Genomic DNA, 42,084 nt, shown 5'->3' with positions numbered 1-42,084 from the left:
ACTCGCTCCACCCCCTCGGCGAACGCGGTCCGCCGGCCCGGCGGCACGGCCGCGGGCGGCACGGGCAGGGAGCCGGGAGGCCCCGGCTGCGGGGGAACACCGACCGGCCCGGCCTGCACCGGCGCCGTGCTGCTCTGCGGCGGGTGTGTCACTCGACCTCCCCCATGGTCATCCGTTCGCCGCCAAGTATCGCCGCCGGCACCGACATCCGCACCGGCCTTCCCCCGATCTTGATCGGAACGCAGCGCGCACGGCCCTGGTGACAGCGCACGCTGCTCATGAATACGCCGCGTGCGCATGTTCGGTTCCCCCGAGCCAGGCCCACCCGGCTCGCCCAGGAGCCTGACGCGTGGCCCGGCTGTCTGCCGTGCCGGGCGCGGGGCGGCGCCGGGGGTCCGCCCCGGGTCTCGCTCGGCGACCCGTGCTCCGGCTGTCGGCCCGGCGCGCGGCGGGCACCCTCTGCCCGGGCGCCGAGGCCGCCCCGTCGCCGTCGGCCCGCGCGACGCACACCGTGCCGTGCCCGTCACCCGGCACGACCGCCGCTGGCGGGGCGGTGCTTATGGCCGGGTGGAGCCGGTCCGCGTCGACGACCGTGGTCGGTTGTGGTCGGCGTCCCGGGTGTCCGGCCCGGGGGGCATTCTCGGTCCGGGTGCCGAGGGCGAGCCGTACGTCGCCGTCGACCGGCGCGACGCACAGGTGACCGCCAGCCGGCCCGTCCGCCGCTGGCGGGGCGGTGCTCAGGTGGAACTGGTCGGCTGCGACGGCCACGGCCGGAGCCGGCCGGCGTCACGACTGATCGGCCCGGCCGGGGTGGCCGCCTGCACCCCGGCGGCGACGGTCACCCGGCGCGGCACGGCACGCTCGCCCTCGTCCGCAACGGCCCGCGCCGCACCGCACATCGCTCCGGGTGCCGGACCAGTCCGGGCTTCGACCGGCTCCCCGTGCCCTTCGGCGATCACCATGGCCGCCGACCCGCCCGGTCCGCGTGTTCAGGAGCCGCCCTCCCACCAGGCCCGAGCCCGGCGGCGTGCCGTCGCGTCGGCGTCGAGGTGGTCGAGGCCGAGCAGGGCCGCGCCCAGGACCGGGGGTGCCGTGACGATCTGGACGGCGGCTTTGGGGGCGCGGGTCGCGAGGCGGTCGCGGATGCCGTCGTCGAGGCGGGGGTGGCCGGCCGTCAGGACGCTGCCGCCGAGCAGGACCGGGGTCTCCTCGCCGAGCAGGTCCAGCCGGGTCAGGGCCACCGTCGCCAGCACGGTCACCTCCTCCGCGAGCCGGTCCACCAGCGCGCACGCCACCGGGTCGCCGTCCGCGGCCGTCGCGAAGAGGACCGGGGTCAGCTCGTGCCGGCGGCGGTGCTCGATGCGCTCCAGGTGCAGGGCCTCGATGAGGGCGTACATGGACGGCAGTCCGAAGTGCGCGGGCAGGGTGCGGGCCAGCGCCGTCGGCCCGCCCCTGCCGTCCTCCGCGCGGGCCGCGTGCCACAGCGCCTCCTCGGCCAGGCCCCAGCCCCCGCCCCAGTCGCCGGAGATCCGGCCGAGCGCCGGGAACCGGGCGGTCCGGCCGTCCGGGCGCATGCCCACGCAGTTGATCCCGGCACCGCACACCACCGCCACGCCCCTCGGCTCGGCGACCCCCGCCCGCAGGATCGCGAAGGTGTCGTTGCGCACCTGCACCGACCCGCCCCAGCCCCGTTCCCGCAGCGCGTTCGCCAACCGCTCCTCCTCCACCGGGAGATCGGCGTTGGCGAGACAGGCCGAGACATGGGAGACCGGGCCCGTGCCCGCCGCGGCGCAGGCCCGCGCGACCGGTCCGGCGAGCGCGTCCAGCGCCTGCGCCAGACCCACCGTGGGCGGCCGGAAGCCGCCGCCGCGGGCCGTGGCCAGCACCTCGCCGGCGGTGTCGAGCACGGCCACGTCCGTCTTGCTGTTGCCCGCGTCGATGGCGAGGACGGTTTCGGTCAGGCCCACGCCAGGTACTCCCGGTTGTGCGCGATCAGCCGGTCGGTGAGGGTGTCGGCGTGGTCGTACTGGCCGATCAGCGGGTGGGCGAGCAGGGCGCGGAAGACCCGGTCCCGGCCGCCGCGCAGGGCCGCCTCCAGGGCCAGCTCCTCGTAGGCCGTCACGTTGGCGATGAGGCCCGAGTAGAGCGGGTCCAGGGGCGGCACCGGGAGCGGCGCGGGGCCGGCCGGGGAGACGGCCGCCTGCACCTCGATCACCGCGTCGTCGGGGAGGAAGGGCAGCGTGCCCCGGTTGAGGGTGTTGACCACCTGGTACGGGCTGCCCGCGCCGCCCAGCAGGGCCGCCGCCAGGTCCACCGCGGCCTCCGAGTAGTAGGCGCCGCCCCGCCGGGCGAGCAGTTCCGGCTTCTCGTCCAGGGCGGGGTCGCCGTACAGGGCGAGCAACTCCCGTTCCATGGCGGCGACCTCCGCGGCCCGCGAGGGCTTGGTGCGCAGGTCCTGCACGACCTCGTCGTGGGCGTAGTAGTAGCGCAGGTAGTAGGAGGGCACGGTGCCGAGGCGGTCGAGGAGGGGGCGGGGGAGGCGGAGGTCGTCGGCGATGGTGTCGCCGTGGCCGGCGAGCAGGGCGGGCAGGAGGTTCTCGCCCTCGGGGCCGCCCAGGCGTACGGCGGTCTCCCAGGTGAGGTGGTTGAGGCCGACGTGGTCGAGGTGGACGTCCGCCGGGGCGACGCCGAGCAGGGCCGCGAACTTCCGCTGGAGGCCGATCGCCACGTTGCACAGTCCGACCGCCCGGTGCCCGGCCCGCAGCAGGGCGCGGGTGACGATGCCGACCGGGTTGGTGAAGTCGATGATCCAGGCGTCGGGGTTGGCGCGGCGGACGCGTTCGGCGATGTCGAGGACGACCGGGACCGTGCGCAGGGCCTTGGCCAGGCCGCCCGCGCCCGTCGTCTCCTGGCCGACGCAGCCGCACTCCAGCGGCCAGGTCTCGTCCCGCTCGCGGGCCGCCTGCCCGCCGACCCGCAGCTGGAGCAGGACCGCGTCGGCGCCGTCGACGGCCGCGTCCAGGTCGGCGGTGGTGACGACCCGCCCGGGGTGTCCCTGTCGGGCGAGGATGCGGCGGGCCAGGCCGCCGACCAGCTCCAGCCGGTCGGCCGCCGGGTCCACGAGGACGAGTTCCTCGACCGGCAGGGTGTCCCTGAGCCGGGCGAAGCCGTCGACGAGTTCGGGGGTGTAGGTCGAGCCGCCGCCGACCACGGTGAGTTTCATATACGCGTTAACCCTTCACTCCGGTCAGCGTGACGCCCTCCACGAACGCCTTCTGCGCGAAGAAGAACACGAGGATCACGGGCGCCATGACCAGCACGGTGGCGGCCATGGTGAGGTTCCAGTCGGTGTGGTGGGCGCCCTTGAAGGACTCCAGGCCGTAGGAGAGGGTCCAGGCGCCGGGGTTCTCGGACGCGTAGATCTGCGGGCCGAAGTAGTCGTTCCAGGCGTAGAAGAACTGGAAGAGGGCGACGGCGGAGATGCCCGGCTTCGCCATCGGCAGGACGATCCGCAGCAGGGTGCGCAGCTCGCCGCAGCCGTCGACCTTCGCCGCGTCGACGTACTCGTCCGGGATCGTCGTCAGGAACTGGCGCAGCAGGAAGACGGAGAACGCGTCACCGCACGCCATGGGGATGATCAGCGGCCACAGCGTGCCGGACAGGTCCAGCTGCTTCGCCCAGAACAGGTACATCGGGATGACCACCACCTGCGGCGGCAGCATCATCATCGAGATCACCAGCATCAGCACCGGACCGCGCCCCCGGAAGCGGAACTTCGCGAGGGCGTACGCCACGGGGACGGACGACACCACGGTCAGGGCGGTGCCGAGTCCGGCGTACAGGAGCGTGTTGCGCCACCAGGTCGCGAAGCCGGGGGTGTGCAGCACGCGCGTGTAGTTGCCCCACTCCCAGGTGTGCGGGACCAGGTCCCGGCTCAGTGCCTGGCTGTCGCTCATCAGCGAGGTGAGCAGGACGAACACGAAGGGCAGGGTGAAGAAGAGCGCGGCGGCGACACCGAGGGCGTGGACCGCGACCCATTGGAGGGCGGCCTTGCGGCGAGGTGCGGGCATACGTCAGTCACCTGCCTGGATCAGACCGCCCCGGCGCCGCATCAGCAGCGCGGTGAACGCCATGGACAGGGCGAAGAGGACCAGGGCGACGACGCAGGCGGAGCCGTAGTCGAAGCGCTGGAAGCCGAGGTTGTAGACGAGCTGGGGGAGGGTGAGCGTCGACCGGTCCGGGTAGCCGGGCTCGAACTGGGTGCCGGCGCCCTGGATCATCCCGGAGGCGACCTTCCCGGCGACCAGCGGCTGGGTGTAGTACTGCATGGTCTGGATCACCCCGGTGACGACGGCGAACAGCACGATCGGGGAGATGTTCGGCAGGGTGACGTACCGGAACCGCTGCCAGGCCGAGGCGCCGTCCAGCTGGGCGGCCTCGTACTGCTCGGCCGGCACGTCGAGCAGCGCGGCCATGAAGACGACCATCAGGTCGCCGATGCCCCACAGGGCCAGCAGGGTCAGGGCGGGCTTGGACCAGGCGGGGTCGTCGAACCAGCCCGGCGCCGGCACCCCGGCCTTTTCCAGGACGGAGTTCACCGGTCCGGTACCGGGGTTGAGCAGGAACGCGAACGCCATGGTCGCCGCGACCGGCGGGGCCAGGTACGGCAGGTAGAACAGGGTGCGGAAGACGCCTGTGCCGGTCTTGATCCGGGTGATGAGCAGACCGACGCCGAGCCCGAAGAGGACCCGGAGCGTCACCATCACCCCCACCAGCCACAGCGTGTTGCGCAGCGCGGGCCAGAAGAGCGGGTAGTGCGCGAAGACGTACGTCCAGTTCCGGGTGCCGCTCCACACCGGCGGCCGGAAGCCGTCGTAGTGCATGAAGGAGAAGTAGACGGTGGAGGCGAGCGGGTAGGCGAAGAAGACCGCGAAGCCGGTCAGCCAGGGCGACAGGAAGGCGAGGGTGCGCAACGCGGCGCGGCGGCGCTTGGCGGCGAGGGTGGCGGGGCCCATCGGCTACTTCGCCTGGGCGATGTCGGTGTCGATCTGCGCGGCCGTGGAGCGCAGACCGGCCTGGAGGTCGGTGACCTTGCCGCTTTCGTAGGCGTAGCCGAACTGCTGGATCGTCACCAGGTACTGGCCGCCGTTGACGGAGGCGGGGGTGGTGGTCGAGTCCGGGTTCGCGGCGATGTCCAGGAAGGTCCTGAAGCGGGGGTCGTACCTGAGCTTGGGGGACTTCAGCGCGGCGAGGGTGGAGGGCACGTTGTGGATGGCGTTGGCGAAGCCGACCACGGCGTCGGTGTCCGTGGTGATGTACCGGACGAACTCCCAGGCCGCGTTCTGCTTGTGGCTGGTGGCGGCGATGCCCGTGACGGTGCCGGTGAGATAGCCCTTGCCGTACCGGCTCGCCTGGCCGTCGGGCACGGGCAGCGGGGCGACGCCGATCTCGAACCGGGGCCTGGCGGCGAGGGCCATGCCGAGCCGCCACTCGCCGTCCATCTGCATGGCGACCTGGCCGGTGTGGAAGGGGTGCCGGGGGCCCCACTCGTCGCCGAGCGTGGCGCGGTACCGCTCCAGCCGGCGGAATCCGCCGAGTTCGTCCACCAGCCGCTTCTGGAGCGTGAAGCCCCGCGCGAACGCCGGGTCCCGGGCGAGGTTCGACCTGCCGTCCCGGTCGAAGTACACCGGGGAGAACTGGGCGAGGTAGTGCTCGGTGGTGGACTCCCAGCCGTGGTAGTCCGGCATGAAGCCGAGCTGCCGGTAGGAGTCCCCGTCGGGGACGGTCAGCTTCTTCGCGTCGGCCGCGAACTCCGACCAGGTCCGCGGCGGGCGGGCGATGCCGGCCTTCCGGAACGCCGTCCTGTTGTAGTACAGCCCGTACGCGTCGCCCAGCAGCGGCGCCGTGCAGCGGACGCCGTCGTACTGGGTGTACTCGTTCATCGCCTTGGGGAAGGTGGCGGCCGGATCGATGCGGGACTTGCGGAAGAAGGGATTCAGGTCGACCAGCGCGCCCGAGGAGCAGAACTTGCCGACGTTGTTGGTGGTGAAGGAGGAGATGACGTCGGGCGCCCGGTCGCCGCCGGAGCGCAGCGCCTGGTTGATCTTGTCGTCGGTCATGTCGCCGACGACGTGGACGTGGATGTTGGGGTGCGCCTTCTCGAAGCCGGCGACCAGCGAGCGGACCGCGGCGACCTCGCCGGGGGCGCTCCAGGCGTGCCAGAAGGTGATCGTGGTGTCCTTCGTGGGGTCGTCCGTGGCGCCGGAGGCGGACTGTCCCGTGCAGGCGGTGGCGGTGAGCAGCGCGGCGGCCGCGGTGAGGGCCAAAGCCGCTTTCCGGACGGATCTCGGTATGGCTGTGCGCATGACAATCTCTCCCACGGGTGGCGGGCGGGGGACGGGGCAGGGGATGCCTCAGCCGGTGCGGCGCGAGGTGTCGAAGACCTCGTCGCGGGTGGCCGCGAGCGCGGACTCCAGGGCGCCGCGCAGGACGGGGTGTTCGCGGACGTCACCGAGGACGAGCCGGGGGCGGGTCGCCGCCAGCTCCGCCAGCTCGCCCTGGACGAGACCGCGCAGCACCTCGCCGCCGGCGGTCAGGCAGGCGCCGCTGAGCACGACGAGTTCGGGGTCGAGCACGGAGACGAGCGAGGCCAGACCGGTGGCCAGCCGGGTCGCGTAGGCCTGGAGCAGCTCCCGGTGCGGGCCGTCGGCGCGGTCGGCGGCGCGGGCGAGGAGCGTGGCGGCCGCCTCGGGGTGCGGCCCCGACGGGATGTCCCCGACACCGAGTTCGCGGGCCAGTTCCGGTACCGCCTGGGAGCCGGCCAGCTCCTGGTAGCCGCCGCTGTTGGCCCGGGTCACCCGGCGGACCAGGGGGGCGCCCGGCACCGGCAGGAAGCCGACCTCGCCGGCGCCGCCGGTCCAGCCCCGGTGCAGCCGGCCGCCGAGGACCAGGGCGGCGCCGAGGCCCTCCTCGTTCCACAGCAGCACGAAGTCCGTGTGACCGCGGGCGGCGCCGAGCCGCTGTTCGGCGAGGGCGACGAGGTTGACGTCGTTCTCGTACTCCACCGGCATGGGCAGCGCGGCGGCGAGGTCGTCGAGCAGCGCGGGGGAGTGCCAGCCGGGCAGATGGGAGGCGTAACGCAGCCGGCCGGTGGTGGGGTCGAAGGCGCCGGGCGTGCCGATCACCAGCCGGTGCACATCGCCGCGCGCGAGCCCCGCCGCCTTCACCGCGCCGTCGAGGGCGTCGGTGACCTGCCGGACGACGGGGTGCGCCGGGCGCCGGCCGGGGGTGCGCAGTTCGTAGGACCCGACGGTGCGGCCGGTGATGTCGGCGACGGCGGCGCGGATGCGGTGCGGGGTGACGTCCAGCCCGGCGGCGTACGCGGCCGCCGGGTTCACCGCGTACAACTGCGCACCCGGGCCCGGCCGGCCCTCGCTGGTGCCGGTGACCCGGACCAGGCCGGCCGCCTCCAGGCGGGCCAGCAGCTGGGAGGCGGTGGGCTTGGACAGGCCGGTGAGCTTGCCGATCCGGGTGCGGGACAGCGGCCCCTGCGCCAGCAGCAGGTCCAGGGCGGCGCGGTCGTTCATGGCGCGCAGGACGCGCGGGGTGCCCGGCGTACCGGCGGTTCCTGCCATGGGATCCATCCTGCCCTTCCACTGTTAGGAAAGTTTCCTGTCCTGACGGGAGGAACGTAAGCGCAGCGGGAAAGGGGCGTCAAGGGATACGACCCGGATGCCGGTGCCTATAGTCACCGCGACGACCTACGGCGAACGGTGGACGGGTCATGGACAGGGTGCTGCTGGTCAGGCTGTGGCTGTCGGCATTCGGGAGCTTTCTGCCGCTCCTGGTGGGGCTGGTCCTGAAGGGCGCCGTGCAGGACGGGTTCGGCTGGGCGCTGGCCGAGGAGGTGACCCTGGTATCGCTCGTCTGGGCGGTGCTGGGTCTGCTGTGCGCGCTGTACGTGTGCGGCGCGCTGGCGCGCGGCGCGCGGGGCACCGGCATCCCGGTCACCGCGGCCGCGCTCGACACCGTGCAGCAGCACACCTTCCCCGCGGAGCGGGCCGAGCGGCTGCGGGCGGCGCTGGCGAAGGACGGACGGGCGGTCGAGGTGCGGGGCGCGGAGCGGGTCGAGTTCGGCTGGCGGCCGTTCCGGGGTCGCCGCTCGGTCACCGGCTCGCTGGCCTTCGACCCCGAGTCCGGAAAGGCGCTGCTGCGGGTCCGGGCGGCCGACGCGGTGATGCGGGGCCCGGGGCGGAGCCGGGCGAGCGCGTTCGTCGCGCTGTGTCAGCTGGCGCGGCTGGTCCCCGACCAGGGGGAGGAGGCACCGGCGGCGGGTTCCGCGCCGGTGCCGCTCCAGGGGTTCGCTACTTCGCCGGCGGAGCCTGCCGCTGGGTCGTGATCGGGGTCGTCGCCGCCACCTGCGGGGAGTCCGTGTTGGCGAAGACCGAGGGGGCCGCCACCGCGGCCGCCGGGTCGGGGGCGTCCACCGGGTCCTCCACCGACGTCGCGCCGCCCACGATGCGGATGTGCGCCGCGTCGAACGCCCGCTTGATCCGCCAGCGCAGCTCGCGCTCGACCGTCACCGCCTTGCCCGGCATCGTCTTGGCCGAGACCCGCACCACCATCGAGTCGATCAGCACCGAGTCCAGGCCCAGGACCTCCACCGGGCCCCACAGCAGCTCGTTCCAGGGCTCTTCCTTGCTCATCCGCTCCGCGACGTCGTCCAGCGTGGCCTTGACCCGGTCCAGGTCCTCGGACGACTTCACGGTGACGTCCACGCCCGCCGTCGCCCAGCCCTGGGAGAGGTTGCCGATCCGCTTGACCTCGCCGTTGCGGACGTACCAGATCTCGCCGTCCGAGCCGCGCAGCTTGGTCACCCGCAGCCCGACCTCGATCACCTCGCCGGTGGCCACGCCCGCGTCGATCACGTCACCGACGCCGTACTGGTCCTCCAGGATCATGAACACACCGGAGAGGAAGTCGGTGACCAGGTTCCGGGCGCCGAAACCGATCGCCACACCCGCGACACCCGCCGACGCCAGCAGCGGCGCCAGATTGATCTTGAAGGTGGACAGCACCATCAGCGCGGCCGTGCCGAGGATCAGGAAGCTCGCCACCGACCGCAGGACCGAGCCGATCGCCGCCGACCGCTGCCGGCGCCGCTCCGCGTTGACCAGCAGCCCGCCCAGCGCGGTGCCGTCCACGGCCTGCGCGGTGCGGCCCATCCGGTCTATCAGTTTGGTGATCGCCCGCCGCACCGCCGAGCGCAGCGCCACCGCGACGACCACGATCAGCAGTATCTGCAAGCCCATCGCGAGCCAGGTCGACCAGTTCTGCTCGACCCAGCTGGCCGCGTTCGTCGCGCTGTCCTGCGCGTCCCGGAACGAGGGCACGGCCGGTGCGGTCTCGGACGGAGAGGGGGTCGGCGACGCTCCGGCGGCCAGCAGGACGGCGGGCAAGGACGACACGGCAGGTACCTCCAAGGTGCTGCGCGGTCCGGCCGCTGGGGCGGTCAAGGTCACGAAAAGGTCACCGGCCGGACAGGACCACCACACTAACGGGGCATTGTGTGTGCACCGCGCGGATCCGCAAAGGGGAGGCCCAGGAGAGACGCGGCTCACCCCGGCTTGAACAGGCCATGATCCGGGGGATGAATCCCCTGTGGTCGAAAACACTCCCAGCCCGTTACCGGGACATGGTGGCGCGTTCACCAGCCATGAGGGGAGACTGACCTCAGATCGTCCCGGCGCGAGCCACGCGCCGCCGACGCCCAAGGAGGCACCCGTGCCGCATGTCCTGGTCCTCAACGCGTCGTACGAGCCACTCGGCGTCGTACCGCTCCGCCGCGCGCTCGTCCTCGTCCTGGAGAACAAGGCAGTAGCCCTCGAGGAATCCGGCGCCTATATGCACAGCGCAACCGTCACCCTCCCCGCACCCAGCGTGGTCCGGCTCAAGCGATTCGTCCGGGTTCCCTACCGGGGGCCCGTCCCGCTCACCCGCCGAGCGCTCTTCGCGCGCGACGGGGGCCGGTGCATGTACTGCGGTGGCGTCGCAACCAGCGTCGACCACGTCATCCCGCGCAGTCGCGGGGGCAAGCACGTCTGGGACAACGTGGTGGCCTCCTGCCGCCGCTGCAACCACGTCAAGGCGGACCGCCACCTCGTGGAGCTGGGCTGGCGGCTGCGCCACAAGCCCGCCCCGCCCACCGGACTGGCCTGGCGCATCATCGGCACCGGCCATAGGGACCCGCGCTGGCTGCCCTACTTGCAGCCGTACGGCGCGGACGACGCCATGGCCCGGATCGACGGCATCTCCGCCTGACGGTCCGGGCCTTCGCGCACCCCGGCCGACGGGCGGCCGGCGTCGTCGCGGTCATCGGGCGTCCAGCCCCGGGAGCCCCCCGCGCCCCCGGGGCCGGACCGTCATGCGGTGACGCGCGGTCACGTGTAGCGCAGCTCGGCCGGGTGCAGTGAGCGGCGCAGCAGCGGTAGCGCGGTGGCGGCGGCCAGCAGGCAGCCGGCGTACACCGCGACCGGTACCAGCAGTGCCGCGTACGGCACCGACAGGACGCCGTGGCCGGTGAGCACGCCGTACCAGAGGCCGACCGCCATGCCGCCCGTGCCCGCCAGGAGCACCGCGGGCGCCAGCGGCAGCGCGGTCTCCAGCAGCAGCGCCCGGCGCAGCACCGACTGCGGCACCCCGGCGGCGGTCTGCGCGGCCAGGCCCCGGCGCCGGGTGGCGACGGACTCGGCCGTGCCGACGGCGAGCCCGGACAGCACCAGCCCGAGGGCGACCAGGATCGCCGCGCCGCTCAGGTCCAGCCCCGTCGTGTAGTACGACGGGTCGGCGGCGAGACTGTCGGGCCCGGCCCGGTGCAGCGCGGCGAGCAGCGCCTGCCGTACCCCCACGAACCCGGTGCCGACGACCGTCACCAGCAGCACCGCCGCGTGGCTGCGGGCGGCCGCCCACGGGTCGTCGTGCAGCCGCTCCGCCGCGATCAGCAGCGCCGGACGCTCGGCGCGCGCGGCGCACACCCGCCCCAGCAGCCGGGAGGTGCCGCCGGTCAGCCACACCGCCCCGGCCCCCACCAGCAGCGTCAGGAAGAGCACCGTGAGCTGGGCGAGTGGGAACCCGGCCGGGCGGACGGCGAACGGCGCCGCCAGCGTGCCCGCCACCAGCAGCACGAGCAGCACGGTCGCCACCCGGAAGGCCCGCCCCGGACCCGGCGTGGACCGCACCCGCCGGACCCGTCCCAGCGGCGAGGCCACCACCCGGCGCAGCGCCAGCGCGCTCACCGCCGCACCCAGCACCGGCACGGCGACGGCCACCAGGGCAAGCCCCGCCCAGGTCACCGGCTGCGGAGCGGACCACAGGCGCAGCAGTACGACGCCCGCGGCGACCGTCGCCGGGACCGCACCCACCAGACAGGCCAGCCCCGTCTCCAGCGCCGCGATCCGCCGCACCTGCCCGGCACCGGCACCCGCGAGCCGCAGCGCGGCCAGCCGCCGGTCGCGGTGCACCGCACCGACGCGGGCGCACTGGCCGAGGAAGCCGAGCACCGGGACCAGCAGCAGAAGCAGCGCGAACACCACGCCCGCGCGGTCGCTGGACGAGTTCAGCAGACCGGCGCCGACGGGGACGGAGTAGTACCCGTCCAGCGTCGCCAGCGTGACGCTCACCAACCCGATGCCGGTGACCAGCGCTGCTCCCGCGGCGGTGAGCCCCACCCGCCACCACTCGCGCCGGTCCGACCCCCGGGTCAGCAGCCAGGCCAGCCGCAGATCGGCCCCCAGACCCCCCTGTGCGTCGCTCATGCCGCCACCCCCGCCGGCAGCACCGCGCCGTCGCTCAGCCGGACCTCGCGGTCGGCGTACGCCGCCGTCTGCGCGTCGTGGGTGATCAGCAGGACGGCCGTCCCCGCCTCGCGGGCGGTGTGCACCAGGGCCGTCATCACCTGCTCGCTCGCCAGCGAGTCCAGCGCCCCCGTCGGCTCGTCCGCGAAGACCACCCTCGGACCGGTGACCAGGGCGCGCGCCAGCGCGGCCCGCTGCGCCTGCCCGCCGCTCAGCTCGCCCGGCCGCAGCTCGCCCTGCCCGCGCAGCCCGAACCGCTCCAGCCACTCGGCGGCCCGCGCCCGGGCGTCCGCCCGCGACGCACCGGCGAGCAGCAGCGGCAGTGCCACGTTGTCCAGCGCGGTCAGCTCCGGGATCAGCTGCCCGAACTGGAACACCACCCCGAACTCGGTCCGCCGCAGCTCGGCCAGCCGCTTCTCCGGCAGCCGGTCCAGCCGCTGGCCCGCGTACGTCACCGCACCCGAGTCCGGCCGCACGATCCCGGCGAGGCAGTGCAGCAGGGTGGACTTCCCGCTGCCGCTGGCGCCGGTCACGGCGAGGATCTCGCCGGCGCCCAGCTCGACCGAGGCACCCCGCAGGGCTGCCGTCCTGCCGTGCGCCTTGGTCAGCTCGCGGGCCGCCAGAAGTGGCGCGCCGCTGTCCCCGTTGCTCATGCTGAGTCGACCTCCGCGGTCAGAGTGGTCAGCCGGGCCGCCGTGGTCGTCATCCAGCGGAGGTCGGCGTCGAGATGGGTGAGGGCGTAGTCGGCCGACAGCACGGTCGCCAGGTCGGCGCCCGGACTGGTCTTCACCGCCGTGAGCTGCCGCATCCGCTCCATGTGCGCGGCACGCTGCGCGCCGAGATAGGCGGCCGGGTCGCCGCCGGACAGGATCGCCACGACGACCTTGGCGAAGATCTCGTTCGCCACGAACGGCGCCGGCGGGGTGATCTCGGCCGCCCACCGGCCCAGTTCCCGGGACCCCGCCTCGGTCGAGCGGTACAGCGTCCGCTCCGGACCGCCGTCCGCGTCGGTGCCCGCCACCTCCGCGAGCCCGTCCCGGACCAGCCGTTGCAGGGTCGTGTAGACCTGCCCGTAGGCCAGCGGGCGCGCTTGCGGAAAGCGTTCGTCGTGGCGTCGCTTGAGGTCGTAGCCATGGCTCGGCCCCGCCGCGAGCAGCCCCAGAAGGATGTGACGGGTGCTCATGCCGATCATTATGCACTCGCTACATGTACTGAGTGAATAGTGATCAGCGTGTGGTCCGTCCGCGACCCGCCGCCCTTCCCGTTCGGGCGTCCGAGGGAGTGCCCTCGCCGACACGGGGTAGGCCTGCCGTAACCCGTTCGAAGCCGCCCCATCCCGCCGGCGATCCCGGCCCACCGACGAAGGAGACCCCGTGCCCGCATCGGCCCGACTCTCGATCCCGGCCCAGTGGAAACAGGAGCAGAAACCCGGGGGAGCGCAGACGTGCGCGTTCAGCGCGGAGCGCGCCTGCGCACAGGCCCCGCTCACCAGCGAACCGCCCCTGCCCGCCGCCGAGCCCCTGACCAGTGAGCCCCCGCTCGCCGACGCCACCCCGCTGACCAGCGAGCCCCCGCTCGTCGACACCACCCCCCTGAGCAGCGAGTCCGACGCCTTCGGCATGGGGGCGTAGATGGCCGCGGCGTCCGAGGACTTCACGGACTCCGGGGACTCCGGCGACATCGGGGACTCCGGCGGCTCCGGCGGCTTCGGGGACTTCGCGGACGGGGACCTCGCCCGGCTCGCCGAACTGCACGGGGTCGCCACCGCCTACAGCCCCGCCCCGGGCCGTACCGTCCAGGTCCCCGCCTCCGCCGTGGTCGCCGCGCTGGCCGCCCTCCGCGTCGACGCCGCCGGCCCGGACGCCGTACGCACCGCGCTCGCCGCACGGGAACACGAGCTGAGCGCACGCCTGCTGCCCCCGACCCTGGTCCGATGGGCCGGCGCCGACGAGCCCGCCGCCCTCAGCGCGCTGCCCGCCGGCACCCGGCTGACCGTCGAGACGGAGACCGGGCAGCAGCAGACCGGGACCGCGGACCTCCCGCCGGGCGTGCACCGGGTCACCGCCCACGCCCCCGACGGACGCACCGGCCAGGCGCATCTCATCGTCGCCCCGGACCGGCTGCCCGCCCCGCCCGGCCGCTCCTACGGCCTCCTCGTCCAGCTGTACTCCCTGCTGTCCCACCGCTCCTGGGGCATGGGCGACCTCGGCGACCTCGCCGAACTGGCGGGCTGGGCCGGACGCACCGCGGGCGCCGGGTTCGTCCAGGTCAACCCGCTGCACTCGGCCGTACCGGGCGCCCCCACCGACCCCTCCCCGTACCGGCCCTCCTCGCGCCGCTTCCCCGACCCCGTCCATCTGCGCGTCGAGGACATCCCCGAGTTCGCCTACGCCGAGGACCCCGAGACCCTGCGCACCCTGCTGGACCGGGCCGCCCGGCTCCGCGCCGCCGTCCTCGACAAGGGCGCCCTCATCGACCGGGACGCCGTGTGGGAACTGAAGCGGGAGGCGCTGGAGACGGTCCTGCGCGTCCCCCTGCCCCCCGGCCGCCAGGCCGCCTACGACGACTTCCGCGCCGCCCACGGCCAGGCCCTCGACGACCACGCCACCTGGTACGCCCTCGCCGAGATCCACGGCTCCGACTGGCACGCCTGGCCCGCCGCCCTGCGCGACCCCCGCTCACCGGAGACCACCCGCGCCCGCGCCGACCTCGCCGACCGGGTCGCCTTCCACAGCCGTCTCGCCTGGCTCACCGACGGCCAGCTGCGCGCCGCCCAGCGCGCCGCCCGCGAGGCCGGCATGCCCGTCGGAATCGTGCACGACCTCGCCGTCGGCGTGCACCCCGGCGGCGCCGACGCCTGGGCCCAGCAGGACGTCTTCGCCGCCGGCATGTCGATCGGCGCCCCGCCGGACGCCTTCAACGCCCGCGGCCAGGACTGGGGCCTGCCGCCCTGGCGCCCCGACCGGCTCGCCGCCACCGGCCACGCCCCCTACCGCGAGCTGCTGCGCGCCCTCTTCCGCTACGCCGGCGCGCTGCGCATCGACCACGTCATGGGCCTGTTCCGGCTGTGGTGGGTCCCCCAGGGCAGCCCGCCCACCGAGGGCACGTACGTCCGCTACGACGCCGAGGCCATGCTCGCCCTGCTCGCGCTGGAGGCCACCCGGGCCGGCGCGGTCGTCATCGGCGAGGACCTGGGCACCGTCGAGCCCGGGGTGCGCGAGACGCTCCAGCGGCGCGGGGTGCTCGGCACCTCCGTGCTGTGGTTCGAACGCGACTGGGAGGGCGACGGCCGCCCGCTGCCCCCGGACCGCTGGCGCGCCGACTGCCTCGCCACCGCCACCACCCACGACCTGCCGCCCACCGCGGCCCGGCTCACCGGCGAACACGTGGAGCTGCGCGACCGGCTCGGCCTGCTCACCCGCCCCGCGACCGAGGAGCGCACCGAGGCCGTCGCCGACACCGCCGAGTGGCTCGCCCTGCTGGGCAGCCTCGGGCTCCTCGACAGCCCGGCCGCCGGGCCGCCCGGCTCCGACGAGGAGGAGGAGATCCGCGCCCTGCACCGCTTCCTGCTGCGCACCCCGGCCCGGCTGATCGGCGTCTGGCTCCCCGATGGCGTGGGCGACCGCCGCCCGCAGAACCTGCCGGGAACCTGGGACCAGTACCCCAACTGGCGGCTCCCGATCGCCGACGGCGAGGGCCGCCCGGTGCCCCTGGAAGAGCTGGTGGCCGCACCCCGGCTGCGGGCGCTGCTGCGGGTACTCCACCGGTCCGGGCCGCCCGGCGGCGGGGGCGCGGGGGGATCTTCCTAAGGCACCCCGGACGCGCGGGCCCGAGACCGGTTCGCTAATTTGATTCCGTGGACAAGAAGAACGCCCTGCGCGCCGGCGCCCTGGCCGCCGGTACGACGCTGATGATGCTGCTCATGTCGTCCCCCGCCCTCGCGCTGACCCGCGACGACGGCGACGACCCCGGCCCGGGCCTCAGCGTCGCCCAGACGCTGGGCCTGTACGTGCTCCTGCCGATCGCGCTGTTCGCGGTCATCGCCGGCCTGGTCATGGTGCTCGACAAGTCCCGGAAGAAGAGCGACACCACGTCGTCCAACATCAACGTGAAGCCCGGCGCCGGCGCGAAGGCCTGACCGGAGCCACGGTTCTCCCGCCGGGGGCGCCCGTCCTCCCGCGGTACGCGCGTATGCCGTACCCGGGGTGAGACCGGCGCCCCCGGCGTTTTTGCTGCCCCTCCGTTTACGGGCTTTGCGAGCTTTAGGGGCTTGCGGGCTTGCGGGCTTGCGGGCTTGCGGGCTTTATGGGCTTTTACGGGCCGGGTTCAGGGGTGCGGCGCGATGAGATACCGCTGCACGGTCGGGCCCAGCCACGCCACCAGCTCCTCGCGGGACAGCGCCGTCGCCGGCGGCAGCCGCAGCACATAGCGGGTCAGCGCCACCCCGAGCACCTGCGACGCGCACAGCGCCGCCCGCGCCGGCGCCTGCTCCGGGTCGGGGCACACCTGGCGGGCCACCGGCAGCAGCTGCTCCCGGAAGATGCCCTGCATCCGCTCGGCCCCGGCCTGGTTGGTGACACCGACCCGCAGGACGGCCCGCAGCTCCTCGTTCTCCTCCCAGAGGTCCAGGAAGTGGCCGACGAGCGCCCGCCCGACCTCCTCCCGCGGCACCTGCCGCAGATCCGGCAGCCGCAGATCGAGCGCGACGGCCGCCGCGAACAGTCCCTCCTTGGTGCCGAAGTAGCGCATCACCATCGACGGGTCGATGTGCGCGTCCTTGGCGATGGCCCGGATGGTGGCCCGCTCGTAGCCGTCGGCGGCGAAGCGCTCGCGGGCGGCGGTGAGGATGGCGGCGCGGGTGGCGTCGGAGCGGCGGGCGGGGCTGGAGGGGGCGGGGCTGGAGGGGGCGGTGGTCATATCAACGAGCGTAGGCCAACTGGTGTTGGCCAACAAGTGTTGACCGCTGCCCTGCTTCCGCTCTACGGTGGCCAACAAGCGTTGACCCACAGGTGTTGACCCGCAGATGTACTCCCTCAGGAGGCTGCTCATGACCGGCACGGACGCGGAGAACGTCATCGTCGTGGGCTCCGGCCCCACCGGCCTGCTGCTCGCCGGTGACCTCGCCGCCGCCGGCATCCCCGTCACCGTCCTCGAGAGGCGCCCCCACAAGATCAGCAACCTCTCCCGCGCCTTCGTGCTGCATGCCCGTACGCTCGAGCAGCTCGACGCCCGCGGTCTCGCCGACGCGGTCGAATCGGCCGGACAGCCCCTGGACAGCCTCGGTCTGTTCGGCCGGCTCTCCATCGACCTCTCCCACCTCCCCTCCCGCTTCAACCACCTCCTCGTCCTGCCGCAGTACGAGGTCGAGAAGGTGCTGGAGCGGCGCGCGGTCGAGGCCGGCGCCGCCTTCCGGTACGAGACCGAGCTGACCGGTCTGACCCAGGACGCGGACTGCGTGACCGTCGAGGCGCGCGGCCCCGAGGGGGAGAGGCAGACCCTGCGGGCGGCGTACGTCGTCGGCACCGACGGCATGCGCAGCGCCGTACGCGAGGCCGTCGGACTGCCCTTCCCCGGTAAGTCGGTGATCCGGTCCGTCGTCCTCGCCGACGTCCGGCTCGCCGAGCCGCTGCCGACCGTGCTCACCGTCAACGCCGTGGGCGACGCCTTCGCCTTCCTCGCGCCGTTCGGCGACGGGTACCACCGGATGATCGGCTGGCACCGGGGCCGGAACGTCCCTGACACCGAGCCGCTCGACCTGGCCGAGATCAAGGAGATCACCCGGCTGGCCCTCGGCAGGGACTACGGCATGCACGACGCCCGCTGGATGTCCCGCTTCCACAGCGACGAGCGGCAGGCGCCGGCGTACCGGGTCGGCCGGGTCTTCCTCGCCGGGGACGCCGCCCATGTGCACACCCCGGCCGGCGGCCAGGGCATGAACACCGGGCTCCAGGACGCGGCCAACCTGAGCTGGAAGCTGGCCGCGGTGCTCGGCGGACACGCGGACGCGGAGCTGCTGGACAGCTACCAGGACGAGCGGCACCCGGTCGGCAGGGCGGTACTGCGCAGCAGCGGCGGGATCATCCGGCTCGCCATGGCCAAGCGCCCGTGGACCCTGGCGGCGCGCGCCGCGCTCACCACGCTCCTGGGCACGGCCGCCCCCCTGCGCCGCAAGGCCACCGGCCAGATCACCGGCATCGGCTACCGCTACCCCGCACCCCGGGGCGCCCACCGCCTCACCGGCGCCCGTATCCCGGACGTCCGCCTCGCGGGCGGCGGCCGCCTGTACGAGGCGCTGCGCGGCGGCCGGTTCGTGCTGATCGCCCCGGAGCCGTACGCGGCGGACCCCGGCTACGGGAAGCGCCTGACGGTGACCAGTTGGGCGAGCGACCGCCGTACGGCCGTACTGGTACGCCCCGACGGCTACGCGGCCTGGGCCGCCGACGCCCCCACGCCCGAGGCGCTCACGGCGGCCCTCACCCACCACCTGGGGAAGGCAACCTTTAAGCAATTCTGAAAAGAACGCTCAAAAACTTTCGATGGACCTGACGGATCCGGCGCTGGGACGGTAGAGGCACACCCCGCCACCCACCGGAAAGGACCTCAGTGGCCGCCACAGCCACCACCACTCCAGCCACTACCCCCGCCACTCTCCCCACCGTCCGCCCCCTCCTCGGCCTCGCCTGCGCCGCACTCGCCACGGTCGTCTGGTCCGGCAGCTTCGTCACCGCCCGGGGACTGCACGACAGCGTCCCACCGGTCCAGCACGCCTTCTGGCGCTGGGTGATCGCCCTGCTCGCCGTCGCCCCCTTCGGCGCCCGGCGGGCCTGGCGGCAGCGGCACCTCCTCCGGCGCCATGTCCGGTACGTCCTGCTCGCCTCCCTCCTCGGCGTGGCCGTCTACAACACCCTCGTGAACCAGGCCGGACTGACCACCCCGGCCACCACCATGGGCCTGATCATGGCGGCCTCACCGGTGCTGATGGCGGTGTTCGAGCGGCTGGGCGGGGTACGGCTCGGAGCGCGCCGGATCACCGGGCTGCTCCTCGCCTGCGCGGGCGTGGCGCTGCTGGTCGGCGGCGGGGCGCACTTCGCACCCGGGGACCTGTGGATGATCGTCGCGGCCTGCTGCTTCGCCGGGTACAGCGCGCTGCTGCGCCGCAGGCCCGCCGAACTCGACGGCACCGGCTTCCTGTTCACCACCTTCGCCGTCGGCACGGTCCTGCTGCTGCCCGCGCAGGCCGCCAGCGTCGCCGTCCAGGGCGGCTTCACCCCGACCCCGGCCACGGTCGTGCCGCTCCTCTACGTCGGTGTGGCCTCCTCGGCGGTGGCCTTCTTCGCCTGGGGCAAGGCGATCGCCCTGATCGGCGCGGTCCGCGCGGGTGTCGTCTACTACCTCCAGCCGGTGTGCGTGGCCCTGCTGTCCTGGGCGGTTCTCGGCGAGCCGACCGGGGGAGCGCAGCTGCTGTCCATGGCCCTCATCCTGGGCGGGGTCGTCCTGGGCGCCGGCGCCCGCCGCTGACCGGTAGCTTTCCCGGCATGGCCGAGTGGGACATCCGGAAACTGCACATCCTGCGCACCCTGCGTGAGCGCGGCACCGTCACCGCGACCGCGGAGGCGCTGCACATGACACCGTCCGCTGTCTCCCAGCAGCTGACCAACCTGGCCGGCCAGCTCGGCGTGACCCTGCTGGAGGCCCACGGCCGCCGGGTCCGGCTCACCGACGCGGCCCGGCTGGTGCTGCGGCACACGGAGGCGGTCTTCGAGCAACTGGAGCGCGCAGACGCGGAGTTGGCGGCGTACACCCGGGGCGAGGCGGGCGAGGTGCGGGTCGGGGCCTTCTCCACCGCCGTACCCGCCCTGGTGGTCCCGGCGGTACGGGCCCTGCGCGCGGCCCACCCCCGGGTGACCGTCCGGGTCCGCGAGGCGGAGGCCGCCGAGGCCTACGACCTGCTGGCCGCCGGCGAGGTCGACCTCGCCCTCTCCCTCGCGGCCGAAGCGCCGCCCACCGCCGACCCCCGCTTCACCCGCGTCCCGCTCCTCACCGACCCCCTGGACGTCGCCCTGCCCCCGGACCACCCCCTCGCGGACGCCACGGACCTGCGCCTGACCGACCTGGCCGGCGACCCCTGGATCTTCGGCGGCAGCGGCCCCTGGTCCGACATCACCCGCCGCGCCTGCGAGGCGGCCGGCTTCACCCCGCACCGGGCCCACTCGGCCTCCGGCTGGACGACGATCCTCGCCATGGTGGAGGCGGGCATGGGCGTGGCCCTGATCCCCCGCATGGCGGCGGTGAGCCGCGACGGCGTGCGAATGCGCGAACTCACCACGGACCGCCCGCTCCGCCACGTCCTGGCAGCCCTCCGCAAAGGCACGGAGACCACCCCCACCCTGACCCACACCCTGAACGCCCTCCGAACGGCGGCGTCGGACCGGCTCACCCGGGCGTGAACGCGTACTCCAACTCGTACAGATGACCGGCCTTGACCATGACGGTGACCTCGACCGGCCGACCACCATCGCTGCGGACCACGCGCAGCGTACGAAGCACGGGCAGATCACTCGGCCGGCGCAACGCCCGGTACTGCTCCTGCGTGGGAACCCTGGCGGACACCCGGTCCACACTCAGCCGGGGCGGGAAGCCGAGGTCGGCGAGCAGGGCCGGGGTGCCTCCCTTGATCTTCCGCTTCTCCGTGAGGGCGGTACCTCGGGCGATGTCGACGGGGTAGTACGACGCGACCAGCTCGACCGGCTCACCATCGATCGAGAGGACCTGGTGCCGTAGCAGCGCCGTGTCCCCGTCCGCGAGGCCCAAGGCCGCCGAGACGTCCGCGGGCGGCCTGACCTCACCCACGTCCAGCAGGGTGCTGTGCGCTTGAGTCCCCAGCTTGGCTGCCTCGGTCAGCCAGCGGTACTGCTCGCCGGGGCCGGCCGGGGCCATGTAGGCGGCAGGGCGCATCGTCCTTTGCCGATGCTCGCGCACGGTGACGGAGGCTCCCGCCCTGCCCACCACGAGCCGCTCGTCCTTGAGGAGCTGAAGCGCCTTCTGGATGGTGGCGTTGGAGGCGCTGAACCTCTCCTTGAGCTGAGCGGTGGAGGGCAGCGCGGCGCCCGGTGGCAGATCCCCGCTCATGATCTCGTCCCGGAGGTCGGCGGCGATCCGCTCGTGCAGGGACCGCCGGTCCTCGGCGCCGCTGTCGATGACGGCCACGGTCATCCGATCCGCATCTCGTAGCGCAGCTGCTGTCGATGGGCGGGCATGACCATCATGTCCACCTGCACAGGCCGCTCGTCGCCGTCGAACGTCACGCGCTTCAGCGCGAGAACCGGCTGGTCGGGTGCGAGCCGCAGCACATCCCGCTCCTCCGCGCCGGGCATACGAGCGGTCACGTCCTCCCGTACCCGCCTGCCCGCATGACCGAGTCCGGCGAGCAGCGTCACCGCTCCGCCGGGGATCTTCGCCTTCTCGGCGAGAGGCGTGCCGCGGGCGATGTCGGCGGGGTAATACGTGTCCGTCAACTCGCACGGTTCGTCATCGAGGTGGATGACCCGGCGGCGAACGACGACGGTCTCTCCCGCGGCCAGGCCGAATGCCTCGGCGACCTCCTCGGGAGCGGGCACCTCACCCGCCTGCACGATGCGCTGCCCGCCCTTGCCACCGCGCGCCGCGGCCTCGGCCGACCAGGCGTCGGACTGACCCTGCTGCCGTGGTCTCACATACGGCATCGAGGTACTGACCCACCCGCTGTCACCCATGGTGTCCTCCTGCTCGGTCGCCAACCTTGCTGCTCCACACGGTAGGTGACGCTGTTCAGTCACCGTTCAGAGACTACCTCTCTGCTTTTCGCGAAAGGTGCTACGGTGGGCGCCGATCGTGCAACCCGCACCAAGGTGGTGATGCACCATGCCTCTGTCACGGCAACGGCGATTCCCTCGTGCGCGCAGATCTGCGAAAGCGGCAAGAGGGTTCGCCCTCGACACACTCACCGAGTGGGGCTACCTCGACCGACAGGACGATGTCCGGCTGTGTGTCTCGGAATTAGCCACGAACGCCGTGTTGCATGGAGCGCCGGCGGGGCGTGAGTTCTGTCTGACCGTCGTCGGTGACGGCCCGCTGATCCGTATCGAAGTGCGCGACAGCGGAGACGGATGGCCGGTCGTGGGGCAGGGGCGCGCCGAGGACTGCGGGGGCAGGGGACTTCGCCTCGTGACGGCGCTCGCCGACGACTTCGGCGTCACCGGGCACATCCCCGGGAAAACCGTGTGGGCGGTTTTCAAGACCGTCCACACCGCCACAGCGGAGGCCGGCGGGGAAACGTCCTGAGCAGGTAGAAGCAGTGACCGGTCGTCCAGGGCCTGGCCGGCGGATCATGACGGGCGGGCCACCGGCGTTGAAGGAGCTGAGTGGAGCAGGGCGGGGGCGTCGATAAATTCCTCGACATCGGTCGCGGTGATCGGGGACGCTTCGCGCGATGACCAGAATCGACGACACGCCGCCCGCGTGGGACGAGCGCACCCAGCTCGCCACGTTTCTCGACTACGCACGTGACACCGCCCGCGCCAAGTGCGCCGGCGTCTCCGCGGACCACGCACGCAAGGCGCTCCTGCCGGGCTCACCGCTGATGACCCTGAGCGGACTGATCAACCACCTCCGCTGGGTCGAGTACTACTGGTTCCACGTGGTCTTCCTCGGCGAGGAGGACCGGGGTCCGTGGACCGAGGAGGACCCCGACCGCGAGATGCGTATCGCCGTCGACTTCCCGCTCCCGCAGTTGCTCGACGAATACGCCGAACAGAGCGCCCGCTACCGCGAACTGGTCGCCGGGCACGACCTGGACAAGCAGGCCCAGCGAGCCGTCCGCGACGGCCTCCACGTCGACCTGCGCTGGATCCTCCTCCACCTCATCGAGGAGACGGCCCGCCACAACGGTCACCTGGACATCCTGCGCGAGATGCTCGACGGCACGACCGGCGACTAGATACGGCAAGGGGCGCCCGGTGTCCGCACCGGGCGCCCCTCAGCGGCGTAGGAGGACTACTGCGCGTCCGCCGCCTGGGCCTTCAGGGCGCGTTCGACGCCCGAGCGGGACTCCGAGACCAGGCGGCGCAGGGCCGCGTTGGGCTCGGCCGAGGCGAGCCAGGCGTCCGTCTTGGCGAGGATCTCCTCGGAGACCTGGATCGTCGGGTAGAGGCCGATCGCGATCTGCTGGGCGATCTCGTGCGACCGGGCGTCCCAGATGTCCTTGACCACCGCGAAGTACCGGTCCGTGTACGGCGCCAGCAGCTCCCGCTGGTCGGTCTGGACGAAGCCGCCGATCACGGCCTCCTGCACCGCGTTCGGCAGCTTGTCGGACTCGACCACCGACGCCCAGGCCTCCGCCTTGGCCTCCGGCGTCGGGCGGGCGGCGCGCGCCGTCGCCGCGTGGCGCTCGCCGGCGGCCGTCTTGTCCCGCTCGTACTCGGCGGCGATCTCCGCCTCGTCGAAGCGGCCGACCGCCGCGAGGCGCTCCACGAACGCCCAGCGCAGCTCGGTGTCCACGGCCAGGCCGTCGATCGTCTGGGTGCCCTCAAGGAGGGCTTCCAGCAGGTCCAGCTGCTCCGGCGTGCGGGCCGTCGCCGCGAAGGCGCGGGCCCAGGCCAGCTGGTGGTCCCCGCCCGGCTCGGCCGCGCGCAGGTGGGCCAGCGTGGCATCGGTCCAGCGGGTCAGCAGGGACTCGCGGGCGGCCGGGTCGGCGTACAGGTCGATGGCGAGCTTCACCTGGCGGTGCAGCGACTGCACCACGCCGATGTCCGACTCCTTGCCGATGCCGGACAGGACGAGGGAGAGGTAGTCGCGGGTGGGCAGCTCCGCGTCCCGGGTCATGTCCCAGGCCGACGCCCAGCACAGGGCGCGGGGCAGGGACTCGGTGAAGTCGCCGAGGTGCTCGGTGACCACCGCGAGGGACTGCTCGTCCAGGCGGACCTTGGCGTAGGAGAGGTCGTCGTCGTTGAGCAGGACGACCGCCGGGCGGCGCTTGCCGGTCAGCTGCGGTACGGCCGTCAGCTCGCCGTCGACGTCCAGCTCGATCCGCTCGGTGCGCACCAGCTTGCCGTCGGCGTCGAGGTCGTACAGGCCGATCGCGATGCGGTGCGGGCGCAGCACCGGCTCGCCCTTGGCGCCGGCGGGCAGCGCCGGGGCCTCCTGGCGGACGGCGAAGGAGGTGACGACCCCGTCGGCGTCCGTGGCGATCTCCGGGCGGAGGATGTTGATGCCGGCCGTCTCCAGCCACTTCTTCGACCAGGTCTTCAGGTCGCGCCCGGAGGTCTCCTCCAGCGCGCCCAGCAGGTCGGACAGGCGCGTGTTGCCGAACGCGTGCGCCTTGAAGTACGCCTGGACGCCCTTGAAGAACTCGTCCTCGCCGACGTACGCGACGAGCTGCTTGAGGACGGAGGCTCCCTTGGCGTACGTGATGCCGTCGAAGTTGACGAGCACGTCGTCCAGGTCGCGGATGTCCGCCATGATCGGGTGCGTGGACGGCAGCTGGTCCTGCCGGTACGCCCACGTCTTCATCGAGTTGGCGAACGTGGTCCAGGAGTGCGGCCAGCGCGAGCCGGGCGCGGCGGCCTGGCAGGCGATGGAGGTGAAGGTGGCGAACGACTCGTTCAGCCACAGGTCGTTCCACCACTCCATGGTGACCAGGTCGCCGAACCACATGTGGGCCAGCTCGTGCAGGATGGTCTCGGCCCGCACCTCGTACGCGGCGTCGGTCACCTTGGACCGGAAGACGTACTGGTCGCGGATGGTGACGGCGCCCGCGTTCTCCATCGCGCCCGCGTTGAACTCGGGCACGAAGAGCTGGTCGTACTTCTTGAACGGGTACCGGTAGTCGAACTTCTCCTGGAACCAGTCGAAGCCCTGCCGGGTCACCTCGAAGATCGCGTCCGAGTCGAGGAACTCGGCGAGGGACGGCCGGCAGTAGATGCCGAGCGGCACGGACTGCCCGTCCTTCTCGTACACGCTGTGCACGGAGTGGTACGGCCCGACGATCAGCGCCGTGATGTACGACGAGATGCGCGGGGTCGGCTCGAACGCCCAGACGTTGTCCTTGGGCTCCGGCGTCGGGGAGTTCGAGATGACGGTCCAGCCCTCGGGCGCCTTGACGGTGAAGGCGAAGGTGGCCTTCAGGTCCGGCTGCTCGAAGGACGCGAAGACCCGACGGGCGTCGGGGACCTCGAACTGCGTGTAGAGGTAGGCCTGCTCGTCGACGGGGTCGACGAACCGGTGGAGGCCCTCGCCGGTGTTGGTGTAGGCGCAGTCGGCGACGACCCGCAGGACGTTACGGCCCTCCAGCAGCCCGGGCAGGGCGATGCGGGAGTCCTTGAAGACCTCGGCGGCATCCAGCTGGTCGCCGTTGAGGACGACCTCGTGGACGGTCGGCGCCACCAGGTCGATGAAGGACTCGGCGCCGCCCCGGGCGACGTCGAAGCGCACCGTGGTAACGGACCGGTAGGTGCCGCCCTCCTGCGCGCCGGAGAGGTCGAGATCGATCTCGTACGAGTCAACGGTGAGCAGCTCGGCCCGCGCTTGCGCCTCTTCGCGAGTCAGGTTTGTGCCAGGCACGCGGTCATCTCCTCGTGAATATGTGGGTTGCGCCATCCTTCCATGGACCCATTGGGAACGCGATGTCCGCTTCCCGCCGGTGGGCGCGGCGCCCGCGCGGCACGGTGGTCCCATGACGAGCTACGCGCCCCGCCCCATCCCCGCCCCGGTCGTCGGTGAGCTGCTCGCCGCCGACGACGCCGGGCGTCCCGCCGCCCCCTTCACCGAGACGGAGGGCGGCGACCCGCTCCGCTGCTGTCTGCGCCGCAGCGCACCGGGCGACCGGATCGCCCTGGTCAGCTATGCCCCGCTGCGCCGCTGGGCGGCCGGGACGGGGGCCGACCCCGGCGCCTACGACGAGCAGGGTCCGGTCTTCGTCCACGCGGAGGGCTGCCCGGGCCCGGCCGGGGGCCCGCTGTCCCTCCCCTTCACCGACGCCCACCGCACCCTGCGCCGCTACTCCTTCGCCGGCCGCATCCTCGGCGGCCGTCTGGTCGAGCCCCCGGCCGACTTCCACCAGGCCCTCACCGAGGCGTTCGCCGATCCGGAGGTGGCGCTGGTGCACGTACGGGCGGTGGAGTACGGGTGCTTCCTCTATGAGGTGCGGCGGGCGTAGACCGGCCGACCGGAGGGCTGTGACCGGGGCGACTATGCATGACCATGCGTTGTGCTGCATACTCTTTCCATGTCCAAGGTCCTCACTTCCCTTCCGGTCGGCGAGCGCGTCGGCATCGCTTTCTCCGGCGGCCTCGACACCTCGGTCGCCGTCGCCTGGATGCGCGACAAGGGCGCCGTCCCGTGCACCTACACCGCCGACATCGGCCAGTACGACGAACCCGACATCGCCTCGGTGCCCGGCCGTGCGCACACCTACGGTGCCGAGATCGCGCGCCTGGTCGACTGCCGGGCGGCGCTGGTGGAGGAGGGCCTGGCCGCGCTGACCTGCGGCGCGTTCCACATCCGCTCCGGCGGGCGCGCCTACTTCAACACCACCCCGCTCGGCCGCGCGGTCACCGGCACCCTGCTGGTCCGGGCGATGCTGGAGGACGACGTCCAGATCTGGGGTGACGGCTCCACCTACAAGGGCAACGACATCGAGCGGTTCTACCGCTACGGCCTGCTCGCCAACCCCAACCTGCGGATCTACAAGCCCTGGCTGGACGCGGACTTCGTGACCGAGCTGGGCGGCCGCAAGGAGATGTCGGAGTGGCTGCTGGCACACAACCTGCCCTACCGGGCCAGCACCGAGAAGGCGTACTCCACCGACGCCAACATCTGGGGCGCCACCCACGAGGCCAAGACGCTGGAGCACCTGGACACCGGCGTGGAGACCGTCGAGCCGATCATGGGCGTCCGGTTCTGGGACCCGTCGGTCGAGATCGCCACCGAGGACGTGACCATCGGCTTCGACCAGGGCCGGCCGGTGACCGTCAACGGCAAGGAGTTCGCCTCCGCCGTCGACCTGGTGATGGAGGCCAACGCCATCGGCGGCCGGCACGGCCTGGGCATGTCCGACCAGATCGAGAACCGCATCATCGAGGCCAAGAGCCGCGGCATCTACGAGGCGCCCGGCATGGCCCTGCTGCACGCCGCCTACGAGCGCCTCGTCAACGCCATCCACAACGAGGACACCCTCGCCCAGTACCACAACGAGGGCCGGCGCCTGGGCCGCCTGATGTACGAGGGCCGCTGGCTGGACCCGCAGGCGCTGATGATCCGCGAGTCGCTCCAGCGCTGGGTCGGCTCGGCGGTCACCGGCGAGGTCACCCTGCGGCTGCGGCGCGGCGAGGACTACTCGGTCCTCGACACCACGGGCCCGGCGTTCAGCTACCACCCCGACAAGCTGTCCATGGAGCGCACCGAGGACTCCGCGTTCGGCCCGGTGGACCGGATCGGCCAGCTGACCATGCGCAACCTGGACATCGCCGACTCGCGCGCCAAGCTGGAGCAGTACGTCGGCCTCGGCCTGATCGGCACCGGCAGCCCCACCATCGGCGCCTCCCAGGCGGCCGCGACCGGGCTGATCGGCACCATGCCGGAGCTGCCGGAGGGCGGCGCCGAGGCCATCGCCTCCCGCGGCGCGGTCTCGGAGGAGGACGCGCTGCTGGACCGCGCGGCGATGGAGTCCGGCACGGACTGACCCGCCCGCGAGCGACAACGGCACGGCCCCGGCGGTGAACAACCGCCGGGGCCGTAGCGCGTCTCCGTACAGGCAGGGTTACTTCTCGGACAGCTCCGCCGCCACCAGCTCCGCGATCTGCACCGCGTTCAGCGCGGCACCCTTGCGGAGGTTGTCGTTGGAGATGAACAGCGCGAGGCCGTTCTCGACCGTCTCGTCGCGGCGGATCCGGCCGACGTACGACGGGTCCTGGCCGGCCGCCTGGAGCGGGGTCGGGATGTCGGAGAGGGCCACACCCGGCGCCTTCGCCAGCAGCTCGGTGGCGCGCTCCGGCGAGATCGGGCGGGCGAACCGGGCGTTGACCTGGAGGGAGTGGCCGGAGAACACCGGGACACGCACACAGGTGCCGGAGACCTTCAGCTCGGGGATCTCCAGGATCTTGCGGGACTCGTGGCGCAGCTTCTGCTCCTCGTCGGTCTCGTTCAGACCGTCGTCGACGAGGTTGCCCGCGAACGGCAGCACGTTGAAGGCGATGGTGCGCTTGTAGACCTGCGGCTCGGGGAAGTCGACCGCCGCGCCGTCGTGGGTCAGCTTGTCGGCGTCCGCGACCACCTTCTGCACCTGGCCGTGCAGCTCGGCCACGCCCGCGAGGCCCGAGCCGGACACCGCCTGGTAGGTGGCGACGACCAGCGCCTCGAGGCCCGCCTCCTCGTGCAGCGGCCTGAGCGCCGGCATCGCGGCCATCGTGGTGCAGTTCGGGTTGGCGATGATGCCCTTGGGGCGGTCGGCGATCGCGTGCGGGTTCACCTCGGAGACCACCAGCGGCACCTCGGGGTCGCGCCGCCAGGCCGAGGAGTTGTCGATGACGACCGCGCCCTGCGAGGCCACCTTCTCCGCCAGCGCCTTCGAGGTCGCGCCGCCCGCCGAGAAGATCACGATGTCGAGGCCGGTGTAGTCGGCGGTCGCCGCGTCCTCCACCGTCACGCCGTCCAGCACGGAGCCGGCCGAGCGGGCCGAGGCGAACAGCCGCAGCTCCGTCACCGGGAAGTCGCGCTCCACGAGGATCCTGCGCATGACCGTGCCGACCTGACCGGTGGCTCCGACGATTCCGACCCTCACGGCGACTCCCTCTGTGTATCTCTTGCATGACCGGGGCTTTTCCATCATGCGGCCGACCCCGGTCCACCTGTCCAATTCTTTGCACAGCGTGCCCGAAGGGTGGGACACGTGGGCTCCGCGGACGGTTCCGCACCTTCGCCGACGGCCCCGCTGAGCTGGAGAAATTCCCTCCGCCGGGGGACCGGGCCGCAAGCTGTGCTGTCCCGCCCCTGCCCGTGCCGCCCACCCGCACACGGCGGTGTGACGTACGCCTCCCGCGCGCGCCTCCCGCGTACGCCTCCTCGTACGGCCTCCCTGTGTGCGCTGCGCTTCCGCCCGTCCCGGGTCAGCTCTCCTTCGAGCGCGCGTAGTGCCGGGAGGCCTTCGCCCGGTTGCCGCACGCGGCCATCGAGCACCAGCGCCGGGTGCCGTTCCGGGAGGTGTCGTAGAAGTGCAGGATGCAGCTGCCCCCGGCGCAGCTGCGGATCCGCTCCGGGCCGCGGGCCAGGAGGTCCAGGTAGTTCCGGGCGGCGAGCCAGGCGGGGGCCCAGGAGGGGTCGGCGAACTCGGGCTCCTCGGCGGGGCCGGTGGCGGTCAGCCGGGCGCGGATCCGCCCGTGCGCCAGGACCGCGTCCACCAGCGGCGCCGCCTCGGCCGGTGAGCCGTCCACCGCGGCGCGGATCGCGTCGCGCGCCTGCCGCAGATGCTCCAGCGCCTCCGGGCTCGCGGGGTGCGCCCCGGCCAGTCCGTTGCTCGCCAGCCAGACCGCGAGCCCGTCGGTGCCGACGAGCAGGTCCTGGACGGCGCCCTCCCGGTTCCAGCGGGTGTTGAGCAGGTCCAGCGCGAGCGGCTCACCGGTGAGCGGGCGGGGGTCACGGGCGGCGGCGGTCATCGGTCACTCCCTCTCCTCTAACCACTCAAGAGTACGTGACCGGTTGACGCGCGCGCCTCTAACTGTCTAACGTTGCTTACGACGGTTAGATACCGTCGTCTGTGACGCCCTCCGCCCCTTCCGAAGGGAAGAACCATGACCCTGCGCCCCGCGCACACCGGCCTGAACGTCACCGACCTCGACCGCTCGCTCGCCTTCTACCGGGACCTCCTCGGCTTCACCCTCCTCGCCGAGGGCAAGGACGAGGACCGGCGGTACGCGATGCTGGGCGAGCCCGGCGGACAGCCCCTCGTCACCCTCTGGCAGCAGGCCGAGGGGTCGTACGACCGCGGCCGCGCCGGACTGCACCACCTCGCCTTCTCGACGGACTCGGTCGACAGGGTCCGGCAGTACGAGACGGCGCTGCGCGCCCACGGCGTGGAGTTCGCCCACGAGGGCGTGGTGGCCCACCGCGAGGGCGGCACCTCGGGCGGCATCTTCTTCCACGACCCCGACGGCATCCGGCTGGAGATCGCCGCCCCGCTCGGCGCCGAGGGTGCCCCCGCCCCGCACGCGTCCGCACCGACCTGCGGCTTCTTCTAGAGATGGCCGGCTATCACGCGGGTTCGCGGACCCTCCAGGACCGGCTTGGCGTCCGCGACCGCGCCGACCACGTGGGCCGCTCCCTCGGCCAGGACATCAAGCCCGTCGCGGCGGCCTTCCTGGAACTCCAGCCGCTGCTGGTCGTGGCCGCCGCGGCCCCGGAGACGGGCCGGGTGTGGGCGTCGGCGCTCACCGGCACCCCCGGCTTCGTCCGGGCGACCGGCCCCCGCCGGATGTCCGTGCACACCCCCGGCCCGTCCGCACACGCCTCCGGCACGTCCGAGCACCCACCCGCCCGGCTCGAGGACCCCCTCGCGACGGCCCTCGGAACGCCCGGCACCCCGGTCGGCACCATCGCCCTCGACCCCCGTACCCGCCGCCGTATGCGGCTCAACGGCCGGCTGCGGCCGACCCCGCGCGGTTTCACGGTGGAGGCGGACCAGGTCTTCTCCAACTGCCCGAAGTACATCCAGCGCCGCGAGGGATACGAGACGGTCCCCGGCCGCACCCCCGGGCCGTCCCGCCGGCTGACCCGGCTCGGCGCCGCGGAGGCGGACCTCGTCCGGGCCGCCGACACCTTCTTCCTCGCCACCGTGCACAGCGCCGGCGCCGACGCCAGCCACCGCGGCGGCAACCCCGGCTTCGTCCAGGTCACCTCGCCCACCGAGCTGACCTGGCCGGACTACCCGGGCAACGCCATGTTCCTCACCCTCGGCAATCTGCACACCGACCCGCGGGCGGGGCTGCTCCTCCTCGACTGGGAGACCGGCACCACCCTCCAGCTCACCGGCCGGGCCCGCACCGAGTTCTCCGCCGACGGCGGGCGCACGGTCCGCTTCACCCTCGCCGAGGCCCGGCTCACCCCCGCCGCCCTGCCGCTGCGCTGGACGCCCCCCGAATACTCACCGGCGAATCCGGACATCACGCGCTAACGTCCCGCTATGCGACGGAACTTGAGGGTGGCGGCCTACGCCGTGTGCGTCCGCGACGGACAGCTCCTGCTCGCCCGCTCACCGGGGCCCGGCGGCGTCCCCGAGTGGGTGCTGCCGGGCGGCGGCATGGAGCACGGCGAGGACCCCTACGACACCGTCCGCCGCGAGGTCGCCGAGGAGACCGGTTACCGCGTCGAGGTGACCGGGCTGCTCGGCGTGGACTCCTTCCGGACCACCCTGGGCAGGACCGCCCTGGACCGGACCGACCACCACGCCCTGCGGCTCGTCTACGAGGTGGCGGTGACCGGCGGCGAACTCCGCTACGAGATCGGCGGCTCCACGGACTTCGCCGCCTGGCAGGACCTGGCCGCCGTACCCGGGCTGAACCGTGTCCCCGTGGTCGACACCGCCCTCCGGCTGTGGCGCGAACGCCCGCCGCACGGACGGCTGGAGAACCACCCCCTACCCCGGTAGATGAACGACGAATGACCGTCCCCCGGCCGGCCGCGATCCGCTCCCCGTCCACTCCGTGACCAGGCCGCCAACCCCGTGATCCACGTACGGAGTTCGGCGCTGCGCGTTGCGGCCGCGTTCACGCACAGGTCATCCCCGCTGCCAACGATCCACAGTGAGCGGGGCGTTCGCGTCCGCGACGTCCCGCGGCCACTGCCGACGCGTTCGCACTCGGGGAGACCGCGCCATGTCGCGCACACGTACCGACACCACCTCCGCCGTGGGGGTCCACCGCCGTACCGTCCTCGCCGCCGCCGGAGCCGTCTCGCTCTCCGCGGGCGTCGGCTACGCCCTCCGCCCCACCGACAGCCAGGCCGCCACCACCGCCGGCACCGACGCGGAGGCCCCCGTCGCCCACTCCCGGCAGGCCGCCCCGGCGACCCCCCTCGCCCCCTACTCCAAGGGCACCACCCTCACCGCGACCGCCGCGGCCGGCAGCGGCTCCGGCTACCGGCGCCTCGGCGACGGCCCCGGCTGGCGGCGGGTGGTGCGCAGCGAACTGGCCGCCGCCAAAGCCGGACGCGCCGAGCGCCGTACCGCCCTCGCCGCGTTCGTGCAGTTCACCGACCTGCACCTGATGGACGTCCAGCACCCGCTGCGCTGGGAGTTCCTGCGCTCCTACGACCGGCACGCCTGGCGCCCGCAGGAGGCGCTGACCGTGCCCGGCGCCATCGCGCTCGTCGAACGGGTCAACGCGCTGCGCGGCGCCCCCGTCACCGGCGCCCCGCTGCACTTCGTCATGACCACCGGCGACAACACCGACAACAACGCCCACTCCGAACTGGAGTGGTTCATGAAGGTGATGAGCGGCGGCCGCATCACCCCGAACACCGGCGACCCCCGGCACTACGAAGGGGTCCAGAACAGCGGCCTGAAGCTGTTCTGGCAGCCCGGCTCCGCCGTCCGCGACCACGACAAGGCGCTCGGCTTCCCGCAACTGCGCGGCTTCCTGGACGCCGCGATCCGGGAGGTGCGCAGCCCCGGTCTCAACCTGCCCTGGTACTCCACCGTCGGCAACCACGACGCCCTGCCGCTCGGCGCCTACGGCTCCCACGGCGACCCCTATCTCGCCGAGGCGGCCGTCGGCGGCAGGAAGCTGATGGAGGTGCCCGCCGCCGACGCGAAGAAGCTGGAAGCCGCCATCAACAACGGCACCGACTCCAAGGGCGGCCTCTACCGCGACTTCCTCAAGGCCCACGCCCGCTCCATGCGCTCGGTCACCCCGGACGAGCGGCGGGCGCCGTACACCCCCGCCGACTATCTGAAGGCCCATCTCGACCCCGCCTACCGGGGCCACGGCCCGGTCGGCCACGGCTACTCCTCGGCCAACCTCGCCGCGGGCACCCAGTACTACGCCTTCCGGATCTCCGAGGACGTCATCGGCATCAGCCTCGACACCACCGACCCCGGCGGCCACTACGAGGGCTCCCTGGGCACCGCCCAGCTGAACTGGCTCGACCGGACGCTGAAGGAGAACAAGGACGCGTACGCCGTCGTCTTCAGCCACCACACCAGCACCTCGATGGAGAACACCCGCCCCGACCCGGCCCGCCCCCGCGAGAAGCGGCACGGCGGCGCCGAGGTGGTGTCCCTGCTCTCCGCCCACCGCAACGTGCTGGCCTGGATCAACGGCCACGTCCACAAGAACGTCGTCACCCCGCACCGCAGCTCCGGCGGGCACGCCTTCTGGGAGATCTCCACCGCCTCCCACATCGACTTCCCGCACCTCGCGCGGGTCATCGAGCTGACCGACAACAAGGACGGCACGATCTCCGTGTTCACCACCCTCATCGAGTCGGCCGCCCCGCACCGCACCGACTTCGCCGACCTCTCCCAGACCGGCCTCGCCGCCCTCTACCGGGAACTCGCCTACAACGCCCGCGGGGGCAGCACCAGCCTCGCGGGCACCGCGGCCGACCGGAACACCGAACTGGTGCTGAAGAAGGGCTGAATCCCGGCCGACCGGACCAACGGCCGGCAACCTTCGCGCACCGGACTCGTTTTCCTCCCCTGACACCACACGGTTCACAGGCTGGGGGAAGACATGCGCGTACGCACGACTGTGGTGGCCGCCACCGCCGTCCTCATGACCACGGCCGCCCTGGCGGGCCCCGCGGTGGCCTCCGGGACCGGCAGGGCGGACACCGACGGCCGCCACACCGGCACCCGGCGGGCCGTCGAGGCGGCGGTGGCGGCCGGCGTGCCCGGCGTCACCGCCACCGCGCAGGACACCCACGGCACCTGGTCCGCCACCGCCGGCGTGGGCGACCTGGACACCGGCGCGCCGCGCTCGGCGGCCGACCGGTACCGCGTCGGCAGCATCACCAAGACCTTCGTCGCCACCGTCCTGCTCCAGCTGGAGGCGGAGGGCCGGCTCTCCCTGGACGACACCGTGGAGCACTGGCTGCCCGGAGTCGTGCACGGCCACGGCAACGACGGCGGCAGGATCACCCTGCGCCGCCTCCTGAACCACACCAGCGGCATCCACGACTACACGGCCGACCAGGACTTCGACCGCCACGTGTTCACCGCGGACGGCTTCCGCCGGCACAGCTACGACACCTACACCCCGGCCCGGCTGGTGGCCGTCGCCCTGCGGCACGCGCCGGACTCCGCCCCCGGCGCGTCCTGGCACTACTCCAACACCAACTACGTCCTCGCCGGCATGGTCATCGAGAGGGTGAGCGGGCACTCCTACGCCGAGGAGATCACCCGGCGCCTCATCCGGCCCCTGCACCTGACGGCCACCTCGCTGCCCGGCACCCGGGTGACCGTCCCGCACCCGAGCAGCCGCGCCTACTCCAGGTTCACCGACCCGACGGGACCGGCCTACGACGTCACCCTCCTCAACCCCTCCCTGGCCTCCGCCGCGGGCGAGATGATCTCCAGCTCCGCCGACCTGGACCGCTTCTACGGCGCCCTGCTGGGCGGCAGGCTGCTCCCGGCCGCCCAGCTGAAGGAGATGAAGACCACCGTCCCGACCGGCGCCCGGAACACCGGCTACGGCCTCGGCCTCATGGACGAGGAGCTGAGCTGCGGCGTCCACGTCTGGGGCCACAGCGGCGGCATCCACGGCTCCGTCTCCCGGGCGGCGACGACGGCCGACGGCCGTCACTCCCTCGCGCTGAACCTCAACGGCGACTGGGCCGGGGACCCGGACACGGTCCTGGAGGCCGAGTACTGCGGCGGCTAAGTGGCGGGATGCGTGTGCTGGGTGCCCTGTTGTACGGCGTACACCGTCGCGGAATCCCGGGCCGTGTTCGTCTGCCGCAGGGCCCCGCCGCGCGTCCCGCCCCCGGGCCCGCCGTCGGCGGCGGCCGCCGTGAGCCGGGCCAGCGCGGCCCGGGCCGCCGGGTCGTCGCGCAGGCGCGCGGCCAGCTCCAGGGCCCAGTAGGCGAGCAGCGTCCGCCGTACCCCCTCGGGGTCCGCGGCCGCCCGGACGAGGTCCGCGTTGCCGTCGAGCTGCGCCTCCAGCGCGGCCCGGCGGCGCCGGTCCGCCGGACGGAACAGCGCGACGACCGCGCTCCTCGTCTCCTGCCACAGATCGGTGGCCATCGCCGCGACCACGGCGGCGGCCCCCGCCTCGGCCAGCACGGTCAGTTCGTCGCTCACCACGGCCTCCTCACGGCCTCTTGCTGATCCGGATGTGCTGGTCGCCGTACTGGGTGGCGTAGACGGCGCCGTGCCCCGACGCCTTGTTGACCATCTTCCCGCCGGCCGGGGCCTGCCGGACCGGCTCCGCCCGTTCCGCCTGCTCCGCCTGCTCCGGCGGCAGCGGCCCGCCCGGCAGGTGCAGCCAGGCGTCGGAGGTGTGCTCCTTCACCGCGCAGGTCACCCTGCGGAAGTCCTCGGGATAGAGGCCGAGATGGCCGTGCCGCACCGTCTCGTCGTAGAAGTGCCGGGACAGCAGCAGCGACGCGGGCACCGTGTCCGGCGCCCCGGCCAGCGCCGCCCGCGCGGGCGGCGCGTCCAGCAGCCGGGCCAGGACCTCCAGCGCGCCCCCGGCGACCTCCCCGGCCGGGCCGACGTGGACGTCACCCGCGTGCAGGGCGATCCGGACCCGGATCCGGGTCAGCGGTGACGCCCCGCGGTTGTGGGTGCGCAGCCGGACCACCAGTTCGGGGACGAGCGGATGCACCAGGGACGCCTTGCGGGTGCCCGCCGGCGTCGTCACCCGCAGGCCGTCACCGAGGTCGTGCCGCAGGCACGCGTCCCAGTCGATGCCGCTCGCGGTGAACGCCTCCCGGAGCATCTCCGACAGCAGCGCCCGGATCTCCAGCAGCGCCCGGTCCCCGCGCCCCGCGGACCGCTCGACATCCACGGCCAGTACGGCCCGGTACTCCAACTCGGTTTCCATGCACCCTACTTCGGCTCGGCGACGGCTGGGGTACAACCCAGTCTGCCCGCCCCGGGCCGCGCACAACTCGTCGTAATACGGGGTTGCACGGGGATACTGGGGGGCATGGTGGACGGCACGCGTTCCGTGCCGCGCGGGCCGGCCGTGCGCCGCCCGCGCGAGAAGTGGGACTGGCCTGCGCCGAGCCTGCTCGGCAGCCTCGGCGAAGACGCCCGCGCGCGGCTCCTGACCCTCGGCGTACGGGCCCGGTACGACCCGGACCGCATCCTCATACGGGAGGCGGACCACACCGACTTCGTGCTGATCCTGCTCGACGGGGTGGTCAAGGCCACCGGACGCACCCAGGACGGCCGGGACGCGCTCCTCGCCGTACGGATGGGCGGCGACCTGGTCGGCGAACTCGCCGCGCTGGACGGCGATCCCCGCTCGGCCACGGTCACCACCTGCGGGCCCGTCGTCGCCCGCATGGCGACCCGGGCCGCCTTCCTCGACTGCCTGCGCCGCGAACCGCGGATCGCGGACGCCGTCAACCGCTCCGTCGTGGCCAAGCTGCGCTCCGCCAACGCCCACCGCATCAACTTCACCGGCTGCGACGTCGGCACCCGGCTGGCCCGGGTGCTGCACCACCTGGCGATGACCTACGGCGAGCGGGCCGGCGCCGGAGCGGTGATCCACTGGCCGATCACCCAGCCCGAACTCGCCACCCTGGCCGGCGCGGCGGAGCCCAGCGTGCACAAGGCGCTGCGCCGGCTGCGCCGGGCCGGCGCCGTCTCCACCGGCTACCGCACCGTCCGCGTCGACGACCTCGCCCGGCTGCACGCCATCGCCTACCCGGAACCCTGAAGTCCGCAACTCGCTTGTGCAGAAGTCGTGTTGGTCGCCCCTTGGGTTGCCGAAAACCGTACTTTGACGAGAGTCGGGGACGGCGGCGTGGCTAGCGTGGCGCCACGGCACCGGCGCGGTCCGGTGCGATCAGCGCGTATCGGGGGTTCCCATGGCGAACAGGGATGCGGACGATGCCCGGAGGGCGACCGGAGCGGACGCGGAGGACGGGGCGCGGGGCGGACCGCGGTCCGAGCGCCGGATCGACATCGCGGGCGACGCCGGCGGCCCGGTGGTCGCGGGCGACCACAACGTCGTCATCGACGCCCAGCACGGCTCCACGGTCACCCTGCTCATGGAGGGCGAGCGGCCCCGGCCGGTGCGCCGCGACCGGGTGGCCCTGCTGCCCCGGCGGCAGGCGGTACCGCTCGGCCGGGACAGCGAACTGACCCGGCTCGCCGCCGCCGTCCGCGACGGCGGCCCGGTCCAGCTGTGGGGCGCGCCCGGCGTCGGCAAGAGCACCCTGCTGCGCCACGCCGCGCGCACCCTCACCCCGGAACGGGACGGCGTGCTGTTCCTCGACGCCGCCCGGCGGGAACCCGAGGACCTCGCCCAGGACATGTTCGAGGCCTGTTACGAGGCCCGCGGCTACGCCCCCTCCAGCCCCGAGCTGCGCCGCCTCATGACCGGCCTGCGCATCACGGTCTACGTCGACAACGCCGAGTTCTCCGCGGAGGGCCTGCGCACCCTGATGGACGCGGCCCCGGACGCGACCTTCGTCGTCGCCGGCCGGGACCGGACGCTGCTCGGCGACGGCACCGCCCTGCGCCTGGACGGCCTCGGCCGGCCCGCCGCGCTGGACCTGCTCGCGCGCGAACTGGGCCGGCCGGTGACGGCCGGACCCGAACAGCACACCGCCGCCGACCTGTGGGAGACCGCGTCCGGCCGGCCCCTGCTGCTGCTCCGCGCGGCGGCCCTGACCCGTCTCGACCCGTCCGGCACGACCGCCCTGCCCCGCCCCGGCGAGGTGGGCGACCTGCTGCCCCTGCTGCTCGGCCGGCTGGACGCGCCGCCGCTGCGGGTGCTGCGGCTGCTGGCGACCCTCGACGACGCCACGCTCGACGCCGGTCACATCGGCGCTCTCGGCGACATCACCGACACCCCGGAGCTGTGCGGCCGGCTGGTCGCCCTGGGCCTCGCCGAGCAGACGGAACGCGGCTACCGCGCCGTACCGGACGTCGTACCGGCGCTGCGCGAGCGCCACCCCGAGCCGTTCTCCTTCGAGCTGCTCTGCGAGCACTTCGCCACCTGGATCGCGCGCCCGTCCACCACCGCCGCCCAGGTCGAACAGCACGCCCGGGCCCTGGAGGTGGTGGCCGAGCTGGCCGAGGAGGCCGGCCGGGCGGACCTCGCGGTGCGGATCGTACGCGCCGCCTCCCCCGCACTGGCCCGCTCGCTGCGCTTCGGCGTCTGGGGTCGCCTGCTCGACCGCGGACTGCCCGCCGCCCGGCAGGCCGGCGACCAGCAGGCGGTCGCGTACTTCACGCACGAGCAGGGCATCCGTTCCCTGCTGACCGGCCGGCGGGTCATGGCGGCGGTGCTGCTGGCGGAAGCCGCCGTCCTCTGGCGCCAGCTCGGCGACCTGCACGGCGCCCACGCCGCGGCGGGCGCCCAGCAGTACGTGCCGGCACACGCCGGCGGGACACCGGGCCCGGTGCCGCACACGGACGGCGGCGCGCAGGCCCTGGGCTCCTCGGGTCCGGGCCCCGACCCCGCCTCCGCCCACGCGGCGGGCGCACACGGGGCCGGTGCCCATGGCGCGGCGGCGCCGGGGGCCGGGCCGTCGGCTCCCTCGGCTCCCTCGGCACCTTCCGGCCCGTCCGCGGGCCCGGGAGCGGGGACGCACCAGGCCGGCGCCCACCAGGCCGGCGCGCACCATGCGGCGGCCCAGCAGACCGGGCTGCACCAGGCGGGCGCGGGCAAGGCGGCCGCGGCGAAGGCGGGGGCCGCCAAGGCAGGAGCCGCCAAGGCCGGCGGTGCCGCGGCGCACTCCGCCGCGGCGGCCCACGCGAGCGCCTCGGCGGCGACCGGTGCGGCCGGGACCGGTGCGGCGGGAGCGGGGGCCTCCGCCGCGGCGGGCGCGGCCGGGGTGTCCGCCGGGGCCGGGGCCTCCGCCGCCGGGCTCGCCGCGCTGATGAAGGTGATCGCGGTGATCGTCGCCGTGGTCATCGCCGGAACCGCGATCCACCAGGCGCGGGCCTCGCACGACGGCGGCTCCGAACAGACCCCGACCGGCCTGGCCGGGTTCTGGCGGGGCAGCGACGGCGCCACGTACGAGTTCAAGGAGGCGGGCAGCGGGTCGTACACGTCCAGTGGGCAGGACGCCTGCGGCACCCAGTCCACCACCACGTTCACCGGCAGCGGCGGGACCTACTCCGCCCAGCGGCCCATCTACGACACTTCCGGCGGCTCCTGCGGATCGCTCCTCGGCGAGGCCACCACGACGATCACCCTCATGGGTGAGGACAGCGCCAAGGCCACCACCACGATGACATCCAGCTACCAGGAGGGCGTGCAGTGCTTCAGCTGCGGAACGCTCTTCCTGACCCGCGAGCAGTGAGCGACCACGAGGAGGCCCCATGGCCCGCAACACCGTCCGGATCGGCGGCGATGCCCACGGCCCGGTCGTCGCAGGGAACGACAACAAGGTCGAGATGCGCCAGGACACCCCGTCCGAGGCCGCCGAAGGAGCCGGCGCGCCGACCCAGAACAACACGGCGAAGGACCACGGCACGGTCTTCTCGGTCATGAACGGGGAACTTCACCTCCACCACGACCACGACCGCAGAGACCACGGCCGCGCCCCGGAGTCATCCAGCTGACTTCGATATGAGATGCGCCGTTCATCCGTACGAAATATCCGTACCGCCTCATATCGGCTAACCCGCTTTTCACGGGGATGGCTCGATTTGTGTGCAAGGCGGGTGGTCGTGTGCGGACGAGGCACGGACTGCGGGTGCTGTCGGTCTACGAGGGTTTCTTCTCCGGAGGAGCCAGGATCGTCCACACCGATGTCGTACGGGGACTGGCCGAGGGCGGCCAGTCCCACCGGGTGCTCAGCATCCATGGAGAGGTCCACCGCGAGGCCACCCGGCAGCGCATGGAGGACGACCACTGCTACCGGGCGCTGACCGCCGACGGGATCGGCGTGACCTCGCTGGGCCGCAGCGCGGGCCTGGTGGACGGCGACCTGGCGGCGCATGCTTTCAGCGGGCCGGAGCTGGCCGAAACGGCACGGGTGACGGCCGGTGCGGACGTGATCCTCTCCCTCAAGGAGCAGCCGCTGGCCCTCCTCAACCAGGCCGGGCTGCCGCGCCGCCCGGTCGTGGTGTGCCTGCACCGCTCCGACCCGCAGAACCAGGGCCCCGCCCTGGACGAGCTGAAGGCCGCCATCGCCGACGGCACCGTGGTGGCGGGTGTCTGCTGCGCCGAGTCGACCCGGGCGGCGTACGAGGCCGCGGGCATCCCGGCCGAGCTGCTGCACGTCATCCCGAACGGCGTCGACCTGCTCCGGTTCCGCCCGGACCCGGCGGCCCGGCTCGCTTTCCGGACCTCCCTGGGGATCGCCCCGGCCGCCCCGGTGGTCGTGTTCGCGGCCCGGTACGCCGCGATGAAGAACGTCCCGCTGTTCCTCGCCGCCGCCCGGACCTGGCTGGCCCGGGAGGGCGGCGGGCACGTGGTGATGTGCGGGGCCGGGATGACGGACGCCAACCCGCAGCTGCGGGCCGACGTCGAGGCCGCCTTCGCCGGGGACCTCGGCCTGGCCGGCCGGGTGCACCTGCTCGGCGTACGGCACGACATGGAGGCCGTCTACGCCGGTTCCGACGTCGTCGCCCTGACCTCGGTCTCGGGCGAGGCGGCCCCGCTGTGCCTGATCGAGGGCATGATGTGCGGCGCGGTTCCGGTGACCACGGCCGTCGGCGACAGCGCCTCGATCGTCACCGGGCACGGCCTCGTCACCCCGCCCGACCCGGGCGCGATCGCGCTCGCCTGGGAGGCGGCGGTCGCGGGCCGGGCGGAACTCGGCGCGGCGCTGGAGCGGAGCCGGGAGCGGTTCAGCCGTACGAGGATGATCGCGGCGTACGCGGCCCTGCTCGACGGGGTGTACGCCGCGCACGTCGGCGGCTCCGGCTCGGTGCTCCCGGTCCAGTAGTTCCGGCCCGGCAGTCTCAGTAGTTCCGGTTCAGGACCGGGAGGTAGCCGAGCGACTGGCCCGGTGCCGTCGGGTGGTACGACTCGGTCAGGGCCATCAGGTCGACGCTGCGCAGCCAGGGGTGCGGGGAGCAGATCTCGTGCCCGGCGAAGGCGGCCCGGACGTCGGCGAAGGCGAAGCCGTGGTCGGCGGCGCGCTTGGCGATCATCTCGTCGAGGTGGTCGACGGCGTCGTTGACCGCGGCGCGCACGCTGTCCGGCAGACCGATCCGGCAGGTGCCGTGCAGCCGGTACAGGTGCGGATAGCCGAGCACCACGACCCGGGCGGCGGGGGCCCGGTACCGGATCGCCGAGTAGAGCCGGTCGAGGTCGGCAGCGAGCGGCCCGTCGACCGTGCTGCGGGCGCCGGCCAGCGCGAACATGCAGGGGGTGGTGCCGCCCAGCGCGCAGGCCGCCATCGCGGCGGCGAACCCGGCGTCACTGCCGCCGACGGTGAGGGTGACCAGCCGGGTGCGCGGGCCGAGCGCGCCGATCTGGCCGCTCAGGACGTCCTTGGTCCGGGCGCCGTTGCAGGCGAGGAAGGCGAACGACGCCGTCCGGTGGGTCTGCGCCCACAGGGCCGGGTAGGCCCGGCTGCTGCGCTTGCAGCCGGCGCCCTCGGCCAGGTAGTCGCCGGCGCCGACACCGGAGGAGTAGGAGTCGCCGAGGGCCACATAGCCGGTGATCGCCGGGGGAGCCGCCGCACGGGCGGTCGCGGGGCCGGCGAGAACGTAGGCGGTGGCGAGCAGGAGGGAGGAGGCGCACGCCACTGTCCGGGACTGTCGCATGAGTCGGGTGTATCGCGGCCCGGGGGCGGCCGCCCGCCCCGCTCCTCCGTTCAGCGCTCCCGGCTTGCCGGACCGCGGCGGCCGTGCCGCGCCCGGAGCGGTGCGCCCCCGGCGGTGTGCGGCGGGGCGGCGCGGGGCGGTGGCCGCCGCCCGGACTTCACCCGGGCGGCCGTCACCCGCCCGGCGGAGCCGCGGTTGCCCGCCGCCGGGGCTCCCGGGGGCGCGGCGGGCGTACGAGGAGGGGCCACCGGTGCAGCCCGGTGGCCCCCCCGCGCCCCACCAGGTGCGCGGCCGCGTCGTCAC

40 protein-coding genes are annotated in these 42,084 nt (G+C 73.5%); 21 read left to right on the top strand and 19 right to left on the bottom strand.

From position 1 onward, the window contains the following. Window positions 1-989 precede the first annotated feature (989 nt). The 6 genes from ACFVIU_RS37500 to ACFVIU_RS37475 are packed head-to-tail and all read right to left on the bottom strand — an operon-like array spanning window position 990 to window position 7,634. On the bottom strand, window positions 990-1,967 hold the full coding sequence (locus ACFVIU_RS37500) for an N-acetylglucosamine kinase (RefSeq protein ID WP_385848159.1): 978 nt from the start codon (window positions 1,965-1,967) through the stop codon (window positions 990-992). Beyond that, a complete protein-coding gene (locus ACFVIU_RS37495; RefSeq protein ID WP_385848158.1) occupies window positions 1,958-3,223 on the bottom strand; it encodes a 6-phospho-beta-glucosidase in 1,266 nt (421 codons plus the stop codon). The genes ACFVIU_RS37500 and ACFVIU_RS37495 overlap by 10 nt, the downstream gene beginning before the upstream one ends. A 7-nt stretch (window positions 3,224-3,230) precedes the next feature. Next, window positions 3,231-4,070 (bottom strand): carbohydrate ABC transporter permease, encoded by an 840-nt coding sequence (locus tag ACFVIU_RS37490; protein WP_385848157.1) that lies wholly within the window; start codon window positions 4,068-4,070, stop codon window positions 3,231-3,233. Window positions 4,071-4,073: 3 nt separating this feature from the next. After that, window positions 4,074-5,015 carry a carbohydrate ABC transporter permease gene (locus ACFVIU_RS37485; RefSeq protein WP_385848155.1) on the bottom strand — a complete coding sequence of 314 codons (942 nt, stop codon included), beginning with the start codon at window positions 5,013-5,015 and terminating at the stop codon, window positions 4,074-4,076. Between the two features lie 3 nt (window positions 5,016-5,018). Beyond that, the gene (locus ACFVIU_RS37480) at window positions 5,019-6,365 is read right to left on the bottom strand and encodes an ABC transporter substrate-binding protein (RefSeq protein WP_385848154.1); all 1,347 of its coding nucleotides are present in this window, start codon (window positions 6,363-6,365) and stop codon (window positions 5,019-5,021) included. Between the two features lie 48 nt (window positions 6,366-6,413). Next, window positions 6,414-7,634: an ROK family protein gene (locus ACFVIU_RS37475; protein ID WP_385848152.1), complete on the bottom strand. Its 1,221-nt coding sequence runs from the start codon at window positions 7,632-7,634 to the stop codon at window positions 6,414-6,416. A gap of 149 nt (window positions 7,635-7,783) precedes the next feature. Between ACFVIU_RS37475 and ACFVIU_RS37470 the strand changes: the two genes are divergently transcribed. Beyond that, window positions 7,784-8,398, top strand: a complete 615-nt coding sequence (locus tag ACFVIU_RS37470) for a hypothetical protein (RefSeq protein ID WP_385848151.1) — start codon at window positions 7,784-7,786, stop codon at window positions 8,396-8,398. Here ACFVIU_RS37470 and ACFVIU_RS37465 read toward each other — a convergent pair. Continuing rightward, complete coding sequence (locus ACFVIU_RS37465) at window positions 8,364-9,467, bottom strand: mechanosensitive ion channel family protein (protein ID WP_385848150.1); 1,104 nt, start codon at window positions 9,465-9,467, stop codon at window positions 8,364-8,366. The genes ACFVIU_RS37470 and ACFVIU_RS37465 overlap by 35 nt on opposite strands. A 316-nt stretch (window positions 9,468-9,783) precedes the next feature. On the opposite strand from ACFVIU_RS37465, the gene ACFVIU_RS37460 reads away from it, so the two are divergent. Then, window positions 9,784-10,320: an HNH endonuclease gene (locus ACFVIU_RS37460; protein WP_385848149.1), complete on the top strand. Its 537-nt coding sequence runs from the start codon at window positions 9,784-9,786 to the stop codon at window positions 10,318-10,320. Between the two features lie 119 nt (window positions 10,321-10,439). On the opposite strand, the gene ACFVIU_RS37455 is transcribed toward ACFVIU_RS37460, so the two are convergent. The 3 genes from ACFVIU_RS37455 to ACFVIU_RS37445 are packed head-to-tail and all read right to left on the bottom strand — an operon-like array spanning window position 10,440 to window position 13,035. Next, complete coding sequence (locus ACFVIU_RS37455) at window positions 10,440-11,813, bottom strand: FtsX-like permease family protein (RefSeq protein ID WP_385848148.1); 1,374 nt, start codon at window positions 11,811-11,813, stop codon at window positions 10,440-10,442. After that, window positions 11,810-12,505 (bottom strand): ABC transporter ATP-binding protein, encoded by a 696-nt coding sequence (locus ACFVIU_RS37450; protein ID WP_385848147.1) that lies wholly within the window; start codon window positions 12,503-12,505, stop codon window positions 11,810-11,812. The genes ACFVIU_RS37455 and ACFVIU_RS37450 overlap by 4 nt, the downstream gene beginning before the upstream one ends. Continuing rightward, on the bottom strand, window positions 12,502-13,035 hold the full coding sequence (locus tag ACFVIU_RS37445; RefSeq protein ID WP_385848146.1) for a PadR family transcriptional regulator: 534 nt from the start codon (window positions 13,033-13,035) through the stop codon (window positions 12,502-12,504). Before ACFVIU_RS37445 ends, ACFVIU_RS37450 begins: the two co-directional genes overlap by 4 nt. A 190-nt stretch (window positions 13,036-13,225) precedes the next feature. Here ACFVIU_RS37445 and ACFVIU_RS37440 point away from each other — a divergent pair, with 190 nt between their 5' ends. From ACFVIU_RS37440 to ACFVIU_RS37430, 3 genes are read left to right on the top strand one after another with little or no spacing between them, the layout of a single operon-like run. Further along, a complete protein-coding gene (locus ACFVIU_RS37440; RefSeq protein WP_385848145.1) occupies window positions 13,226-13,483 on the top strand; it encodes a hypothetical protein in 258 nt (85 codons plus the stop codon). Next, a complete protein-coding gene (gene malQ, locus ACFVIU_RS37435; RefSeq protein ID WP_385848144.1) occupies window positions 13,484-15,661 on the top strand; it encodes a 4-alpha-glucanotransferase in 2,178 nt (725 codons plus the stop codon). Window positions 15,662-15,708: 47 nt separating this feature from the next. After that, complete coding sequence (locus ACFVIU_RS37430) at window positions 15,709-15,990, top strand: hypothetical protein (protein WP_385848143.1); 282 nt, start codon at window positions 15,709-15,711, stop codon at window positions 15,988-15,990. Between the two features lie 188 nt (window positions 15,991-16,178). On the opposite strand, the gene ACFVIU_RS37425 is transcribed toward ACFVIU_RS37430, so the two are convergent. Further along, complete coding sequence (locus ACFVIU_RS37425) at window positions 16,179-16,769, bottom strand: TetR family transcriptional regulator (protein WP_385848142.1); 591 nt, start codon at window positions 16,767-16,769, stop codon at window positions 16,179-16,181. Between the two features lie 130 nt (window positions 16,770-16,899). Between ACFVIU_RS37425 and ACFVIU_RS37420 the strand changes: the two genes are divergently transcribed. The 3 genes from ACFVIU_RS37420 (at window position 16,900) to ACFVIU_RS37410 (ending at window position 20,299) form a co-directional block, all read left to right on the top strand. Then, window positions 16,900-18,366: an FAD-dependent monooxygenase gene (locus ACFVIU_RS37420; protein WP_385848141.1), complete on the top strand. Its 1,467-nt coding sequence runs from the start codon at window positions 16,900-16,902 to the stop codon at window positions 18,364-18,366. A gap of 89 nt (window positions 18,367-18,455) precedes the next feature. Further along, window positions 18,456-19,370, top strand: coding sequence for a DMT family transporter (locus tag ACFVIU_RS37415; RefSeq protein WP_385848140.1), 915 nt, complete (start codon window positions 18,456-18,458; stop codon window positions 19,368-19,370). 17 nt (window positions 19,371-19,387) lie between these two features. Then, window positions 19,388-20,299, top strand: coding sequence for a LysR family transcriptional regulator (locus tag ACFVIU_RS37410; protein WP_385848139.1), 912 nt, complete (start codon window positions 19,388-19,390; stop codon window positions 20,297-20,299). On the opposite strand, the gene ACFVIU_RS37405 is transcribed toward ACFVIU_RS37410, so the two are convergent. Further along, window positions 20,286-21,065, bottom strand: a complete 780-nt coding sequence (locus ACFVIU_RS37405) for a GntR family transcriptional regulator (RefSeq protein ID WP_385848138.1) — start codon at window positions 21,063-21,065, stop codon at window positions 20,286-20,288. The two genes, ACFVIU_RS37410 and ACFVIU_RS37405, sit on opposite strands and share 14 nt — an antisense overlap. Then, window positions 21,062-21,604 (bottom strand): GntR family transcriptional regulator, encoded by a 543-nt coding sequence (locus ACFVIU_RS37400; protein WP_385848137.1) that lies wholly within the window; start codon window positions 21,602-21,604, stop codon window positions 21,062-21,064. The genes ACFVIU_RS37405 and ACFVIU_RS37400 overlap by 4 nt, the downstream gene beginning before the upstream one ends. Window positions 21,605-21,752: 148 nt before the next feature. Between ACFVIU_RS37400 and ACFVIU_RS37395 the strand changes: the two genes are divergently transcribed. Together ACFVIU_RS37395 and ACFVIU_RS37390 are read left to right on the top strand one after the other, a co-directional pair. Beyond that, window positions 21,753-22,172, top strand: a complete 420-nt coding sequence (locus ACFVIU_RS37395) for an ATP-binding protein (RefSeq protein ID WP_385848136.1) — start codon at window positions 21,753-21,755, stop codon at window positions 22,170-22,172. A gap of 148 nt (window positions 22,173-22,320) precedes the next feature. Then, window positions 22,321-22,827 carry a DinB family protein gene (locus ACFVIU_RS37390; RefSeq protein WP_385848135.1) on the top strand — a complete coding sequence of 169 codons (507 nt, stop codon included), beginning with the start codon at window positions 22,321-22,323 and terminating at the stop codon, window positions 22,825-22,827. A 56-nt stretch (window positions 22,828-22,883) separates the two neighbouring features. On the opposite strand, the gene pepN is transcribed toward ACFVIU_RS37390, so the two are convergent. Then, window positions 22,884-25,448, bottom strand: coding sequence for an aminopeptidase N (gene pepN, locus ACFVIU_RS37385; protein WP_385848134.1), 2,565 nt, complete (start codon window positions 25,446-25,448; stop codon window positions 22,884-22,886). A 112-nt stretch (window positions 25,449-25,560) separates the two neighbouring features. On the opposite strand from pepN, the gene ACFVIU_RS37380 reads away from it, so the two are divergent. Both ACFVIU_RS37380 and argG read left to right on the top strand, forming a co-directional pair. Beyond that, window positions 25,561-26,043: a DUF1203 domain-containing protein gene (locus ACFVIU_RS37380; protein ID WP_385848133.1), complete on the top strand. Its 483-nt coding sequence runs from the start codon at window positions 25,561-25,563 to the stop codon at window positions 26,041-26,043. 69 nt (window positions 26,044-26,112) lie between these two features. Continuing rightward, the gene (gene argG / locus ACFVIU_RS37375; RefSeq protein ID WP_385848132.1) at window positions 26,113-27,567 is read left to right on the top strand and encodes an argininosuccinate synthase; all 1,455 of its coding nucleotides are present in this window, start codon (window positions 26,113-26,115) and stop codon (window positions 27,565-27,567) included. Window positions 27,568-27,645: 78 nt separating this feature from the next. Here argG and ACFVIU_RS37370 read toward each other — a convergent pair whose 3' ends face one another. Further along, window positions 27,646-28,665, bottom strand: coding sequence for an aspartate-semialdehyde dehydrogenase (locus tag ACFVIU_RS37370; protein WP_385848131.1), 1,020 nt, complete (start codon window positions 28,663-28,665; stop codon window positions 27,646-27,648). Window positions 28,666-28,990: 325 nt separating this feature from the next. Continuing rightward, window positions 28,991-29,536, bottom strand: a complete 546-nt coding sequence (locus ACFVIU_RS37365; RefSeq protein WP_385848130.1) for a CGNR zinc finger domain-containing protein — start codon at window positions 29,534-29,536, stop codon at window positions 28,991-28,993. A 135-nt stretch (window positions 29,537-29,671) separates the two neighbouring features. Here ACFVIU_RS37365 and ACFVIU_RS37360 point away from each other — a divergent pair, with 135 nt between their 5' ends. From ACFVIU_RS37360 to ACFVIU_RS37340, 5 genes are all read left to right on the top strand, one after another. Continuing rightward, the gene (locus ACFVIU_RS37360) at window positions 29,672-30,118 is read left to right on the top strand and encodes a VOC family protein (protein ID WP_385848129.1); all 447 of its coding nucleotides are present in this window, start codon (window positions 29,672-29,674) and stop codon (window positions 30,116-30,118) included. 2 nt (window positions 30,119-30,120) lie between these two features. After that, complete coding sequence (locus ACFVIU_RS37355) at window positions 30,121-31,050, top strand: pyridoxamine 5'-phosphate oxidase family protein (RefSeq protein WP_385848128.1); 930 nt, start codon at window positions 30,121-30,123, stop codon at window positions 31,048-31,050. A 9-nt stretch (window positions 31,051-31,059) separates the two neighbouring features. Then, on the top strand, window positions 31,060-31,524 hold the full coding sequence (locus ACFVIU_RS37350) for an NUDIX hydrolase (RefSeq protein ID WP_385848127.1): 465 nt from the start codon (window positions 31,060-31,062) through the stop codon (window positions 31,522-31,524). Between the two features lie 226 nt (window positions 31,525-31,750). Continuing rightward, window positions 31,751-33,514, top strand: a complete 1,764-nt coding sequence (locus tag ACFVIU_RS37345) for a TIGR03767 family metallophosphoesterase (RefSeq protein ID WP_385848126.1) — start codon at window positions 31,751-31,753, stop codon at window positions 33,512-33,514. Window positions 33,515-33,607: 93 nt separating this feature from the next. Beyond that, on the top strand, window positions 33,608-34,756 hold the full coding sequence (locus ACFVIU_RS37340) for a serine hydrolase domain-containing protein (protein ID WP_385848125.1): 1,149 nt from the start codon (window positions 33,608-33,610) through the stop codon (window positions 34,754-34,756). Here ACFVIU_RS37340 and ACFVIU_RS37335 read toward each other — a convergent pair. Both ACFVIU_RS37335 and ACFVIU_RS37330 read right to left on the bottom strand, forming a co-directional pair. Next, on the bottom strand, window positions 34,753-35,175 hold the full coding sequence (locus ACFVIU_RS37335; RefSeq protein ID WP_385848124.1) for a hypothetical protein: 423 nt from the start codon (window positions 35,173-35,175) through the stop codon (window positions 34,753-34,755). The two genes, ACFVIU_RS37340 and ACFVIU_RS37335, sit on opposite strands and share 4 nt — an antisense overlap. Window positions 35,176-35,185: 10 nt before the next feature. After that, complete coding sequence (locus ACFVIU_RS37330) at window positions 35,186-35,920, bottom strand: hypothetical protein (RefSeq protein WP_385848123.1); 735 nt, start codon at window positions 35,918-35,920, stop codon at window positions 35,186-35,188. Between the two features lie 105 nt (window positions 35,921-36,025). Here ACFVIU_RS37330 and ACFVIU_RS37325 point away from each other — a divergent pair, with 105 nt between their 5' ends. From ACFVIU_RS37325 to ACFVIU_RS37310, 4 genes are all read left to right on the top strand, one after another. Beyond that, window positions 36,026-36,763 (top strand): Crp/Fnr family transcriptional regulator, encoded by a 738-nt coding sequence (locus ACFVIU_RS37325; RefSeq protein WP_385848122.1) that lies wholly within the window; start codon window positions 36,026-36,028, stop codon window positions 36,761-36,763. Between the two features lie 151 nt (window positions 36,764-36,914). Next, window positions 36,915-39,362 carry an ATP-binding protein gene (locus tag ACFVIU_RS37320; protein ID WP_385848121.1) on the top strand — a complete coding sequence of 816 codons (2,448 nt, stop codon included), beginning with the start codon at window positions 36,915-36,917 and terminating at the stop codon, window positions 39,360-39,362. A 19-nt stretch (window positions 39,363-39,381) separates the two neighbouring features. Continuing rightward, on the top strand, window positions 39,382-39,624 hold the full coding sequence (locus tag ACFVIU_RS37315) for a hypothetical protein (RefSeq protein ID WP_385848119.1): 243 nt from the start codon (window positions 39,382-39,384) through the stop codon (window positions 39,622-39,624). Window positions 39,625-39,734: 110 nt separating this feature from the next. Next, complete coding sequence (locus ACFVIU_RS37310; protein ID WP_385848118.1) at window positions 39,735-40,955, top strand: glycosyltransferase; 1,221 nt, start codon at window positions 39,735-39,737, stop codon at window positions 40,953-40,955. A gap of 16 nt (window positions 40,956-40,971) precedes the next feature. Here the strand turns inward: ACFVIU_RS37310 and ACFVIU_RS37305 are convergent, their stop codons facing one another. Then, window positions 40,972-41,781, bottom strand: a complete 810-nt coding sequence (locus ACFVIU_RS37305; RefSeq protein ID WP_385848116.1) for an SGNH/GDSL hydrolase family protein — start codon at window positions 41,779-41,781, stop codon at window positions 40,972-40,974. Window positions 41,782-42,084: the final 303 nt, after the last annotated feature.

Source organism: Streptomyces sp. NPDC127190 (assembly GCF_042672505.1).
Lineage (GTDB): Bacteria > Actinomycetota > Actinomycetes > Streptomycetales > Streptomycetaceae > Streptomyces.
Note: the sequence above shows the minus strand (reverse complement) of the source record. Positions and strands in the feature narration are given on the sequence as shown.

Excerpts from the sequence above, each read along its gene's own strand:
- ACFVIU_RS37455 (WP_385848148.1), bottom strand. The coding sequence starts at position 11,813 with ATGAGCGACGCACAGGGGGGTCTGGGGGCCGATCTGCGGCTGGCCTGG.
- ACFVIU_RS37305 (WP_385848116.1), bottom strand. The coding sequence starts at position 41,781 with ATGCGACAGTCCCGGACAGTGGCGTGCGCCTCCTCCCTCCTGCTCGCC.
- ACFVIU_RS37405 (WP_385848138.1), bottom strand. The coding sequence starts at position 21,065 with ATGACCGTGGCCGTCATCGACAGCGGCGCCGAGGACCGGCGGTCCCTG.
- ACFVIU_RS37470 (WP_385848151.1), top strand. The coding sequence starts at position 7,784 with ATGGACAGGGTGCTGCTGGTCAGGCTGTGGCTGTCGGCATTCGGGAGC.
- ACFVIU_RS37350 (WP_385848127.1), top strand. The coding sequence starts at position 31,060 with ATGCGACGGAACTTGAGGGTGGCGGCCTACGCCGTGTGCGTCCGCGAC.
- argG (WP_385848132.1), top strand. The coding sequence starts at position 26,113 with ATGTCCAAGGTCCTCACTTCCCTTCCGGTCGGCGAGCGCGTCGGCATC.
- ACFVIU_RS37450 (WP_385848147.1), bottom strand. The coding sequence starts at position 12,505 with ATGAGCAACGGGGACAGCGGCGCGCCACTTCTGGCGGCCCGCGAGCTG.
- ACFVIU_RS37325 (WP_385848122.1), top strand. The coding sequence starts at position 36,026 with ATGGTGGACGGCACGCGTTCCGTGCCGCGCGGGCCGGCCGTGCGCCGC.
- ACFVIU_RS37400 (WP_385848137.1), bottom strand. The coding sequence starts at position 21,604 with ATGGGTGACAGCGGGTGGGTCAGTACCTCGATGCCGTATGTGAGACCA.
- ACFVIU_RS37420 (WP_385848141.1), top strand. The coding sequence starts at position 16,900 with ATGACCGGCACGGACGCGGAGAACGTCATCGTCGTGGGCTCCGGCCCC.
- malQ (WP_385848144.1), top strand. The coding sequence starts at position 13,484 with ATGGCCGCGGCGTCCGAGGACTTCACGGACTCCGGGGACTCCGGCGAC.
- ACFVIU_RS37365 (WP_385848130.1), bottom strand. The coding sequence starts at position 29,536 with ATGACCGCCGCCGCCCGTGACCCCCGCCCGCTCACCGGTGAGCCGCTC.
- ACFVIU_RS37390 (WP_385848135.1), top strand. The coding sequence starts at position 22,321 with ATGACCAGAATCGACGACACGCCGCCCGCGTGGGACGAGCGCACCCAG.
- ACFVIU_RS37485 (WP_385848155.1), bottom strand. The coding sequence starts at position 5,015 with ATGGGCCCCGCCACCCTCGCCGCCAAGCGCCGCCGCGCCGCGTTGCGC.
- ACFVIU_RS37315 (WP_385848119.1), top strand. The coding sequence starts at position 39,382 with ATGGCCCGCAACACCGTCCGGATCGGCGGCGATGCCCACGGCCCGGTC.
- ACFVIU_RS37360 (WP_385848129.1), top strand. The coding sequence starts at position 29,672 with ATGACCCTGCGCCCCGCGCACACCGGCCTGAACGTCACCGACCTCGAC.
- ACFVIU_RS37475 (WP_385848152.1), bottom strand. The coding sequence starts at position 7,634 with ATGGCAGGAACCGCCGGTACGCCGGGCACCCCGCGCGTCCTGCGCGCC.
- ACFVIU_RS37480 (WP_385848154.1), bottom strand. The coding sequence starts at position 6,365 with ATGCGCACAGCCATACCGAGATCCGTCCGGAAAGCGGCTTTGGCCCTC.
- ACFVIU_RS37320 (WP_385848121.1), top strand. The coding sequence starts at position 36,915 with ATGGCGAACAGGGATGCGGACGATGCCCGGAGGGCGACCGGAGCGGAC.
- ACFVIU_RS37395 (WP_385848136.1), top strand. The coding sequence starts at position 21,753 with ATGCCTCTGTCACGGCAACGGCGATTCCCTCGTGCGCGCAGATCTGCG.
- ACFVIU_RS37425 (WP_385848142.1), bottom strand. The coding sequence starts at position 16,769 with ATGACCACCGCCCCCTCCAGCCCCGCCCCCTCCAGCCCCGCCCGCCGC.
- ACFVIU_RS37380 (WP_385848133.1), top strand. The coding sequence starts at position 25,561 with ATGACGAGCTACGCGCCCCGCCCCATCCCCGCCCCGGTCGTCGGTGAG.
- ACFVIU_RS37410 (WP_385848139.1), top strand. The coding sequence starts at position 19,388 with ATGGCCGAGTGGGACATCCGGAAACTGCACATCCTGCGCACCCTGCGT.
- ACFVIU_RS37355 (WP_385848128.1), top strand. The coding sequence starts at position 30,121 with ATGGCCGGCTATCACGCGGGTTCGCGGACCCTCCAGGACCGGCTTGGC.
- ACFVIU_RS37345 (WP_385848126.1), top strand. The coding sequence starts at position 31,751 with ATGTCGCGCACACGTACCGACACCACCTCCGCCGTGGGGGTCCACCGC.
- ACFVIU_RS37445 (WP_385848146.1), bottom strand. The coding sequence starts at position 13,035 with ATGAGCACCCGTCACATCCTTCTGGGGCTGCTCGCGGCGGGGCCGAGC.
- ACFVIU_RS37495 (WP_385848158.1), bottom strand. The coding sequence starts at position 3,223 with ATGAAACTCACCGTGGTCGGCGGCGGCTCGACCTACACCCCCGAACTC.
- ACFVIU_RS37340 (WP_385848125.1), top strand. The coding sequence starts at position 33,608 with ATGCGCGTACGCACGACTGTGGTGGCCGCCACCGCCGTCCTCATGACC.
- ACFVIU_RS37490 (WP_385848157.1), bottom strand. The coding sequence starts at position 4,070 with ATGCCCGCACCTCGCCGCAAGGCCGCCCTCCAATGGGTCGCGGTCCAC.
- ACFVIU_RS37330 (WP_385848123.1), bottom strand. The coding sequence starts at position 35,920 with ATGGAAACCGAGTTGGAGTACCGGGCCGTACTGGCCGTGGATGTCGAG.